This is a genomic window from Methylobacterium sp. UNC378MF (genome assembly GCF_900103195.1).
GTDB lineage: Bacteria > Pseudomonadota > Alphaproteobacteria > Rhizobiales > Beijerinckiaceae > Methylobacterium.
The window spans coordinates 1-57671 of record NZ_FMWU01000026.1 but is presented as its reverse complement, the minus strand read 5'-3'; the positions used below and the strand labels follow the sequence as shown (position 1 = coordinate 57671).

43 protein-coding genes and 2 tRNA genes (1 of these 45 running past the window's edge) are annotated in these 57671 nt (G+C 68.6%); 29 read left to right on the top strand and 16 right to left on the bottom strand.

The window, feature by feature from the left end; all coding sequences use genetic code 11:
* Window positions 1–1211, bottom strand: partial view of a 3-phosphoshikimate 1-carboxyvinyltransferase gene (aroA, locus tag BLT59_RS23765; protein ID WP_091786525.1) — the 5' portion only. 139 nt of this gene lie to the left of the window's left edge; only the first 1211 of its 1350 coding nucleotides appear in the window; it begins with the start codon at window positions 1209–1211; its stop codon lies beyond the left edge, outside the window.
* 277 nt (window positions 1212–1488) lie between these two features.
* Between aroA and BLT59_RS23760 the strand changes: the two genes are divergently transcribed.
* The 3 genes from BLT59_RS23760 to BLT59_RS23750 all read left to right on the top strand — a co-directional run bounded on the left by BLT59_RS23760 (window position 1489) and on the right by BLT59_RS23750 (window position 2247).
* Window positions 1489–1875, top strand: coding sequence for a TIGR02300 family protein (locus BLT59_RS23760; RefSeq protein WP_091786521.1), 387 nt, complete (start codon window positions 1489–1491; stop codon window positions 1873–1875).
* 165 nt (window positions 1876–2040) lie between these two features.
* A tRNA-Ala gene (locus tag BLT59_RS23755) sits at window positions 2041–2116 on the top strand.
* A 55-nt stretch (window positions 2117–2171) separates the two neighbouring features.
* A tRNA-Ala gene (locus BLT59_RS23750) sits at window positions 2172–2247 on the top strand.
* A 126-nt stretch (window positions 2248–2373) separates the two neighbouring features.
* Here BLT59_RS23750 and BLT59_RS23745 read toward each other — a convergent pair.
* A complete protein-coding gene (locus BLT59_RS23745) occupies window positions 2374–2862 on the bottom strand; it encodes an Lrp/AsnC family transcriptional regulator (RefSeq protein ID WP_091786517.1) in 489 nt (162 codons plus the stop codon).
* Window positions 2863–3061: 199 nt separating this feature from the next.
* Here BLT59_RS23745 and mdeB point away from each other — a divergent pair, with 199 nt between their 5' ends.
* From mdeB to BLT59_RS23720, 5 genes are all read left to right on the top strand, one after another.
* The gene (gene mdeB, locus BLT59_RS23740) at window positions 3062–5749 is read left to right on the top strand and encodes an alpha-ketoglutarate dehydrogenase (protein WP_091786607.1); all 2688 of its coding nucleotides are present in this window, start codon (window positions 3062–3064) and stop codon (window positions 5747–5749) included.
* A 325-nt stretch (window positions 5750–6074) separates the two neighbouring features.
* The gene (locus BLT59_RS23735) at window positions 6075–7451 is read left to right on the top strand and encodes a 2-oxo acid dehydrogenase subunit E2 (RefSeq protein ID WP_091786514.1); all 1377 of its coding nucleotides are present in this window, start codon (window positions 6075–6077) and stop codon (window positions 7449–7451) included.
* Window positions 7452–7462: 11 nt separating this feature from the next.
* Complete coding sequence (lpdA, locus tag BLT59_RS23730) at window positions 7463–9196, top strand: dihydrolipoyl dehydrogenase (protein ID WP_091786511.1); 1734 nt, start codon at window positions 7463–7465, stop codon at window positions 9194–9196.
* Between the two features lie 545 nt (window positions 9197–9741).
* Window positions 9742–10296 carry a hypothetical protein gene (locus BLT59_RS23725; RefSeq protein ID WP_244514126.1) on the top strand — a complete coding sequence of 185 codons (555 nt, stop codon included), beginning with the start codon at window positions 9742–9744 and terminating at the stop codon, window positions 10294–10296.
* A 33-nt stretch (window positions 10297–10329) separates the two neighbouring features.
* A complete protein-coding gene (locus BLT59_RS23720; protein WP_091786508.1) occupies window positions 10330–10740 on the top strand; it encodes a DUF2147 domain-containing protein in 411 nt (136 codons plus the stop codon).
* 47 nt (window positions 10741–10787) lie between these two features.
* On the opposite strand, the gene alaS is transcribed toward BLT59_RS23720, so the two are convergent.
* On the bottom strand, window positions 10788–13466 hold the full coding sequence (gene alaS, locus BLT59_RS23715; protein ID WP_091786505.1) for an alanine--tRNA ligase: 2679 nt from the start codon (window positions 13464–13466) through the stop codon (window positions 10788–10790).
* 229 nt (window positions 13467–13695) lie between these two features.
* Here alaS and BLT59_RS23710 point away from each other — a divergent pair, with 229 nt between their 5' ends.
* The 5 genes from BLT59_RS23710 to BLT59_RS23690 all read left to right on the top strand — a co-directional run bounded on the left by BLT59_RS23710 (window position 13696) and on the right by BLT59_RS23690 (window position 18417).
* Window positions 13696–14862 (top strand): transglycosylase SLT domain-containing protein, encoded by a 1167-nt coding sequence (locus BLT59_RS23710; RefSeq protein WP_091786502.1) that lies wholly within the window; start codon window positions 13696–13698, stop codon window positions 14860–14862.
* A 118-nt stretch (window positions 14863–14980) separates the two neighbouring features.
* Entirely contained in the window at window positions 14981–15577 is a 597-nt protein-coding gene (locus BLT59_RS23705; protein ID WP_091786499.1) for a response regulator, read from the top strand.
* A 219-nt stretch (window positions 15578–15796) separates the two neighbouring features.
* Window positions 15797–16726, top strand: a complete 930-nt coding sequence (locus BLT59_RS23700) for a transglutaminase family protein (protein ID WP_091786496.1) — start codon at window positions 15797–15799, stop codon at window positions 16724–16726.
* Between the two features lie 77 nt (window positions 16727–16803).
* Window positions 16804–17622 carry a transglutaminase domain-containing protein gene (locus BLT59_RS23695; protein WP_091786600.1) on the top strand — a complete coding sequence of 273 codons (819 nt, stop codon included), beginning with the start codon at window positions 16804–16806 and terminating at the stop codon, window positions 17620–17622.
* Between the two features lie 147 nt (window positions 17623–17769).
* Window positions 17770–18417 carry a L,D-transpeptidase gene (locus BLT59_RS23690; protein WP_091786492.1) on the top strand — a complete coding sequence of 216 codons (648 nt, stop codon included), beginning with the start codon at window positions 17770–17772 and terminating at the stop codon, window positions 18415–18417.
* A gap of 83 nt (window positions 18418–18500) precedes the next feature.
* Here BLT59_RS23690 and BLT59_RS23685 read toward each other — a convergent pair whose 3' ends face one another.
* On the bottom strand, window positions 18501–18836 hold the full coding sequence (locus tag BLT59_RS23685; protein ID WP_175544112.1) for a hypothetical protein: 336 nt from the start codon (window positions 18834–18836) through the stop codon (window positions 18501–18503).
* A 130-nt stretch (window positions 18837–18966) separates the two neighbouring features.
* Window positions 18967–19455, bottom strand: a complete 489-nt coding sequence (locus BLT59_RS23680) for a phasin (RefSeq protein WP_091786489.1) — start codon at window positions 19453–19455, stop codon at window positions 18967–18969.
* A 260-nt stretch (window positions 19456–19715) separates the two neighbouring features.
* On the opposite strand from BLT59_RS23680, the gene BLT59_RS23675 reads away from it, so the two are divergent.
* The 5 genes from BLT59_RS23675 to BLT59_RS23655 all read left to right on the top strand — a co-directional run bounded on the left by BLT59_RS23675 (window position 19716) and on the right by BLT59_RS23655 (window position 28781).
* Window positions 19716–22214 carry a PAS domain-containing protein gene (locus BLT59_RS23675; protein ID WP_244514123.1) on the top strand — a complete coding sequence of 833 codons (2499 nt, stop codon included), beginning with the start codon at window positions 19716–19718 and terminating at the stop codon, window positions 22212–22214.
* 502 nt (window positions 22215–22716) lie between these two features.
* Entirely contained in the window at window positions 22717–24663 is a 1947-nt protein-coding gene (gene acs / locus BLT59_RS23670; protein WP_091786483.1) for an acetate--CoA ligase, read from the top strand.
* Window positions 24664–24800: 137 nt separating this feature from the next.
* On the top strand, window positions 24801–25172 hold the full coding sequence (locus BLT59_RS23665) for a DUF485 domain-containing protein (RefSeq protein ID WP_091786480.1): 372 nt from the start codon (window positions 24801–24803) through the stop codon (window positions 25170–25172).
* The gene (locus BLT59_RS23660; protein ID WP_091786477.1) at window positions 25169–26851 is read left to right on the top strand and encodes a cation acetate symporter; all 1683 of its coding nucleotides are present in this window, start codon (window positions 25169–25171) and stop codon (window positions 26849–26851) included. Before BLT59_RS23665 ends, BLT59_RS23660 begins: the two co-directional genes overlap by 4 nt.
* A 295-nt stretch (window positions 26852–27146) precedes the next feature.
* Window positions 27147–28781 (top strand): MFS transporter, encoded by a 1635-nt coding sequence (locus BLT59_RS23655; protein ID WP_091786474.1) that lies wholly within the window; start codon window positions 27147–27149, stop codon window positions 28779–28781.
* A gap of 667 nt (window positions 28782–29448) precedes the next feature.
* Here BLT59_RS23655 and BLT59_RS23650 read toward each other — a convergent pair.
* The 4 genes from BLT59_RS23650 to BLT59_RS23635 all read right to left on the bottom strand — a co-directional run bounded on the left by BLT59_RS23650 (window position 29449) and on the right by BLT59_RS23635 (window position 34675).
* Window positions 29449–29688 carry a hypothetical protein gene (locus BLT59_RS23650; RefSeq protein ID WP_091786471.1) on the bottom strand — a complete coding sequence of 80 codons (240 nt, stop codon included), beginning with the start codon at window positions 29686–29688 and terminating at the stop codon, window positions 29449–29451.
* A 388-nt stretch (window positions 29689–30076) separates the two neighbouring features.
* The gene (purH, locus tag BLT59_RS23645; protein WP_091786467.1) at window positions 30077–31675 is read right to left on the bottom strand and encodes a bifunctional phosphoribosylaminoimidazolecarboxamide formyltransferase/IMP cyclohydrolase; all 1599 of its coding nucleotides are present in this window, start codon (window positions 31673–31675) and stop codon (window positions 30077–30079) included.
* 72 nt (window positions 31676–31747) lie between these two features.
* Entirely contained in the window at window positions 31748–33496 is a 1749-nt protein-coding gene (locus BLT59_RS23640) for a heparinase II/III family protein (protein WP_091786464.1), read from the bottom strand.
* A 252-nt stretch (window positions 33497–33748) separates the two neighbouring features.
* The gene (locus BLT59_RS23635; protein ID WP_091786461.1) at window positions 33749–34675 is read right to left on the bottom strand and encodes a metal ABC transporter substrate-binding protein; all 927 of its coding nucleotides are present in this window, start codon (window positions 34673–34675) and stop codon (window positions 33749–33751) included.
* A gap of 177 nt (window positions 34676–34852) precedes the next feature.
* Between BLT59_RS23635 and BLT59_RS23630 the strand changes: the two genes are divergently transcribed.
* The 7 genes from BLT59_RS23630 to BLT59_RS23600 all read left to right on the top strand — a co-directional run bounded on the left by BLT59_RS23630 (window position 34853) and on the right by BLT59_RS23600 (window position 44771).
* Window positions 34853–35380, top strand: a complete 528-nt coding sequence (locus tag BLT59_RS23630; protein ID WP_091786458.1) for a Spy/CpxP family protein refolding chaperone — start codon at window positions 34853–34855, stop codon at window positions 35378–35380.
* Between the two features lie 89 nt (window positions 35381–35469).
* Window positions 35470–37230 (top strand): ABC transporter ATP-binding protein, encoded by a 1761-nt coding sequence (locus BLT59_RS23625; protein WP_091786454.1) that lies wholly within the window; start codon window positions 35470–35472, stop codon window positions 37228–37230.
* Window positions 37231–37321: 91 nt separating this feature from the next.
* A complete protein-coding gene (locus BLT59_RS23620) occupies window positions 37322–38410 on the top strand; it encodes a branched-chain amino acid aminotransferase (RefSeq protein WP_091786451.1) in 1089 nt (362 codons plus the stop codon).
* A gap of 110 nt (window positions 38411–38520) precedes the next feature.
* Complete coding sequence (locus BLT59_RS23615) at window positions 38521–40326, top strand: DEAD/DEAH box helicase family protein (protein WP_091786448.1); 1806 nt, start codon at window positions 38521–38523, stop codon at window positions 40324–40326.
* A 134-nt stretch (window positions 40327–40460) separates the two neighbouring features.
* Entirely contained in the window at window positions 40461–41747 is a 1287-nt protein-coding gene (gene oxlT, locus BLT59_RS23610; protein ID WP_091786445.1) for an oxalate/formate MFS antiporter, read from the top strand.
* Between the two features lie 251 nt (window positions 41748–41998).
* A complete protein-coding gene (oxc, locus tag BLT59_RS23605) occupies window positions 41999–43744 on the top strand; it encodes an oxalyl-CoA decarboxylase (protein ID WP_091786442.1) in 1746 nt (581 codons plus the stop codon).
* Between the two features lie 331 nt (window positions 43745–44075).
* Window positions 44076–44771, top strand: coding sequence for an alpha/beta hydrolase (locus BLT59_RS23600; protein ID WP_091786438.1), 696 nt, complete (start codon window positions 44076–44078; stop codon window positions 44769–44771).
* A 3-nt stretch (window positions 44772–44774) separates the two neighbouring features.
* Here the strand turns inward: BLT59_RS23600 and BLT59_RS23595 are convergent, their stop codons facing one another.
* The 3 genes from BLT59_RS23595 to BLT59_RS23585 form a co-directional block, all read right to left on the bottom strand.
* Entirely contained in the window at window positions 44775–45953 is a 1179-nt protein-coding gene (locus BLT59_RS23595; RefSeq protein WP_091786435.1) for an HPP family protein, read from the bottom strand.
* 83 nt (window positions 45954–46036) lie between these two features.
* The gene (gene frc, locus BLT59_RS23590; RefSeq protein WP_091786431.1) at window positions 46037–47287 is read right to left on the bottom strand and encodes a formyl-CoA transferase; all 1251 of its coding nucleotides are present in this window, start codon (window positions 47285–47287) and stop codon (window positions 46037–46039) included.
* Between the two features lie 55 nt (window positions 47288–47342).
* Window positions 47343–47816 (bottom strand): PAS domain-containing protein, encoded by a 474-nt coding sequence (locus BLT59_RS23585; protein WP_091786427.1) that lies wholly within the window; start codon window positions 47814–47816, stop codon window positions 47343–47345.
* Window positions 47817–48212: 396 nt separating this feature from the next.
* On the opposite strand from BLT59_RS23585, the gene BLT59_RS23580 reads away from it, so the two are divergent.
* Both BLT59_RS23580 and BLT59_RS23575 read left to right on the top strand, forming a co-directional pair.
* Complete coding sequence (locus BLT59_RS23580) at window positions 48213–48866, top strand: ABC transporter ATP-binding protein (protein ID WP_091786424.1); 654 nt, start codon at window positions 48213–48215, stop codon at window positions 48864–48866.
* A gap of 139 nt (window positions 48867–49005) precedes the next feature.
* Window positions 49006–50247 (top strand): KpsE/RkpR family capsule polysaccharide export protein, encoded by a 1242-nt coding sequence (locus BLT59_RS23575; protein ID WP_091786421.1) that lies wholly within the window; start codon window positions 49006–49008, stop codon window positions 50245–50247.
* A 45-nt stretch (window positions 50248–50292) separates the two neighbouring features.
* Here BLT59_RS23575 and BLT59_RS23570 read toward each other — a convergent pair whose 3' ends face one another.
* On the bottom strand, window positions 50293–50889 hold the full coding sequence (locus tag BLT59_RS23570) for a hypothetical protein (RefSeq protein ID WP_091786418.1): 597 nt from the start codon (window positions 50887–50889) through the stop codon (window positions 50293–50295).
* A gap of 236 nt (window positions 50890–51125) precedes the next feature.
* Here BLT59_RS23570 and flhA point away from each other — a divergent pair, with 236 nt between their 5' ends.
* On the top strand, window positions 51126–53273 hold the full coding sequence (gene flhA, locus BLT59_RS23565) for a flagellar biosynthesis protein FlhA (protein ID WP_091786415.1): 2148 nt from the start codon (window positions 51126–51128) through the stop codon (window positions 53271–53273).
* 211 nt (window positions 53274–53484) lie between these two features.
* On the opposite strand, the gene BLT59_RS23560 is transcribed toward flhA, so the two are convergent.
* The 3 genes from BLT59_RS23560 to fliI form a co-directional block, all read right to left on the bottom strand.
* Window positions 53485–54552, bottom strand: a complete 1068-nt coding sequence (locus BLT59_RS23560) for a lysylphosphatidylglycerol synthase domain-containing protein (RefSeq protein WP_091786412.1) — start codon at window positions 54550–54552, stop codon at window positions 53485–53487.
* Between the two features lie 143 nt (window positions 54553–54695).
* On the bottom strand, window positions 54696–55103 hold the full coding sequence (gene fliJ / locus BLT59_RS23555; protein ID WP_091786594.1) for a flagellar export protein FliJ: 408 nt from the start codon (window positions 55101–55103) through the stop codon (window positions 54696–54698).
* Window positions 55104–55252: 149 nt separating this feature from the next.
* Window positions 55253–56605, bottom strand: a complete 1353-nt coding sequence (gene fliI, locus BLT59_RS23550; RefSeq protein WP_091786409.1) for a flagellar protein export ATPase FliI — start codon at window positions 56603–56605, stop codon at window positions 55253–55255.
* A 419-nt stretch (window positions 56606–57024) separates the two neighbouring features.
* Between fliI and BLT59_RS23545 the strand changes: the two genes are divergently transcribed.
* Window positions 57025–57671 (top strand): response regulator transcription factor CtrA (locus BLT59_RS23545; protein WP_091786592.1); only part of this gene is annotated, 647 nt, incomplete at its 3' end.

The following is a 57671-nucleotide window of genomic DNA, read 5'->3' as shown; positions in this document are numbered from 1 at the left end:
TGGTCGAGATGGGTCGCGACCGTCCCGCCGCCCGGCGCCGCCGCACCGTCGCCCTCGACCACGAGGTCGTCGACCTCGACCGTGTGGCGGACGCCGTTGGCGGCGAGCCCGGCGGCGACGGCGGCGAGGCGGTCCGATTCCTTGACCCGCAGCTCGTGGAGGCCATTCATCCGAGTCCGGCCCTCGGCGAAGCTCGCCGCCACCGCCAGCACCGGGTATTCGTCGATCATCGCCGGCGCCCGCTCGGCCGGGACGTCGACGCCGGTCAGGCGGCTCGCGCGCACGCGCAGGTCGGCCACGGTCTCGCCGCCCTCCTCCCGCTCGGCCACGCGCTCGATCTGCGCGCCCATCTCCAGGAGCGTCGTGATCAGCCCGATGCGCAGCGGGTTCATCATCACACCCTCGATCACCACGTCCGAGCCGGGCACGATCAGCGCCGCCACCAGCGGGAAGGCCGCCGAGGACGGGTCGGCCGGAACCACAACGTCGGTGCCGCGCAGGGTTGGTTGACCGGCGAGCGCGACCTTGCGCCCGTGCCCGCCCACTCCATGCGGCTCGACGCTGACCGCGGCGCCGAACAGGCGCAGCATCCGCTCGGTGTGGTCGCGGGTCGCGGCCGCTTCGATCACGGTCGTGACGCCGGGGGCGTTGAGGCCGGCAAGCAGCACCGCCGACTTGATCTGCGCCGACGCCGCCGGAGTCTCGTAGGTGATCGGGATCGCCTCCCTGGGGCCACGCAGGGTCAGGGGCACCCGGCCGCCCTCTGACTCGGCGAGGACCTGCGTGCCCATGCGGGTCAGCGGGTCGAGGATGCGGCGCATCGGCCGCGACCGCAGGGAGGCGTCGCCGTCGAAGGTTGCGGTGACCGGCTGCCCGCCGACCACGCCCATCATGAGCCGCGAGCCCGTGCCGGCATTGCCGAAATCAAGCACGTCGGCCGGATCGCCGAGGCCGCCGATGCCGACGCCCTGGACCCGCCAGCTTCCGGGCGCGAGGCGCTCGACGCCCGCGCCGAGCGCCTTCGCGGCGGCGGCGGTGCGCAGGACATCGTCGCCCTCCAGCAGGCCTTCGACCCGCGTCTCGCCCTGGCTGAGCAGGCCGAGGATCATCGATCGATGCGAGATCGACTTGTCGCCGGGCGGGCGCAGGCGTCCGCGTAGCGGTGCGCCCGGCGCGGCGGTGAGGGGCTGGGGACTCGAATCGTGCGACACGGGACGTCCGTTCGGGCTCTGAGACGTGGGCCAGGATCCGGCGCGTCGCGCGGCCCTGCCGCGGCGCTGCAATCGGACGGTGAAGTCGCCGCGCGGTTAACACGGGCACCGCCCGCCGTCATCCATCCGTTGCCGACGCCGATCCCCGGCCGACCCCCGGGAGCGGGCCGCCGGCACGACGCCCGGAACGCCCTGCGCGAGCTCGATTGACAGGGGCCGCCACCGCGACTAACGGGGCCCCTCCCCCGAGACAGCATTGACGACGAGGTGTCCGCCCGTGGCCCGACCGGAACTTGGCTTGAAGCGCCAGTGCATGAGCTGTGGCGCGAAGTTCTACGACCTCGCCCGAGATCCCGCCGTCTGCCCGAAATGCGGCGCGACCTATCAGGCGGTGGCCACCTCCAGCCGTGCGGCGCCCCCGGCGCTGTCGCGCAGCCCGGCCACTAACGACGATGAGGACGAGACGGACGAGAAGGGGCCGGAGATGGTCTCCCTCGACGAAGTCGAAGCCGCCGAGGACGACGCGGATCCGACGCCCGAGGACGACGCGGTCGAGGACGGAGATTCCTCCGACGACGACACCTTCCTGGAGGAAGAGGATTCCGGCGACGACGACGTCTCCGACCTGATCGACGGCGATATCGAGAACGACGAGGAGGGCTGAGGCGGCCTCCGCCTCCCCGACTGGAACGCCCTGCAAAAAACCCCCGGCGGCAGCGTAGAAAGGGGGTTGAGTCCGCGGTGCGAGCCGCCTATAGAACCGGCCTCGCCGGCCGCGATCCGGTTCGGCGAGACCCAGCGGTACCCAAACCGCGGTGGATGGTAAAGTGGGGCCTTAGCTCAGCTGGGAGAGCGCTTCCATGGCATGGAAGAGGTCATCGGTTCGATCCCGTTAGGCTCCACCATCCCACCCTCGCGCGACACGGCCCTTTCGGGACGTGAACCGCTGTCAAAATGAATGGGGCCTTAGCTCAGCTGGGAGAGCGCTTCCATGGCATGGAAGAGGTCATCGGTTCGATCCCGTTAGGCTCCACCATTCTTATCGTCTTATCGCGCGCGACGCGGCGCTTACCGGTCTCCGCAACCGAGACCAGGATCTTCCAGATTTCGACATCGTCCGCCGAAGCGCCTGCCCCTTGACGCGGCGTGCGGCCGCGCTCCGTCAGCGGGCCAGGTGTCCGAGCGGCAGCGCGGTCGTGTACTTTACCTGCCCCAGCGCGAAGCTCGAGCGAATGTTGGCCACGCCGGGGATCCGCGTGAGGTGGTCGAGGACCAGCTTCTGGTACTGGCCCAGATCCTCGACCACGACCCGCAGCATGTAGTCGGCCTCGCCACTCATCAGGTAGCACTCCATCACCTCCGGGCGGCTGCGCACCGCCTCGTCGAAGGCCTGGAGCGCGGCCTGGGTCTGCTTCTCCAGCGACACGTGAACGAACACGTTGACCGCGAGCCCGAGGCTCAGCGGGTCGACCACCGCCACGCAGCCGCGGATCACCCCCGCCTCCTTCAGGTCGTTGACGCGCCGCCAGCACGGCGACGTCGACAGGCCCACCCGCTCGGCGAGATCGGCGATGCTGATCTCGCTGTCCTGCTGCAGGCATTCCAGGATCCGCAGGCTTGCGGCGTCGAGGGGGGCCGGACGTGCGGGCATGGGTTCGGTCTCCGGTCTCCCGCCGCGTTGCGCGGCCTCACGGCACAGGGCCGGGGCCGACGCCCAATGCGGCATGATTTGCCGCCTGTCGGCGATATCGCGGTATATCAATCCGCTGACGGCGGCGTCACAGCAAATATTCGGCATGTCCCCCCGCCGCGATCCCCGTATGATCGAGCCGACCAGGGAGGCCGCGCCAATGAACGCCATACCGCCGAACGCCACGATTGCGCGGTCCGCCGAGGTGGATCACGACCCGGCCGAGACCCAGGACTGGCTCGCCGCGCTGGAGTCGGTCTTCCGCACCGAGGGCGCGGCCCGGGCCCGGTTCATCCTCGACCGCCTGGAGCGGCGCTCGAAAGAGATCGGCATCCTCGACGAGGCGCTGCCCTACTCGCCCTACCGGAACACGATCGCCCTGGAGAAGCAGCCGCGCTACCCGGGCGACCTCGACATCGAGGAGCGCCTGACCTCGATCATGCGATGGAACGCGCTCGCCATGGTGGTGCGGGCGAACATGGCTTACGGGGAACTCGGCGGCCACGTGGCGAGCTACGCCTCGGCGGCGGAGCTGTTCGAGGTCGGATTCAACCACTTTTTCAAGGGCGGGGCGGATGGCGACCTCGTCTATTTCCAGCCACACTCGGCACCCGGTGTCTACGCCCGCGCCTTCCTCGAAGGCCGGCTTTCCGAAGAGCAGCTGAAGCATTACCGCCAGGAAATCGCGGGCGACGGCCTCTGCTCCTACCCGCATCCCTGGCTGATGCCGGATTTCTGGCAGGTTCCCACCGGCTCCATGGGCATCGGGCCGATCCACGCCGTCTACCAGGCACGTTTCATGCGCTACCTCGCCGACCGGGGCCTCGCCGACACGTCAGGGCGGCATGTCTGGGGCGTGTTCGGCGACGGCGAGATGGACGAGCCCGAGTCGATCGGCGGCCTCGCTCTGGCGGCCCGCGAGAACCTCGACAACCTGACCTTCGTCATCAACTGCAACCTGCAGCGGCTCGACGGCCCGGTGCGCGGCAATGGCCAGATCATCCAGGAGCTGGAGAGCCTATTCCGGGGCGCGGGCTGGAACGTCATCAAGGTGCTGTGGGGCTCGGAATGGGACGGGATTTTCGCCCGCGACACCAACCACGCCCTGCTGCGGCGCTTCGCCGACACCGTCGACGGCAAGTACCAGACGCTTGGCGCCAAGGACGGTGCCTATAACCTCGCCCACTTCTTCGGTGAGGATCCGGAGGTGCGCGAACTCGTCGCCCACATGTCGGATGCCGATGTTGACCGGCTCAAACGCGGCGGCCACGATTTCCGCAAGCTCTACGCCGCCTTCGCCGCGGCCAAGGCCACGAAGGGCCGTCCGACGGTAATCCTGGCCAAGACCAAGAAAGGCTACGGGATGGGCGGCGCGGGCGAGTCGCGCATGACCGCCCACCAGGCCAAGAAGCTCGACGTCGATGCACTCCGCGCCTTCCGTGACCGCTTCGCCTTGCCGCTCTCGGACGCGCAGGTCGAAGGTCTGGCCTTCTACAAGCCGGCCGAGGACGGCGCCGAGATGCGCTACCTGCGCGAGCGCCGCGAGACGCTCGGCGGCGTCCTGCCGGCCCGCCGCCGCACGGCGCCGACCGTCGCCGTCCCGGCGCTCTCGACCTACGCGGGCTTCGCCCTCGAAGCGGGCGGCAAGGAGATGTCGACCACCACGGCGGTGGTGCGCCTGTTCGGCAATCTCCTGAAGCACAAGGATCTCGGGCCGCGCATCGTCCCGATCGTCGCCGACGAGGCGCGGACCTTCGGCATGGCCAACCTGTTCCGGCAGGTCGGGATCTACGCGCCGCAGGGGCAGCTCTACGAGCCGGAGGATGCCGGCTCGATGCTCTACTACCGCGAGGCCCGGGACGGGCAGCTTCTGGAGGAAGGCATCACCGAGGCCGGGGCGATCTCGTCCTGGACGGCGGCGGCCACGTCCTACAGCGTCCACGGCCTGTCGATGCTGCCCTTCTACATCTACTACTCGATGTTCGGCTTCCAGCGGGTCGGCGACCTGATCTGGGCGGCGGCCGACCAGCGGGCCCGCGGCTTCCTGATCGGCGCCACGGCGGGCCGAACCACTCTCGGCGGCGAGGGCCTGCAGCACCAGGACGGGTCGAGCCATCTCGCGGCGGCCGCGATCCCGAATTGCCGGGCCTACGATCCGGCCTTCGCGTACGAGATGGCGGTGATCGTCGACCGGGGCGCCCGGGCGATGATGGAGGAGGGCGAGGACGCCTTCTACTATCTCACCGCGATGAACGAGAACTACGCCCAGCCCTCCATGCCGCAGGGGGCGGAGGCCGGGATCCTGAAGGGCATGTACCGGCTGTCGGGGCCGGAGGCCGGGCAAGGCGCAGGCGCTGCCGCCGTGCGGCTCCTCGGCTCCGGGGCGATCCTGCCGGAGGTGATCGCGGCGGCGGAACTGCTCGCGCAGGATTTCGGCGTCGTGGCCGAGGTGTTCAGCGTGACGAGCTTCAGCGAGCTGGCCCGCGACGCCCGCGAGGCCGAGCGGCGGGCGATGCTCAACCCGAAGGCCGAGGCGCCCATCAGCCACGTGGCGGCGCTGCTGCCGGGCACGGCGCCCATCGTCGCGGCGAGCGACTACGTCCGGGCCTACCCGCAGCTGATCGCCTCCTATGTCGGCACGCGCTTCGTCGCCCTCGGCACCGACGGGTTCGGGCGCAGCGACACCCGCAACGCGCTCCGCCGGTTCTTCGAGGTCGACCGGCAGCACGTGGTCATCGCCGCCCTGCACGCCCTGGCCGAGACCGGGACGATGCCGCGCGCTACGGTTGCGGATGCGATCCGCCGCTACGGCATCGCGGCCGACGCGCCGGCGCCGTGGACGATCTAGTCCTTGGTGATGCACCGACGGAGGCATCGCTCGAACACGGCACGCCGTCATCCGCGACCGCGCAGCGGAGTTCGGAATTCAGAATCGCCGCGCTTGCCGGGCCGGGACGGCCCGCTGCCCTCTCATCACGGACCACCCGTGGTTCTGGATACAGGGGCCCCGCCTGCCGCGAGCCCCGGACTGACGGGATTGGTCGTCAGACCGTCACGTCCGGAATGCCGAGGCGAAGACGGTTCAAGGCAGACATTCAAGAGGCCCGGCAGCGCACCGCCGGTACGCCAAACCGCTTCGCCACCCATTTGCCCAGCTACGGGAAATCGCCCTCATGAGCGCCGCGCTGCAGATCGCCCTTCCGGATATCGGCGATTACCGGGACGTGCCGGTCATCGAGCTTCTGGTGAAGCCCGGCGACCGCCTCGCGGTGGATGACCTGATCCTCAGCATCGAATCCGACAAGGCCACCATGGAGGTTCCCTCCCCGGTCGCCGGCATCGTGCGCGAATTGCTGGTTGCCGTGGGCTCCAAGGTTTCCGAGGGCACGCCGATCCTAACGGTCGAGCCGGCTGAGGGCGGTGGGGCCACACCTGCGGCGGAAGCGCCTGCCGCGGCCGACACGCCGTCGGCTTCCAAGCAGAGCGCTGGTCCCCGCTCTCCAGCGGGAGAGGGACAGAATAACGGGAGAGAACCATCCGGAGAGGTCGCCCCCCTCATCCCGGCTCTCTCCCGCGCGGGTGAGGAAGCCGGTCGCGTCTTACCGGAAACGACGCAAGCCGATTCGATCCAAGCAACCCGGGGCGAGGTGCATGCCAGCCCGTCCGTCCGCCAGCTCGCCCGCGAGCTCGGCGTGGGTCTCGACCGCGTGGCCGCCAGCGGGCCGAAGGGGCGAATCCTGCGCGAGGACGTGCACGCTTTCGTCAAGGCGGCGCTTGGCACTCCCGCCTCGCAGCCCGTCGCCGCGTCCGGCATCGGCGCCGGCCTCCCGCCGTGGCCGGAAGTGGATTTCGCCAAGTACGGGCCGGTGCGGCGCGAACCGCTCTCGCGGATCCAGACGATCTCGGGAGCCAATCTCAGCCGCAACTGGCTCACGATCCCTCACGTCACCAACTTCGACCGGGCCGACGTCACCGAGATCGAGGCGTTCCGCGTCGGGCTCAATAGGGAGACTCGGACGCCGCCGGCCCGTGTCACCATGGTGGCCTTCCTGATCAAGGCGGCGGCCTCGGCGCTGCGTGCCTACCCGCGGTTCAACACGTCCCTGGAAGGCGGCGACCTCGTCCTGAAGGACTATGTCCATGTCGGCTTCGCGGTGGATACGCCGAAGGGTCTGATGGTGCCGGTGGTGCGCGACTGCGACCGCAAGGGACTGATCGAGATCGCCACCGAGATGGCAGAGATGGCCGAGAAGGCCCGGGCGGGAACTCTCGCGGGCTCCGACATGCAGGGCGGCTGCTTCTCCGTATCGTCGCTCGGCGGGATCGGCGGCGACGGCTTCACGCCGATCATCAACGCTCCCGAAGTCGCAATCCTGGGCGCGGCGCGCTCGCGGACAGAGGCGGTGTGGGACGGCAAGGCGTTCCAGCCGCGCCTGATCCTGCCGCTCAGCCTGTCCTGGGACCATCGCGTGGTGGACGGCGTCGCTGCTGCCCGCTTCCTCGGCCACGTGGCCTCGGTCCTCTCGGACCTGCGCCGCGCCCTCCTGTGACCGCACCCGCCATGCCCGAGACCTTCGACATCCGCGTTCCCGATCTCGGCGATTATGCCGACGTTCCCGTGATCGAGATTCCGGTGACCGCCGGCCAGTCGATCGCCAAGGACCAGACTCTGCTGGTTGTCGAATCCGACAAGGCGACGCTGGACATCCCCTCCCCCGTCGCCGGCCGCCTCGTGGAGATGCTGGTCGGCCTCGGCGACACGGTCTCGGCCGGCACGCTCGTCGCCCGGCTCGCGGCCGAGGAGCCGGCGGCGCAGTCCAGGGCTGAATCCCGAGCCGGCACTGCAGAGCCGGCACCGGCGGCGATCGTACCGTCGAAGGATGGGCATGGCGACGGAGCCTGCGACGTCTTGGTGATCGGAGGTGGCCCCGGCGGCTACGCGGCGGCCTTCCGCGCCGCCGATCTCGGGAAGCGGGTAATCCTCGTCGAGCGCGACGCGACGCTCGGCGGCGTCTGCCTCAACGTCGGGTGTATCCCCTCGAAGGCGCTGCTCCATGTGGCCGCCGTGACCGAGGAAGCTGCCCGCCTCGCCGCGCACGGGATCAGCTTCGGCGCCCCGTCGGTCGACCTTGAGAAGCTTCGGGCCTTCAAGGCCGGCACCGTCCGCCGCCTCACCGACGGGCTCGCCCAGATGGCGCGCCAGCGGAAGGTGGAGGTGGTCCGCGGCACCGCGCGCTTTACAGGGGCGAACGCCGTCACCGTCGCGCTCCACGCTGGAGGGGAGCGGAGCCTTGCCTTCGCGCGCGCCATCGTGGCCGCCGGCTCGTCCCCGGTGGCCCTCTCGATGCTGCCGGAGGATCCGCGGATCGTGAACTCGACGGGGGCGCTGGACTTGCCCTTCGCGCCGAAGCGCCTGCTGGTGATCGGCGGCGGCATCATCGGCCTGGAGATGGCAACCGTCTACAGCGCGCTCGGCGCCCGGGTGGACGTGGTCGAGCGCCTGCCCAACCTGCTGGAGGGGGTCGACCGCGACCTCGTGGCGATCTGGACGAAGCGGAACGCCCATCGGTTCGACCGGGTCCGGACCGGCGCCGAGGTCGTGTCCGCGACGGCCGGACCCGACGGGATCACGGTCGCACTGGCGGGCGACGCCGAAACGCAGACCTACGACCTCGTGCTGCAGGCGGCGGGCCGGCGCCCGAACGGCGCGGGTCTGGGGCTCGATGCCGCCGGGGTGGCGGTGGAGAACGGCTTCGTTCCCGTCGACGCGCAGATGCGCACCAGCGTGCCCCACATCTTCGCCATCGGCGACATCGTCGGCCAGCCGATGCTCGCCCACAAGGCCGTTCACCAGGGCCATGTCGCCGCCGAGGTGGCGGCCGGCCACAGGGCCGGCTTCGATGCCGCCGTGATCCCCTCCGTGGCCTACACGGATCCGGAGATCGCCTGGGTCGGCCTCACCGAGAGCGCCGCCAAGGCGGCCGGACGGACCGTGGAGGTCGCGCGCTTCCCCTGGGCGGCATCGGGCCGGGCCATCGCCAACGGCGCGGATTACGGCCTGACCAAGCTGCTGTTCGATGCCGCGACCAAGCGGGTCGTCGGCGGCGCCATCGTCGGTCCGAGCGCCGGCGACATGCTCGGCGAAATCGCGCTGGCCATCGAACTCGGGGCGGACGCTGCCGATATCGGCCGCACGATCCACCCGCACCCGACGCTGGGCGAGACGATCGGGCTGACCGCCGAAGTCGCCCTCGGCCTCTGCACCGATCTCCCCGCGGCCGCGCGTCGGGCGTAAGCCAGGGCCATCAGCGCGGGTAGGCGGGAGCAGCTGCGCCTTGGCTGGACTCTCCCGCCTTTCCGGGACTGCGCAGCAGGGCCCGGAACCCAGAACCGCCACGCGGGCATGCCGCGGAATCGCCGGCGGTTCCGGAGTCCGGGCTGGCCTGCGCCTTCCCGGAAGGACGGCGTGATTGCCGTACGCCACGTCCGCACCCGCAATCCGCCAACGCGCCTTCGCGGACTGGCTCATAGGCGGCGCATCTCGACCGCTCGGGATTTCCTGGCTAGATCTCGGACACGGCCGCGTTGCCGGTCGAGGACCGTCTCGGCTGGCGCGTATCGCCGGGCATCGACGCGGCGGCCACCGAACTGAAGCCGGCGCCGCGTCGGGGGAGGATATGTGTCGAGATGCCGTGGCGCTGTGGACCGCTGTTCCGACGGTCGACTTCGACTGAGCCTCGACTTGATCGGAGTTCACGCATGGCATCGGAAAGCTTGCCGATCCGCCTGGCGCTGGCCGCTATACTGTCGGTGCTGGCGGTGAGCGCGCCGCGCGACGCCATGGCGCAAGCGTCCGCAGCCGGCGATTCCACGAGGGAAACGCGCGACGACGCGCTGATCGCATCCCTGCGGAGCCGGATCCTCGCCGCACACAGCGCGACCTTTGCCCTCGAGAGCTGGTGCGCCGACCACAAGCTGGCCGCAGATCCACATCTCGTCGCCGAGCGCTTGGCCGTTCCAGACAAGCCGCTCACGGCCGCGCAGCGGGTCCGGCTGGCCATCGGCCCGGACGAGCCGGTGCGATATCGGCGGGTCCGCCTCGCCTGCGGGGGCCGCGTCCTGTCGGAGGCGGATAACTGGTACGTGCCGGCGCGGCTGACACCCGAAATGAATGCGACCCTGGACGGCACCCGCACACCGTTCGGCCGGGTCGTTCGCTCGCTGGCGCCGGTGCGCAGCACGGTGGCAGTCCGTGGCCCGAGTCGCGACGTGGCCCCCGGGCCGACTGACCCGCTGTTCGAGGTCGACGCCGTGCTGTCGACCGGCGCGGGCCAGCCCTTCTGCGAGGTGGTGGAGACCTATCTGGGCAGTGCGCTGCCTCAGGCGTCACGCTGAGCAGACACGAAGAACAACAGTGGGAGGAACAGCATGCGTGTCACGGTAAGTCGGACGGTTCTGGCGGCGCTCGCGGCAGGCCTGCTCTGCGGCACGGCGCAGGCCGCCGACCCGTCCGGGATCTGGCTCACGGAGACCGGCACGTCGCGGGTCCGGATCGCGCCCTGCGGCAGCGGCTTCTGCGGGACGATCGTGAGCGCCCCCGGCAAGGGGCTCGACGCGAAGAACCCGGATCCGGCCCTGCGCACGCGCAGCGTGGTCGGCGTCCAGATCCTCAGCGCGCCGCAGGGCGACGGGGCCGGCTTCAGCGGCACGCTCTACAACCCGAACGACGGGAAGACCTATTCCGGCTCGCTCAAGCTCACCAGCGCCAACACCCTCGAAGTGGCGGGCTGTGTGATGAGCGTCTTTTGCAAGCGGCAGACTTGGACGCGGGTGAAGTGATCACCCGCGGACACGACCACCGCTAGGGCGGCTCGACCGAACCCGCCTCACGCGGCCTCGGTCAGGGCCTGCTCGACGGCGTCGAGGGCCGCTTCCGCACCCGCGCCGTTGGGACCGCCGGCCTGCGCCATGTCGCGCCGGCCCCCGCCGCCCTTGCCGCCGAGTGCGCCGGCACCGGCCCGGACCAGCCCGACCGCGTCGTAACGCTCGGTCAGGTCGTCGGTGACGCCGACCACCAGCCCTGCCTTCCCGTCGGGTCCCACGCCGACCACCGCGACGATGCCGGAACCGAGACGCTTCTTCTCCTCGTCGACGATCGGCTTGAGGTCGCGCATGTCGAGACCCTCGATGACCGAGCGGCGAAAGGCCACGCCGCCGACCTCGGATTGCCGCGCACCCGCACCAGGGCCGCCCTCGCCGCCCATGGCGAGCTTGCGGCGGGTCTCGGCCAGCTCGCGCTCCAGGCGGCGCCGATCTTCCATCAGGGCCGTCAGGCGGTCGGGCGCCTCCGAGACCGGGGCCTTCAGAATGCCGGCCAGCGCCGCAAGCGTCCGCGCCTCTTCGCTGCGGTGGCGACGCGCTGCGTCGGCCGTCAGCGCCTCGATCCGGCGGACGCCCGCGCCCACCGCGCTCTCCGCGACCACAGTGATCGCGCCGATATCGCCCGTGCGCGCCGCATGGGTGCCGCCGCAGAGCTCAACGGAGAAATTCTTCGGCCGTCCCGAACCGGCCTCACCGTCGAGCGGCAGCCCCATGGACACCACGCGCACCTCGTCACCGTACTTCTCGCCGAACAGAGCCCGGGCGCCCGATGCGATGGCATCGTCCACCGCCATCAGCTTGGTCGCGACGGGCGCGTTCTGGAGCAGCACCGCGTTGGCTATGTCCTCGACCCGCGCGAGTTCGTCCGCCTCGATCGGCTTCGGATGACTGATATCGAATCGCAGGCGGTCCGGGCTCACCAGCGATCCCTTCTGGGCGACGTGGTCGCCCAGCACCTGCCGCAGGGCCTCGTGCAGGAGGTGGGTGGCCGAGTGGTTGGCCCGGATCGCCCTGCGGCGGGCGTGGTCGACCTTCAGCTCCACCGGGTGGTCGAGGCTCAACCGCCCCTCCTCCACCGTCACGTGGTGGACGAACACGTCACCGAGCTTCTTCTGGGTGTCGGTGACCCGCGCCCGAACGCCCGGCGCCAGGATCAGCCCGGTATCGCCGACCTGACCACCCGACTCGGCGTAGAACGGCGTCTGGTTGACGAGGGCGAGGCCGGTCTGGCCGGCATCGAGGCTCTGCACCTCTGCGCCGTCGCGCAACAGGGCCGTGACGATGCCTTCGGCCGTCTCGGTCTCGTAGCCGAGGAACTCGGTGGCGCCGATGCGCTCGCGCAGCCCGAACCACACGGTCTCGGTGGCCGCCTCACCCGAGCCCTTCCAGGCCTCGCGGGCCGCCTGCTTCTGGCGCTGCATCGCGGCCGAGAAGGCATCGGTGTCGACGCCGATGCCCCGCGCCTTGAGGGCGTCCTGGGTCAGGTCGAGGGGAAAACCATAGGTGTCATAGAGCGTGAAAGCGGTCTCGCCGGAGAGCTTGTCGCCCTCCTTGAGGTCACGGCTCTCGGCGTCGAGGATCGAGAGGCCCCGCTCTAGGGTGCGGCGGAAGCGGGTCTCCTCCAGCTTGAGAGTCTCGGCGATCAGGCTCTCGGCCCGCATCAGCTCGGGATAGGCCTGGCCCATCTCGCGCACCAGCGTCGGCACGAGGCGGAACATGGTGGGCTCGCGAGCGCCCAGGATTTCAGCGTGACGCATGGCCCGGCGCATGATCCGGCGGAGCACGTAGCCGCGCCCCTCGTTGCCCGGCAGCACGCCGTCGGCCACCAGGAAGGAGGCAGCGCGCAGGTGATCTGCGATCACCCGGTAGGACGCCATCGTCGCCGCCTCGGGCGCCCGTGAGATTGCGTGTGCAACGGCATCAATCAGGGCGCGGAACAGGTCGGTATCGTAGTTCGAATGAACGCCCTGGAGGATTGCCGCCATGCGCTCGAGGCCCATGCCGGTGTCGATCGACGGCCGCGGCAGCGGGTTACGCGAACCCGGCTCCAGTTGCTCGTACTGCATGAACACGAGGTTCCAGAACTCGAGGAACCGATCACCGTCCTCGTCCGGCGAGCCGGGCGGTCCGCCCCGGAGCGCCGGGCCCTGGTCGATGAAGATCTCCGAGCACGGACCGCAGGGGCCGGTATCGCCCATCTGCCAGAAATTGTCGGAAGTCCCGATCCGTATGATCTTCTCGTCGGAGAAGCCGGCGATCTTCTTCCAGAGGCCGGCGGCCTCGTCGTCATCCGCGTAGACGGTCACCAGCAATCGGTCGGGCTTGAGGCCGAACTCCTTGGTGATCAGCGTCCAGGCCAGCTCGATGGCGCGGTCCTTGAAGTAATCGCCGAACGAGAAGTTGCCGAGCATCTCGAAGAACGTATGGTGGCGCGCCGTGTACCCGACATTGTCGAGGTCGTTGTGCTTGCCGCCCGCCCGCACGCATTTCTGCGCGGTCGTGGCCCGATCGTAGGCACGCTTCTCCATCCCGGTGAAGACGTTCTTGAACTGCACCATGCCGGCGTTCGTGAACATCAGCGTCGGATCGTTCTTCGGCACGAGGCTCGACGAGGGCACGATTTCGTGCCCCGCCTTGGCGAAGTAGTCGAGGAAGGTCGACCGGATCTCGTTGACGCCGCTCATCAGGGCTGACTCTGGCAGGATAGATGGGAAAGGGCGGCCGCGCGTCATCCGCCCGGCACCCGCATGGCGCCCTCTTAAGGAGGGATGCCGCGTGAGTCACGGGCGGGCTGCCGCGAAATCTCCCCGGGACGTCGCAACTCGGCCACAAGCACGGCCGTGTTGTCGCCACATCTGTCAAGCGATGGTGAGTCCGTAGCGCCACTACGGCGTGTGGAGAGTCGGGATAACGATGCAGGGGCGCACGGTCGGATCGCCGAGGACCATCACCGGTAAGCAGGGCCATTTCGGCGCCGGCCGCGCCGACGTGATCGCCGCGCAGCCCATGCTGGGCCGCGCTCACGGCAGCCGCCCGGCGCTGTTCCGCTCGTTGCTCACCGTATCGATGATCGCCGGCGGTATCAGTGCGGCGCTGATCGGATCGGGCATCGACCTCGCCAAGGTCGGCTTGTCTCCGGCAGTATCCACCGCCGAGGCGGCGACCGAGCTGCCGATGCCGCGCCCGCGCATCCACACCGTTGCCCTCGCTACCCCGCTGGAGCAGACGCCGCTGCGCGCAGCCGCCAGCTTCGCCCCGGTGCACGACCTCGACACCGAACTCGGCTCCAACACGGTCGACCGCGTGTCGTACGACTTCCTGCTGTCCGAGAGCGCCGTCGGCGATCCGAACGACATCCTCGAATTCGGCCCGATGAAGATCCGGCGCCACCTCGTGCAGACGATCGTCCGGGCGGCCCAGGCCGTCCAGACCGATCCGGTGCTCCTGATGGCGGTGGCCGACAAGGAATCCAGCTTCGTCACGGCGGTCCAGGCCAAGACCTCCTCGGCGACCGGCCTCTATCAGTTCATCGAGCGGACTTGGCTCGGCGTGGTGCGTGACTTCGGCGCCAAGTACGGGCTGGAGAAGGAAGCCGCGCTGATCACGTCTGACGCCAACGATCGGCCGGTGATCACCGATTCGGCCGAACGCGCTCGGGTGTTGGAACTGCGCCGCGACCCGTATCTCTCGGCCCTGATGGCCGGCGAGATGCTGAAGCGCGATGCGGGTCGCATCGCTCTGCGCATCGGCCGCGATCTGACTCTCGGCGAGATCTACCTCGCCCACTTCCTCGGACGGGACGATGCCGAGGAATTCCTCGCCAACGTCGTGAACAAGCCAGCCGCCGCTGCGGCAGCCCTGCTCCCCGGTCCGGCTCGGGCCAACCGCTCGATCTTCTTCGCCGCAGGACGCTTTGTCGGGCGCGGCCGTCACCGCAAGCCCATGAGCCTGTCGGTGGCACAGGTCCACGAGAAGTTCGAGGCGATGATGAGTACCCGCGGAACGCGCTATCAGAACGTCCGCGAAGTGTCCGGAATCATGGCTTACGCGGACGCCGAGGCCGGCCTCGCCACGCAATAACGGCTCGGTGATGCCGAGCGTATTCCGAGAGCCCGGCGCAACCAGCGACGGGTTGCCGACTTTCCTCCTCGGGAGCCGCGTCTTCCGGCGGCGCGAAAGTCGACTTCGGGGGAAGTCCTTGAAAAAGCACCAGACGAGCGCACCCCTGCCGCTCACCGATACGCTGTCGCCCGGTATTCCGCTCGATCAGATCGGTCAGACACTGGCGTCATTCTACGATAATCTCGTGTCCGAGGGACTGCCGGAACATCTCGCCTCGCTGGTCCGGCGCGTCCGGCAGAGCGAGGGCGAGGCCGCGGCTCAGAGCGAGCCGAGCGCCGCGGCGGCCGGAACCGAGCCTCCGCGCCTCGCCCTCGTCGTGGAGGACGATCCCGAGATCCGGGCCCTGGCCGAGACCCTGCTGGAAGAGACGGAACTCGACGTTGTCGGATGCGACAGCGCCGAGGCGGCTCTGTCGGTTCTGCAGGCGCGCGGCGGCGACGTTGCGTTTGTCTTCGCCGATGTCCGGCTGGCCGGCCAGATGGATGGCCTTCAGCTCGCCCGCGCGGTGGCGACCCTGTGGCCTCGGGCACGGCTGGTGGTGACCTCTGGCCATGGGCTGCCGCGCCCCGATCTGCCAGCTGAAGCGGTGTTCATCGCCAAGCCGTGGCGCCCCTTCGACGTGCTTGTCGAGGCCGAGCGCGCTGCGGCGGATCCGGCACCGCCGGTGGTCTGAGCCGGTCTGCCACCTTTCCCTCCCACTGTCATCGTTCCAGACCTGCGCAGGATCGCCCGGAATCCGGAACCGCAGCGCACGTCCAGCAAGGCTCAAGGTGGCGAGCCGGACAGAAGCGAGCGGCGTGTCCGGCCCACGCGTCTGCAGGAGCTGCGCGCCGGTGGGCCCGACCCTTGCATCCCTGATGATCGCGTCGGCGCGAGCCCGGAGCCTGCACACTTGCCGATCCTCTCCGTCCGCCACCGAACGGTCTACCGGTACCGGCGTCCGGTCGCCTTCGGCGAGCACCGGATCATGTTCCGGCCGCGCGACAGCTACGATCAGCGTCTGATCGCGGCGACCCTCGACATCGCGCCGGAACCGGCCTCGCTGCGCTGGCTGTTCGATGTGTTCGGCAACTGCGTGGCGGTGACGACTTTCGACACCCGCGCCGAGACCCTGACCTTCGCCTGCGGCATCACCCTCGACCATACCCCGGAACACGCACCGGTCTTCCCGCTCGCGCCGCACGCGACCCATTATCCGTTCGGTTATGGCGCCGAGGACATGCCGGACCTTGCCCGCTCCATCGAGCGTCAATGGCCCGACCCGCACCACGAGGTCGATGCCTGGGCGCGGAGTTTCCTGCCGCCGCAGGGACGCATCCCGACGCAGGAGCTACTGGCCGCTATGACCCGCAGCGTACGGGCGAACTTCACCTACCTCGCGCGCTCCGAGAAAGGCGTACAAGATCCCCTGACGACACTGCGGACGAAGCTCGGATCCTGTCGGGACTTCGCGGTGCTCATGATGGAGGGCGTGCGGGCGCTCGGCATGGCTGCCCGCTTCGTCTCCGGATACCTCTATAATCCCCGGAATGACCGCGCCCGTCATGTGGGCGGCGGCTCCACCCATGCGTGGTTGCAGGTCTATCTCCCGGGCGCGGGTTGGGTCGAATTCGACCCGACCAACGGCATCGTCGGCAATCGCGACCTGATCCGCGTGGCGGTGACGCGCGACCCCGCCCAGGCCGTGCCGCTGCACGGTTCCTTCTTCGGCCTCGGCAGCGACGATCTCGGCATGCGCGTCGATGTCGATGTGGTGGAGCTGACCGCCGACGGGGTGACTGCCCACAGCGCGCAGGGGCCGCCGACGCCCCCGGTGCGTTGAGTCCCGACGCCTCTTCGGACCCTCAACGAGCGTGCGTGGCGACTCCGCGCGGAAGGCGACAGAACAGGGTGGCCGCGATGAAGATCAGGACGGGTTTCGATATTGCCTTCACGCTGTCGCAGCCGACGCCGATGATCCTGATGTTGAACATCCATCCATCGCGTATCGAAGACCTGCTGAGCCCACATCAGATCAGTTTCGATCCTCCGCTTTCGGCACGCGAATACCGGGATGTCTTTGGCAACATCTGCCATCGGATCATCGCGCCACCCGGGCAGCTGACGGTCTCGGCGGATTTCACCGTTCGGGATTCGGGCCTGCCGGACCCGGTCGCGCCGGAGGCCCGCCAGATCCCGGTTCAGGACCTGCCGGACGACGTGCTCATCTTCCTCCTGGGCTCACGCTATTGCGACACCGACAAGCTCTCCCAGACGGCCTGGTCTCTGTTCGGCGGCACGCCGGAAGGATGGGCGCGGGTCCAAGCGATCGTCGATTACACGCATGAGCGGATCCGCTTTGACTACCAGCGCGCCGACGCCACCCGGAGCGCGCACGACGCCTTCATGCAGCGCGAGGGTGTGTGCCGCGACTTCGCGCATCTGGCGATCACCCTGTGCCGGTGCATGAACATCCCGGCGCGCTACGCCACCGGCTACCTCGGCGATATCGGCGTTCCGAAGGACCCGGCGCCGATGGACTTCTCCGCGTGGTTCGAAGTCTTCCTCGAAGGGCCCGACGGGCCGCGCTGGTACACGTTCGACGCCCGGCACAACCGGCCCCGCATCGGCCGGATCGTCATGGCCCGCGGCCGCGATGCCACCGATTGCGCGATCTCCACCAATTTCGGCTACGCCCACCTGGCCCGGTTCGATGTTCACACAGACGAGATTGCGTGAGCCGCTCGCGCCTTCGTGACCTTACGCACCGCACGGCCAAGCAGGCCGGCGTATTCCTCCGGACAGCAAATTCTGGGCGGGAGCGTGGAACTGCCTGCCTATGCTCACGCTTGTAATGGCAAAGGTTATTGCACAGGCAGGCCACTCATGAAGACCTCGGTCACCGCACTCGGCGCGCTTCTCGGCGTGGCTGTTCTTGCCGCGACGCCGGCCCTTGCCGCTTCGTCGTACGATCCCTTCGGTACGGACAATGCCGACGAGTACTACTCGGATCAGGGACAGTACGGTTACCAGGGCACTTACGCCCCGGGCTACGGCCAGGGTGTGCAGGCGGCGCCTCAGGCACAGGTGCAGCCGATTCCCCGTGAGGTCGTTGCGTTCAACGCCCCCTACGCGCCCGGCACCATCGTGGTCTCCACCGCCGAACGGCGCCTGTACTTCGTCCTCGGCAACGGTCAGGCGCTGCGCTACGGCGTCGGTGTCGGCCGCCCTGGTTTCAGCTGGAGCGGCACCAACAAGATCACCGCCAAGCGCGAATGGCCGTCGTGGACTCCCCCGAAGGCCATGATCGCCCGTCGTCCCGACCTGCCGCGCTACATGGCGGGTGGCATCGAGAATCCCCTCGGGGCCCGGGCCATGTATATCGGCAACACCGAGTACCGCATTCACGGCTCCAACGAGCCGGATACGATCGGTCAGGCGGTGTCGTCGGGCTGCATCCGCATGACAAACGACGACGTCACCGATCTGTACGAGCGGGTGAAGGTCGGCGCGAAGGTTGTCGTCCTGAACTGAGCTGAGGGCGCGGGGTCACCCGCGCCGGAGCCTGCATGGCTCGAGAGGGCCGCATCACCCCGGCGGGTGGGCGGCCCGTTGCTTCACGGGACGACGTGCCCGACAGCCGTCTGCGGCGGGCTGAACGAGGCGATCGGAAGGTCGCAGAAGCAGCGCACGCCGAGGGGCCGGGGCCCCGGCAGCGGACAGGAGAACGGCTTCGGGCCGGTGATGCCCTGCTGGATGGCATCGCAATTGTAGCCGACAGGTGCCCGCTGCGCCCGGAGTGGCACCGGCCGGTATCCGCCGTCGTATCCCGGATCGTCGTAGTATTGGGCCCGTGCCGCACCGCCCGGCATGATGACAGCGAGCGCCAGCGCGGCGACCGCCCCCCGGAAAGGTCCACGCAGGCCGGACCGGCCGAAAACAGTGAGGCGCATCCCTGAAACCTTCGCTCGGCGCGGAGCCAACGCGTCCGCCCGGCGGCTCTCGGCGGCAATACCGGCGAAAACGAGACGGCCCGCCCCGGAGACCGGAAGCGGGCCGCAGCGTGGTTGCTCAGTGCGGATCTTAGTGCGTCGCGCGCTCGGCGGCGTCCTGAGCGTTCTGAGCAGTCTGCTTGGCGGCGTCCTGACCCTGCTCCATGGCCTTGCGAGCCTCATCGGCGCCCTGCTGCATCGCCGACTTCGCGCGCTCGGCACCCTGCTGCATCGCGCTCTGCGCGAGGCCGCTGAACTCCTTGGCCTGAGCCTGGATGGCAGCGAACTGGCTGCGGACGAACTCGGCCTGATGCTGCATCGCCTCTTGTACGTCCTTGGCGCGCACCAGCTTCTGGGCGAGGTCGAACGCCGCGTTGACGTTCTGCTCGGCATATTCGAAGCCGCGCGAGGAGACGTCCAGCGCGTTCGAGCGGGCCAGCTCGGCCGAACCCTGCACGGTGTCGGCGGTGCGACGCGCCGCGCCGATGAAGCTGTCGAAGGCCTTGCGGGCCTGCTCGACACTCTTCTCGGCGAAGTCGCGCATCTCGGCCGGAACTTCATAGTTCGGGGGGTTGCTCATGCTTCGTCTCCTCTCTTGATTAGCCTGTGGATGGCGCTTTGTGCGGTGCACAATAACTGATTCGCCGCCATATGCCACCCGCGCCGATGGCGTTAAGGTTGACATAACGTAAACGTGTGACGGTTGCGCCGAGAGTCCAGCGCCGCGACGCGAGGGAGTTTACAATAGGGCTTCGGTCGCCAGTGTTTCTCGGGCAGAGCGGGCTCGCGGAGCGTACAGGTTTGCGTGTGGGTTCGAGGTCGCCGGCTTTGGAGACGACAGTGACACCGACGGCCAGTGCAGCCCAACCCGGGCTTGCGGCTGCCTTCGCGAATTGGGAGCGGCAGCCGGCGCTGTCCGCCGCGCTGGGCGCGCCCGACTCTCTGCATCTTGTGGTCGATCCGTCAGCGGGTCGGATCCTGTACGCGTCCGAGGCGGCAGCCCCTGTCGCCGAGGCGCTGGCCGGCCCCTCCCTCGGCCGCCTGATCCACCAGATCGTGACGGCTGCGGCGCGCGACGCCACCCCCCGCCTCGCACGCCTGCGTCTGGGTGTCCGTCGGATCGCGCCGCCCGTGCTGTGCTGGCTGGCTCGCGGCGAACAGGCCGACGGCCGGCCTGCGATCTTGGTTATCGGGACGGGGCCGGTGGCGACCGCCCGCTCCCGCCCTGTTCGCCACGCGGAGCGTCCTCCGGCGGAGTGCGTGCCATCGCAATCGGCGCCCGCCGCGCCTCTCCGGCGCGACGATCGCTTTCTGTGGCGGATCGATGCCACGGGGGTCCTGACCGACCTCACCGGGCCGGAGGCTCTCGTGGGGCTCGTGGGCCAGCGCTGGCAGGATCTGGCCGCGAGCGGGCGCCTGTCCGGCGCAGACGCCGTGCTGGCCGCCCTGCACGAAGGGCGCACCTTCCGCGGCGAACCGGCATTGCTCGATGGCGGCACCGGGCCATTCCGAGTTGATCTGTCCGGTGCCCCGCTGGGACGGGGCGACGCGGCATTTGCCGGTTTCGGCCTGATCCGGAGTATGCCGGCCAACACCAGCGTTTCGCTCGTGCCGGCAGAGCCGGCGCCGGAGGCGGCCACGGGGGCACGCGCAGATGCCGCGCACGCTACCGGCTCGCCGATGTCGGTCGAGGCCGATATGCAGGCCGCCGTCGATCCGGAACCCGTTGCGGCTCCGCTGTCGAACGACGAGCATGCCGCATTCCGCGAGATCGCCCGGGCGCTGGGCGCTCGCTACGCCGGCGACGAGGCCGAATCCGGATCTGGAACGCCGAAGATCGAGGGTGGCGCGGTGATGCCGTTCCCCACCCCGCAGACCAATCCGGCAGAGATACCGGCGGAACCCGACGATGCGGCGGTGGAGATCGCCGCGGCAAGCGCCGATCCGGAATCCCAGGCTGTGCCGCTTCCGGATTCTGAACTCCTCGCCGGCCTGCCGCTGCCCGTGCTCCTCCATCGTGACGGCACGATCGTCGCCGCGAACCGGGCCTTGCTCGACTTGAGCGGCCTCCCCGACCTGCCGAGCCTCGCGCGAACTGGACTTTCCCGCTTGCTTCCGGGTGTCACACCCACGGAGGCACGCGCTGCGCCGACACGCCGAACGACCGTCACGACAGCCGATGGCGCCGCGCGGCCGGTGGAAATCCTCGCGAGCGCCTCCGCTTGGGCCGGCATGCCCGCCACCTGTCTGGTCATCCGGCCTGTTGACGAGGCCGACGTCGTGGATGCGCTCACCGCCGAACGTCTCGCCCGAGCGGCCCAGATCGAGCGGACGGCCAGCGCCGAGGCGGCCCTGGACGCGATCGAGACCGGGGTCGTCACCGTCGACGGGGCTGGTCGCATCGTCGCGCTCAACCGTGCCGCGGCCGGCCTGTTCGGCTGCGATCCGCGCGAGATTGTCGGCAGCAGTTTCGTCAGCCTGTTCGATCGACAGAGCGTCCTGGCTGTCGCCGACGGCCTTCGCGGCGCGCCTCCTCGGCAGCGCACCGTCCTCCTTGCCGGCGAACCCGTGTCGCTCACCGTGGCGGCGGCTCAAGCTCAAGGTCGACACGTGGCCGTGCTCGCGCGCGTCGACCGCGAGGCCGTTGCGCCGAGCGCAGTCGACAGCCCGGCACATGAACCGGGTCGGCGCGGTGCGCTCGGACGACTCGACAGCGCCGTCCGTGAACCCCTTTCCGGGATGATCGATCTCGCCGCAGCGATGCTGAAGGAGCCTTTCGGCCCGCTCGGCGACGCGCGCTACCGGGGTTGCCTCGCCGAGATCAAAGCCTCGGGCGAGATGATGCTGGAGCGTGTTGGCAAGCTTCTGGACCTCGCAGCCGTCGAGGCCGGGGCTCTGCGCCTGGAACCGCAGGCCCTCGACCTCAACGACGTCGTCGCGGATTGCGTCGCCCGGCTCCAGGGTGAGGCGGCGCGGGGCCGCATCGTCATGCGGACGAGTTTTTCCGCCGACATCGGCGACCTGGAGGCCGACGAGCGCTCCGTCAGTCGTGCGGCGAGCCTCGTGATCGAGAACGCGATCCGGCGCTCGGCGGCCGGTAGCCAGATCATCGTGTCGACCGGTTCGGCCGAGCGGGCGGCGATCGCCCTGAGGGTGCGCGATACCGGTGCAGGGCATGTCCCGCGGGTGGAAGCTCCGAAGGGGGATGTCGAGGAGGGACTTGCGCTGCCGCGGGCACTGGTGGAGGCCAACGGCGGACGCCTCCAGTTCTCGGCACGTCCGGAAGACGGCACGCTTGTGGAGATCATCATGCCCACGCGACGTGCGGCGAATGGTTAGGGCTCCCGACCGTTCACGGCCGCGTGCCGCCTCTGGCCTGACGCATCGGACAAAGCGTCGGCGATCGATGCACCCGGTGAGCCGCTCCGTCGTTCCGGGGCGCCGCAGGCGCGCCCGAGAGGACAAGGCGAACTGGCCGCGATGTGCCGACACGGAACAGGCTTCGGACAGATTTCGGAGCGGCCGATAACCGTGCCCGGTGCGCAACGCTCAGCCGGCCCGGCCGGGGTGCGCGCCCCGGGGTCGGCGATAGTCGCAGGAGGCGGAAACAGAGGGCTGCGGGTGACAGGTCGCGCGGCCAGCCGCGCTTGACAGCGCAGCATCGAAGCCTCAATCAGCTCTTACATTGCGCCCAATCTATTCATGGGAATTGAGCTGCACAGGCCCGCGCAAAACTGCGATGATATCGTCATCGTAGATTGTCGGCTACGTTACTTTGGAAGTCCTGGCTGCGCGGCGGAGACCGCGATACGATCGGGCACCAAAACAGGGATGGAACGCCATGGAAGGCAAGCTGATTGAGGTTCAGTCCGCGTGGCGCGAGGGCGCGCATGTCGACGATGCCAAGTACCGGGAGATGTACGCGGCTTCGGTCGCCGATCCCACAGCGTTCTGGGCCGAGCACGGCAAGCGCATCGACTGGATGAAGCCGTTCTCCAAGGTGAAGAACACGAGCTTCGAGCCCGGGAAGGTCTCGATCAAGTGGTTCGAGGACGGCACGACCAACGTTGCTCATAACTGCATCGACCGCCATCTGGAGACCCGCGGCGATCAGACCGCGATCATCTGGGAGGGCGACAACCCCGCCGAGTCCAAGCTTATCAGCTACCGGGAGCTGCACGCGCAGGTCTGCCGGATGGCCAACGTCCTGCGCAACCGGGGCGTCGGCAAAGGCGATCGGGTCACGCTCTACATGCCCATGATTCCGGAGGCCGCCTACGCGATGCTCGCCTGCGCGCGGCTCGGGGCGATCCACGCCATCGTGTTCGGCGGTTTCTCGCCCGACTCGCTCGCCTCCCGCATTCAGGGCTGCGGCTCGAAGGTCGTGATCACCGCCGACGAGGGCCTGCGCGGTGGCCGCAAGGTGCCGCTGAAGGCCAATGTCGACGAGGCGATCAAGAGGCTCGACGCCGATCTCGTCGACCACGTGATCGTCGTGCGCCGCACGGGCGGCAGCGTCGCCATGGAGGCGGGCCGCGACGTCTACTACGACGAGGCCGCCGAGCAGGTGACCGACGAGTGCCCTGCCGTGGCGGTGGAGGCCGAGCACCCGCTCTTCATCCTCTACACCTCGGGATCGACCGGTCAGCCGAAAGGCGTGGTACACACCACGGGCGGCTACCTCGTCTACGCGTCGATGACGCACGAGTACGTCTTCGATTACCGCGAGGGCGACGTGTACTGGTGCACGGCCGATGTCGGCTGGGTCACCGGCCACAGCTACATCGTGTACGGGCCGCTCGCGAACGGCGCCACGACGCTGATGTTCGAGGGCATCCCGACCTACCCGTCGACCTCCCGCTTCTGGGAGGTGGTCGACAAGCACAAGGTCAACATCTTCTACACGGCGCCGACTGCCATCCGCTCCCTGATGGGCGGCGGCGAAGGCCCGGTGAAGAAGACTTCGCGGGCTTCGCTGCGCGTACTGGGCTCGGTCGGCGAGCCGATCAATCCGGAAGCCTGGGAGTGGTACTACAACGTGGTCGGCGATCAGCGCTGCTCGATCGTCGACACGTGGTGGCAGACCGAAACCGGCGGCATCCTGATCACCCCGCTGCCGGGCGCGACCGCGCTCAAGCCCGGCTCGGCGACCCGGCCGTTCTTCGGCGTGAAGCCCGAGATGGTCGACGCCGAGGGCAAGGTCCTGCAAGGCCCCTGCGAAGGCAACCTGTGCATCGCGGATTCCTGGCCGGGCCAGATGCGCACGGTCTACGGCGATCACGAGCGCTTCGAGCAGACCTACTTCTCGACCTATCCGGGCAAGTACTTCACCGGCGACGGCGCCCGGCGTGATGCCGACGGCTATTACTGGATCACCGGCCGGGTCGACGACGTCATCAACGTCTCGGGCCACCGCATGGGCACCGCCGAGGTCGAGTCGTCGCTGGTCGCGCACCCGAAGGTCGCCGAGGCGGCGGTGGTGGGCTACCCGCACAACGTGAAGGGCCAGGGCATCTACGCCTACGTCACCCTCAACGACGGCGAGGAGGGCGACGACGCCCTGCGCAAGGAGCTCGTGACCTGGGTTCGCAAGGATATCGGGCCGATCGCCTCCCCCGACCTGATCCAGTTCGCCCCGGGCCTGCCCAAGACCCGTTCGGGCAAGATCATGCGCCGGATCCTGCGTAAGATCGCCGAGGACGATTTCGGATCGCTCGGTGACACCTCGACGCTGGCCGAGCCGGCCGTGGTCGACGACCTGATCGAAAACCGGCAGAACCGACCGTGATCGCACCTGCGCCGCCGCGGCGGCGCAGGTCCGGACCGGGGCGGGCACCAAGGGGGGCGCCCGCCTCCAACAAGAACCACGAATTTCAACGCGACGAACCGGGGGGCCGAGAGCATGCCCTCGCGGGAGGAACAGCCATGAGCGGCACGACAGTCGGCCTTCGAGGGCGCACGGCGCCCCCGGGAACACGCCCACCCGGAACGGACGTCGATCCGCAGGTCGAGCGGATTGTCCGGACCCCCGAATTCCAGCATCTCGTCGGCGAGCGCACCCGGTTCGCCTGGATCCTGACGATCCTGATGCTCGTCGTCTATTTCGGCTTCATCGGCCTCATCGCCTTCGACAAGTCGCTGCTTGCCGTGAAGGTTGGCGGCACCGCCTCCCTGGGGCTGTTCGCGGGCGTGTTCGTGATCCTGTTCGCCTTCGCGCTCACCGGCATCTATGTGGCCCGCGCCAACACGCGCTTCGACGCGCTGAGCGACGCCCTCAAGCGGAGCGTCGCCCGATGAACCGCCTCCTCCTCGGTCTGACGCTCGCCACGATTGCGGCGGGCGCGGCCTACGCCGCCGGCCCGGATCTCGGCGCCGTGCAGCAATCGGCCACGAACTGGCCGGCCATCCTGATGTTCCTGTTCTTCGTGCTGCTGACGCTGGGCATCACCTACAAGGCGGCCAAGGGCACCAAGTCGGCCGCCGACTTCTACGCGGCGGGCGGCGGCATCTCGGCCGGAACGAACGCGCTGGCGATCGCCGGCGACTACATGTCGGCGGCCTCGTTCCTCGGTATCTCGGGACTCGTCTACACCTCCGGCTTCGACGGCTTGATCTACTCGACGGGCTTCCTGGTCGGCTGGCCGATCGTGCTGTTCCTGATCGCCGAGCGCCTGCGCAACCTCGGCAAGTTCACCTTCGCCGACGTGGCGAGCTTCCGCCTCGACCAGACCGCGATCCGCATCATCTCGGCGGTGGGCACCCTGGTGGTGGTGGCCTTCTACCTGATCGCCCAGATGGTCGGCGCGGGGAAGCTGATCCAGCTCCTGTTCGGACTGCCCTACCTCTACGCGGTGATCATCGTCGGCGTCCTGATGATCGTCTACGTCGCCTTCGGCGGCATGAAGGCGACCACCTGGGTGCAGGTGATCAAGGCCTGCCTGCTCTTGGGCGGCGCGACCTTCATGGCCGGCGCGGTGCTGCTGAAGTACGGCTTCAACCCGGAGGCTTTGTTCGCCAACGCCGTGCAGGTCCATCCGAAGGGCGACGCCATCATGGCTCCGGGCGGCCTCGTCTCGAACCCGGTGGAAGCGATCTCGCTCGGCGTCGGCCTGATGTTCGGCACCGCCGGCCTGCCGCACATCCTGATGCGGTTCTTCACGGTCTCGGATGCGCAGGCTGCGCGCAAGTCGGTGTTCTACGCCACCGGCCTGATCGGCTACTTCTACATCCTGACCTTCATCATCGGCTTCGGCGGCATCGCCCTGCTGATGTCGGATCCGAGCTACTTCAAGCTCGGCGCGGCCGGCACCTTCGACAAGCTGAAGGACATGATCGGCGGCACCAACATGGTGGCGGTGAACCTCGCCAATGCGGTGGGCGGCCCGTACTTCCTCGGGTTCATCTCCGCCGTGGCCTTCGCCACGATCCTGGCAGTGGTGGCCGGCCTGACGCTCGCGGGCGCCTCGGCCATCAGCCACGACCTCTACGCCCAGGTCATCGCCCGTGGGCGCACCACCGAGAAGCATGAGGTCAACCTGTCGAAGCTCTCGGCGGTGGTGATCGGCATCGTGGCGATCTATCTCGGCTACGTGTTCGAGAACCAGAACGTCGCCTTCATGGTGGGCCTCGCCTTTGCGGTGGCGGCGAGCTGCAACTTCCCGGTCCTCGCCATGTCGATCCTGTGGCGCGGTACCACAACCTGGGGTGCGCTGGCCGGCGGCCTCGTCGGACTTCTGGCGGCGGTCATCATGGTGGTGCTGTCGAAGGCCGTCTGGGTGTCGACGCTGGGCAACCCGGCGCCGCTTTTCCCCTACGACAATCCGGCGCTGTTCTCGATGCCGCTGGCCTTCGCGACGATCTGGGTCGTGTCCACGATGGACAAGTCCCGCAGGGCCCAGCGCGAGCGGGCGGCCTTCGAGGCGCAATATGTGCGCTCGGAAACCGGGATCGGGGCAGCGGGCGCGCACGCGCACTGATCCCAACACCGAAACACCGGACCGGCGGAGGGCGCGGCGAGAGCCGCGCCCTCTGTCGTTCCGGTGACAAGTCAGTATGCGCCCGTGTTGATGAGGCTCTTCACAATCGCTTTACCGGTTGACCGCCCGCGCCCTTGCGATAACGCATAGGTGATCTGCGCATCGCGCAGAGCCGCCCGGGGAACGGGCTGGTGAAGGGGCGATCCCGCTGTCGGGCCGCCCATAAGCGTCTGGGAGGACCTGTTTCATGGCTGTGGCAACCGCGATCCCGCGGGCCGGAGACGCCGCGAGGCCGATGACGTCGGCCGAGAAGCGGGTGATCTTCGCGTCCTCGCTCGGCACAGTGTTCGAGTGGTACGACTTTTATCTCTACGGTTCACTGGCGGCGATCATCGGCGCGCAGTTCTTCTCGGCTTACCCGCCGGCCACGCGCGACATCTTCGCGTTGCTCGCCTTCGCGGCCGGCTTCATCGTCCGTCCATTCGGCGCCTTGGTGTTCGGCCGCATCGGTGACCTCGTCGGGCGCAAATACACCTTCCTGGTCACGATTCTGATCATGGGCCTGTCGACCTTCATCGTCGGCATCCTGCCCAACGCGGCCACCATCGGCATCGCGGCGCCGATCATCCTGATCGTCCTGCGCCTCGCCCAGGGCCTTGCCCTCGGCGGCGAGTACGGCGGCGCAGCGACCTACGTGGCCGAGCACGCCCCCAACGGCCGGCGCGGCTTCTACACGAGCTGGATCCAGACCACCGCGACGCTGGGCCTGTTCCTGTCGCTCCTCGTGATCCTCGCGACCCGGACCTTCACCGGCGAGGCTGCCTTCGCCGAGTGGGGTTGGCGCATCCCGTTCCTGGTTTCGGTGCTGCTCCTCGGCATCTCGGTCTGGATCCGCCTCCAGCTCTCCGAATCCCCGGCCTTCAAGAAGATGAAGGACGAGGGCAAGACGTCCAAGGCGCCGCTCACGGAGGCCTTCGGCGAGTGGCGGAACGCGAAGTTCGCAGTCATCGCGCTGTTCGGCCTCGTCGCCGGTCAGGGCGTGGTCTGGTACACGGGCCAGTTCTACGCGCTGTTCTTCCTGCAATCGATCCTCAAGGTCGATGGCTATACCGCCAACCTGCTGATCGCTTGGTCGCTGCTCCTGGGCACCGGCTTCTTCGTGGTCTTTGGCTGGCTGTCCGACAAGATCGGCCGCAAGGTCATCATCCTTGCGGGCTGCGCGATCGCGGCGGCGACATTCTTCCCGATCTTCAAGGGGATCACCTCGACCGCCAATCCGAAGCTCGAGGCGGCAATCGAGAACGTGAAGGTGACGGTGACGGCCGATCCGGCCGCCTGCGGGACGCTGTTCAACCCGGTCGGAACCCGGGTGTTCGCCGCCCCCTGCGACCTCGCCCGCGACTTCCTGTCGAAGTCGTCGGTGCGCTACACGACCGTCCCCGGCGCGGCCGGTCAGCCTACGACGATCCGGGTGAACGACACCGAGATCCCGTACCCGCAGGGCGGCAACGTCGAGGCCAACAAGGCCACGACCACCGCGCTCCAAGCCGCGGGCTACCCGAAGGCCGGCGACCCCGAGATCGTCAAGATGTCGAACCCGTTCGACATCTTCCGACCGCAGGTCGCGCAGGTGATCGGCCTCTTGTTCATCCTCGTGCTCTTCGTCACGATGGTTTACGGCCCGATCGCCGCCATGTTGGTGGAGCTGTTCCCAACCCGGATCCGCTACACTTCGATGTCGCTGCCCTACCATATCGGCAACGGGTGGTTCGGCGGCCTGCTACCGGCCACCGCTTTCGCCATGGTGGCGCAGACCGGCGACATCTATTTCGGCCTCTGGTACCCGATCGTCATCGCCGTCGCGACGGTGATCATCGGCGTGCTGTTCGTACCGGAGACCAAGGATCGCGACATCTTCGCGGATACCTGACCGGCCCAAGCCGCTCGGACTGAACCCGTACCATCGGCGCCCAGGCAGCCCACGCTGCCTGGGCGTTTCTGTCTGGATTGCCGACGCGCGCCCTTGCGCGCCACCGGGCACCCGGAATGTGCCCCTGAACGAGACGCGATCACGCGCGTCGCACAGCGACAACCCGGCCGCTTGTGTCGAGCCTGCAACGCCGCAGCGAAATAGCGGTCCGTGCGGTTCGTCACGGATTGCATTTCGCAGGACCCTATACAGAGGTGGAAAGTATCGACATCAAGCCGAAACGCCGCCCTATCAGAACGCGCCGTTACTCTGGTTGTCTTGTTCCGGTCGAATGGTGTTGTAAGCGGTGATTTATTACAACTTCGAGTATATTACAGTCCCGATGCAGAACTACAAATGGACGCACCGATCCAATGAACCTGTACAAACTTTAACCTGACGACAATCGGGTGGGCGGAACCCTAAGCGGTAGAACTCCGTATTAAGCCTCCCTCCTCCCGGCCCCACTGGGAACTCGAACGTGAACGACGTCTTGGCACATCTGCGCCGCCGGCCCGGCACGAAGCCACCACTTCTACTTGTAATTATCTGGTCGCTCGTAGCGCTGGGGATGTGGCCCGTGATTAACACGGTTGCCGGCCGGTTGGTTTGGTGGTGGTGAAGCCGATCAGCGTCCCCGGTCACTCTCTGGATAGCCGTGGAGGTAGGCGCCGAGCAGATATCCGGCCTGATGCGCGGTCAAGTATCCCAGCATAATCAGCATATGCAGCAGATCGAGGCCATATACGGACATGAAGATCGTCATCGCGGCAAACATGACGACAGATGAGGTCACTGTGATGACGATCACCGAAAAGGACCGGCCGATCAGCCATCCCAAGAAAAACAACAGCGCTGCGACCACCATCTCGTCACCCGACCCGGATTTGTTCCAGGAAGTCCTTCACACGAGCTTCCGGCGCATATCCGCGTCATGATGGCGCGCGGCCGAGAGAATTTCAACCCGCGCGGTAGATGCCGCTCATATTTGCGAAGACGGGAATATCATATCTGCAATAATGCTCAAAACACAGCATTCGGCGACGACAGAAATTTATTGCCGAGCTTCGGACCGGACCATGCTTGCGCATGGCAATGCTGGACTGGGCAGCGCATCAGGCAGAAAGATCGATCGGGGCACTCCGATCTTTGCGGATCGTTAACGGAGCGGGTCGACACGAAGCCGCGCTCCGGCAATCGCGCCGCACGGATGTGCGACGCGGTCATGGCGAGCCAGGGATCCTGGCTCGGCCGGATCAATGCCGGAAGTGACGGTGCCCGGTCAGGACCATGGCGAGACCGGCCTCATCGGCTGCCGCGATGACGTCCGCATCGCGCATGGAGCCGCCGGGCTGAATGACCGCTGTTGCCCCGGCCTCGGCCGCCGCCATCAGCCCGTCCGCGAATGGGAAGAACGCGTCCGACGCCACCACGGAGCCGACAGCCAGGCTTTCGGAGAGCCCGAGGCGCTTCGCGCCCTCGGCGGCCTTCCAGGCGGCGATGCGGGAAGAGTCCACGCGCGACATCTGGCCCGCACCGATCCCGACCGTCGCGCCGGCCTTGGCGTACACGATGGCATTCGACTTTACGTGCTTGGCCACACGATAGGCGAACCGGAGATCGGCCAGCTCTGCCTCGCTCGGCGCGCGCTTGGTCACCACCGTGAGCGGCATATCGTCGACGACCGCCGCATCCCGGCTCTGGACCAGCAGACCTCCGGCGAGCGTCCGCACGGTTTCGCCGGGCGCCCGCGGATCCGGCAGGCCGCCGGCCAGCAAGAGACGCAGGTTCTTCTTGCCGGCGACGATGGCCGCCGCCTCCGGCGTGGCATCGGGGGCGATGATCACCTCTGTGAAGATCTCGACGATCCTGCGGGCCGCCTCGGCATCGAGGGTGCGGTTCAGGGCAACGATGCCGCCGAAGGCCGAGGTCGGATCGCAGCTCAGTGCCCGCTCATAGGCTTCGAGCAGGGTGCCCCCCTCCGAGACGCCACAGGGATTGGCATGCTTGATGATCGCCACCGCCGCGGTGCGCGCCGGGTCGAACTCGGCCACGCATTCGTAAGCGGCATCCGTGTCGTTGAAATTGTTGTAGGACAGCTCCTTGCCCTGGAGCTGACGGGCGGTGGCCACGCCCGACCGGACCTTGCCGGGCGCGCGGTAGAAGGCGGCCGCCTGATGGGGATTCTCGCCGTAGCGGAGCCCCTGCCCCAGGGCGCCGCCGAAGGCGCGGAACCGCGCGGGCTCATCCGCGCCGAAGCGACCGGCCATCCAGTTGGCGATGGCGGCATCGTAGGCCGCGGTGCGGGCGAACGCCTTCTGCGCGAGGCTCCGGCGCAGATCGGCGCCGAGCGCCCCGTCATGCGCCTCCAGCGCGGCCAGCACGCCGGCATAGTCCGACACGTCCGTGACGACGGCGACATCCGCATGATTCTTGGCTGCCGCGCGGATCATGGCCGGGCCGCCGACATCGATGTTCTCGATGCAGTCGGCATCCGACCGGTCGGCCGCGATCGTGGCCTCGAACGGATAGAGGTTGACCACCAGGAGGTCGATGGCGCCGATCCCGTGGGCGGCGAGCGCGGCTTGATGCTCCGGGTTGTCACGGACGGCGAGCAAGCCGCCATGGACAGCCGGATGCAGCGTCTTGACCCGGCCATCCATCATCTCCGGGAAGCCCGTGAGATCGGCGACTTCGGTAACCGGCAGGCCGGCCTCCTGCAGGGCGCGATGGGTGCCTCCGGTCGAGACCAGCGCGACGCCGCGGGCGTGGAGCGCCCGGGCGAAGTCGACGAGGCCGGTCTTGTCCGAGACCGAGAGGAGCGCGCGGGAGACCCGCACCTGATCGTGCGCCATAGCTTCGTGCCGAAAGTTCAAGACGGTCCGGCGCGGTAGCACGAAAACGGCCAGCCGGGCCAGCCGGCCCCCTCAGGGGACCACGCCGCGGAGCGGCGCGGAGGCGTGCCGCTCGAAGCTCCAGCGGACCTCGACGTCCTCGGAGACGCGCAGATGCAGCACGATCTGATCGGTGCGGCGCGGCCCGGTCAGCCCCGAGAAGTAGACGCTCTCCTCGATGGCGATCTCAGCGTTCTCGGCGCTGAACACCCAGATCTCGCCGAGCGCCGAGGCGAGTTCCAGTCCCTCCGGAATGCTGCGCACCGCGATGCCGGGATGAAGGTGGAAGCGGATCGCCACATCCTGCGGGCGCAACCGCCGTCCCCGGCTCAGCCCCTTGCCCTGGCGCAGGAAGGCGTCGCGGCCCTCCAGGCGCGCCGCCACGTGGAACAGCTGCCAGCGGCGCTCGTGTACGATGCCGAAATCGGGGCCGTAGCCATCGTGCCGGGCCGCGAGGACGACGCTGTCGGCCTCTTCGGCCCGCTCGGCGGCCACGGCCGACGGGCCGCTCAGCACGACCGACCCGCGCCGGCGGATCAGCCAGTCGGCCAGGAGCCGCTCGCCCCACCAACCGGTCCGGGTGAGGAACCGGCAGGACGAGGCGTGGGCGACCGAAGCCGTGGAGTGGGCCGGCGTGGAGCGGGCGAGGAGGCGCAGATCCGCGCCACTCGCCGGCAGGCCGCAATTGACGACGATGCGCTGGGGTCCGCTCGACATCTCGAAGGCGAGGCAGCCCGCCCCGGCATTGACCGAATACGGCAGCGGCGGGCTCGCGCCGACATCGGCCACGATCACGACCCGCCCCCCTTCCAGGCGCTCGTAGCCCGAATTCGGCGCGTGCATCAGCGGCCGGGCGAGCGCGCCGTCGTAGACCAGCAGGGTCGCGAGATGGTCCGCATCCGTAGCGCCCATGCCGTTGAAGTGGCTCAGCGAGGCGTCCGGGTGGCGCAGGAGCCGCAGCAGCGGCAGCATCCGATCGACGGCCCTGAGGAGCGCGAGCGGCGGCTCGACGCTGCGGCTGAGATAGCTCTGGCGCAGGGGCAGCAGGTCGAGGAGCAGTTCCATGGCGAAGCGCGGATCGCGGGAGCGATGGCCGCCATCGGTCAGGATCTGCCGGTCGAGTTCCCGCGTCAGGATACGGGTGGCCCGTCGCAGGATCGGCTGGATACCGTCGCAGCACAGGCCGGCGTAACAGAGCGCCACGGCGGCGTTCAGGCGCCATTGCGGTGGCACGCCCCGCCTCAGGTCGCGCTCGAGTTGCTGCGCGTTACGGCCGATCGCCTTGAGGAAGTTCTGGTAGAAACCGTGATCGGCGCCCTCCAGCACGAGGGGCGACTGGCACAGGAACGAGATCAGCCGCCGGGCCGCCACCGGCGTCTGCCGGGCGAGCGCCGCGTCGCCCCGGCCGGCGATGAAGTCGGCCACGAAGGCGCGGGCGTTGGCCCGGGCCAGCGCGGTGTCGGCCGCGCGCAGATGGCGCAGCCAGCCGAAGCCGTAGAGTTCGTCGGCCCATTCCGGCGAGGGCGCGGCGTAGTCGAAAGGCGAGCCGCCGCTCGCCGTGAGGGACCGACCGGCGAAGACGAACAACCCGGCATAGATGTCGTCCGCGAAGGTCGCGTCGGAGGTCCGAAGATCCTGGGGCGCGATCACCAATCCGGCGACCCGCATTCGGGCGAGGATGTCGGGCGAGGCGGTGACGCTGGCACCGGCGGCGCGGACGGCACGTACGGCCTCGCGCGCGACGAGCCGATAGAAGCGCCAACGGTCAGGCCCCCAAGCCACGCGATCTCCGAGCTACGCGATCTCACAAGGCCCCAAGGCCTTGAGCCCTCGCGTACGAGGATCGGCTGGCACCCGTTCCGTAAGGCTAGAGGGCGCCTCTTAACCGGCGGTTTACGCTATGTCATGTCCGACGCTGTGAAGGCGAGCCACGGCGGAACACCGGACCGTCACGGCCGTGCGGCAAGAGCCAGAGCGGTCCTCGACCGGTCGGAGGACGGGACAGCTGCCGTCTCCACGCGATCGCGCGTGGCTCTAGCCGGGCATCAGCGCGGCGTCGAACGCCTGCAGGTTCGACCGCATCAGATCGAGATAGGTTGCAGCCGGGCCGTCCGGCGCCGACAGCGCGTCGGAATAGACCCTGCCGCCGATGCGGGCGCCGCCCTCGCGGGCGATCTGCTCCATCTGGCGCGGATCGCTGATGTTCTCGAGGAAGACCGCCGGGACGCGCTCCTTGCGGATCTGGCGGATGATCGTCGCCACATCCCGTGGGCTCGCCTCACTGTCGGTGGAGACGCCCTGCGGTGCGATGAAGCGCAGGCCGTAGGCCGCCGCGAAGTAGCCGAAGGCGTCGTGGGTCGTGATGATCCGCCGCCGCTCCGGCGGGATGCGGGCGATCGCCGCCCGGACGTCGCGCTCCAGCATGTCGAGCTTGGCGAGGTAGCCGGACGCGGCCTCCCGATAGGCTTCGGCATGGGCCGGATCGACCTTGGCCAGCCCGTCCCGGATGTTCGCCACGTAGATCCGCACGTTGGCGACATCCTGCCAGGCATGGGGATCCACGGCGTGATCGCCGTGTCCGGGGTCGCGCTCCCCTGGCCCGTCCCCATGGGCGTGTTCGTCCTGCGCGGAGATCGGCTTCACCCCCGCGGAGGCGATCACCACCGGTGCGCGAGTGCCGGACGCGCGGATCAATCGGTCGAGCCAGCCCTCCAGCCCGAGGCCGTTGACGAACACGATGTCGGCTTCGACCAGCTTGCGCGCATCGGCCGGGGATGGGCTGAAACCGTGGGCGTCGGAATCGGGTCCCACCAGAGACGCCACCGCGACGTGAGATCCGCCGACCTGCCGAACGAGGTCGCCCAGGATCGAGAAGGTCGCCACCGCCCGGACTGCCGCGGTCTCCGCGGCCGAAGCGGGACCAGCAAACCCGGCCCACACGGACAGGATCGCGAGCGCCATGATCCGAAATGTTCTCGCCACGCCTCGCACCGCTTCACCTGCCCGCATGTTGGTCGCGCCAGCCACTAATGTAACATTGTTACATACACAAGCGGGATACATGCCGGGCGCGCCATGCGCCGCGTATGACGCCGTCGCGGGCAGCGGCGGCGTCCCGAGCACAAGACGGAGATTCCCATGTCGCGACGTATGACGGCGGCCATCCTGGTGAGCGGAGCCCTCGGGCTGGGACTCGCCGGCGCGGCCCTTGCGCGTGACCACGGCGCCGAGGGCTTCCGCGGCCACGGACGCTGGAGCGCGCTGACCCCCGAGGACCGGGCGGCCTTCACGGATGCCCGCATCGCCGCCCTGCATGCCGGCCTGAAGCTCACGCCCGACCAGGAGAAGCTGTGGCCGCCGGTGGAAGCGGCGATCCGCGACATGGCCAGGCTGCGCGAGCGGCGCCGCGAGGCGCTGCGCGACCGCCCCAGATTCAGCGACGACGCCCCGGCGGCGCTGCGGGCGATGGCCGATGCGGCGACCGCGCGCGGCGAGGCCCTGCGCAAGCTCGCCGACGCGTCGCAGCCGCTCTACGCCAGCCTCGACCAGGACCAGAAGCGGCGCGCCATGATCCTCGCCCGACCCATGGGCGGGCATCGTCACGGCGGCTGGCATCACGGTCCGGACGGCGACCGCGGACCGCATGCGCGTGACGACGACCGCTGACCAAAAGCCTTGATCCGCAGCTGCGATGGCGGCACACCGCAGCCGCGGATCCTGCCCGAGGGCGCCCCTGATCCGACCCGGTAGGTTTCATGGCGCGCCTTCCCGGCGACACGGCTCCCCTCCTCGTCCGGCTCTGGCGCACCTGGCTCTACCCGCACCGGGCGACGCTGGCCGTGGTGCTGGTGCTGATCGCGCTGGTAGGCGCCTCGACAGGGCTCTACCCGGCTCTGATCAAGGCTGCCTTCGACGCCTTCGACCGCAAGGACGCGGTGGCCATCGCGTACGGGCCGCTGGTGGTGATCGCGGTCACGGCCACACGCGGCTTCGCCCTCTACGGCCAGACGGTGCTGACTAACCGTGTGGTTACCCGGGTCGAGGCCGACATGCAGGCGGCGCTCTTCGGCCACCTGATCGACTCGGATCTGGCCCAGCTCGGCCGCGAGAGTCCGGCGGCCCTCACCCAGCGCTTCACCACCGACTTCGCCTTCATCAAGGAAGCGCTGACCCGCATCTCGACCGTGCTCCTGCGCGACATCGCCATGCTGGTCGGGCTGGTGGCGGCGCTGATCTGGATGGATCCGGTGCTGACCCTGGTGGCCGGCATCACGGTGCCGTTCGTGGCGGGGCCGATCGGGCGGATCGGCAAGAAGCTCCGGCGGGTCTCGACCTCGACGCAGGAGCAGATGGGCGCCACCGCCAGCCTCATCTCCGAGAGCCTGCAGGGCGCCCGCGTTGCCAAGACCTACGCGATGGAGACCTACCTCAAGGGCCGCGCCGCCGAAGCCCTCGACGAGGTGCGCCGCCTCAAGATGAAGGCCGCCAATGCCCGCGGCCGCCTCGACCCGTTGCTGGAGATCGGCGGCGGCATCGCGGTGGCCGGCGTGCTGGTGCTGGTCGGGCAGCGGGTCCTCGCGGGAGAGAAGACGGTCGGCGACTTCACGGGCTACGTGGCGGCGCTGCTCCTCGCCGCCCAGCCGGCCCGGGCGCTTGGCAATCTCAACGCCATCCTTCAGGAGGCGGCGGCCGCACTGCGGCGCTACTTCGACGTGATGGACGAGGCGGCGGAGATCCGCGAGGCACCGGATGCGCGGCCGTTGACGGTCACCGCCGGCGCGATCCGTTTCACAGGCGTCCATTTTCGCTACCGGCCGGACGCTCCGGCGCTCGAGGGGATCGACCTCACGGCTCCGCCGGGCTCCGTCACGGCACTTGTCGGGCGCTCGGGCTCCGGCAAGTCCTCCCTGCTGAATCTCGTGCCGCGGCTCTACGACGTGACCGAGGGCGCCGTGACCATCGACGGGCGGGACGTGCGTGGCGTGACCCTCGCGTCGCTGCGCGCGGCCGTGGCGGTGGTTTCGCAGGATGTGGTTCTCTTCGACGACACGATTGCCGCCAACATCGGATTCGGCCGGCCGGGAGCGACGCGCGCCGAGATCGAGGCGGCCGCCTCCGCCGCCGCAGCCCACGGCTTCGTGACAGCGCTGCCGGAGGGCTACGCGTTCCGAGTCGGGCCCGGCGGCGGCCGGCTTTCCGGCGGCGAGCGCCAGCGGGTGGCCCTCGCCCGCGCCTTCCTCAAGGACGCGCCGATCCTGCTCCTCGACGAGGCGACCTCGGCGCTCGACTCCGAATCAGAGCGTCTGGTCCAGGAGGCGCTGACCCGGCTGATGCGCGGCCGCACCACCCTGGTGATCGCCCACCGCCTCTCGACCGTACGCGACGCCGATCAGATCGCCGTGATGGATGCGGGCCGCGTGATCGAGGTCGGACGGCACGACGACCTGCTCGCGGCCGGCGGCGCCTATGCGCGCCTGCACCGGCTGCAGCTGTCGGAGCCCGCGACCGTCGAGTGACTCGCATGTGCGGCGACGCCGTCATGCGCCGGCTCCGTAGATTCGCGCGCCGGAGCGCGCCATAAGGGCCTCAGTCGATGAGGACCACACCGTGAGCGACCTGACGTTCGAGATCCAAAGTCATCCCGCGCCGCGGACCGCCGAGGAGCGGGCCGCGCTGATGGCGAATCCTGGCTTCGGCAAGGTGTTCACCGATCACATGGTGGTGGCGCGCTACTCGGCCGGCCGGGGCTGGCACGACGCGCGGATCCAGGCGCGCGAGGCGATTCCGCTCGATCCCGCTTCCGCGGTGCTGCACTACGCGCAGGAGATCTTCGAGGGGCTGAAGGCCTACCGGACCGCCGATGGCGGCGCCGCGCTGTTCCGGCCAGACGCCAACGCCCGCCGCTTCCGCCGCTCGGCCGAGCGTATGGCGATGGCGCCCTTCCCAGAGGACGCCTTCGTGGAGGCGATGCGGCGGCTCGTCGAGATCGACCGCGCCTGGATCCCTGACACGCCGGACGGCAGCCTCTATCTCCGCCCGTTCATGATCGCCAGCGAGGCCTTCCTCGGGGTCAAGCCCGCCTCGGAATACCTGTTCGTGACGATCGCCTCGGCGGTGGGCTCGTACTTCAAGGATCCGACCGGGACCGTCACTGTGTGGGTCTCGGAGCACTTCACCCGCGCGGCCCCGGGCGGCACGGGCGCGGCCAAGTGCGGCGGCAACTACGCCGCCAGCCTCGCGGCGCAGTCGGAAGCGGCTGCCCAGGGCTGCGAGCAGGTGGTGTTCCTCGACGCGGTAGAGCGCCGCTACATCGAGGAACTCGGCGGCATGAACGTGTTCTTCGTCTTCGAGGACGGCACGTTGGTGACGCCGCCCCTCTCGGACAGCATCCTGCCCGGCATCACGCGCGACTCGGTGATTACCCTGGCGCTTGAGGCTGGTCTCTCCGTGAAGGAGGAACCCTACACGATCGACGCGTGGCGCGCCGACGTGCGGGAAGGCCGCCTGACCGAGGCCTTCGCCTGCGGCACCGCCGCGGTGATCACGCCGATCGGGACCGTGAAGGGCCGGGAAGAGAGCTTCACCATCGGAAACGGCAAGGCCGGGCCGGTGGCCCAGCGGCTGCGAAGCCTGCTGGTGGACATCCAGCGGGGCAACTCCAACGACGCCCATGGCTGGTTCCAGAAGGTCTTTTAGGATTTCTCATCCACCTGCACGGGCGGCGCACGCTGTCGGTTCAGCCCGCTCGGGCGTGAAACCTGCCGCGGGCCTTCCCTCCCCCCTCTGCAGGGGAGGGTGAGTCGCGCATGACGGACGCGGTCGCCCACCACTCGGATCCGCCTGTCGGCCCCTGGAGCCCGGGCGTCCGGTCCGATCTGCCCTCCGCCTTTCTGCCCCTGGTCACCGTCTACCGGCCGGAACATGTCGAAACGCCGCTCCGCGACGCCCTGGACCTGAGCGACCTCTGCGGGCTGCCCGCCCGCCAGCTGACCCGGTTCCGGGCCGGTCGACTCGTCGTCCACGAGGTTCTGATCCGGGTCATGTCGGACTTGTCCGTGCCGGTGGGCGCGGTCTACGCCGATCTGGGCGTGAACTTCCGAGCCATCGTCGCCACGATCCTGCGCGAGGGGATCGAGCCACGTCTCGGCGAGGTCGAGGCCGCCCTCGCCGGGATCCGCGCCGAGGCGGATGCGGTGCTCGCCCGAGAAGTCTCCGCCATTCTGGAGGATACACCGGCCCCGCCCCCGCCCGAGCCGCGCTGGCTCGACCGGATCCTCGGGCGCCGACCTCCGGTGGCCGAAGCCCCGCGCGAGGATCTCGCGACCCGGGCCCTGTACCACCTCGAATCCTGGCAACGGCGGGCCGCCGCGTCCGGCGACGGTTTGGAGATTGCCGCCTGCGAGGCCCTCCGCACCGTGATATCCGGCCTCATCGCGCGGCAGAACGCCGTCATCCGGGATCCTGTCCTGTTGCGGACGATCGCGGGAACGCTGGTCTCGAACGGCTATGGCAGCCGACGCATCGGCGAGCAGATCGAGCCCTGGATCGCTGCGGTGGTGGAGGCGCAGAACTACCGCCGGCTGGCGCCGCAGGATCATCCTGTGGTGATGAACGTGAAAGGCGCCTCGGCCTCCGGCAAGAGCACGATCCGCCCCTACCAGCTCGGCCTCGCCAAGCGCCTCGGTATGGCGTGGTCCGACTTCGCGGTGATCACACCCGATGTCTGGCGCAAGTATCTCCTCGACTACGACAGCCTCGGACCGGCCTCCCGCTACGCCGGCACGCTGACGGGTTACGAGGTCGAGATCATCGACATGAAGCTCGACCGCTACGTCACCCGCAAGGCGGCGGAGCGGCGGATCTCGAACCTGCTGATCGACCGCTTCCGGTTCGACAGCTTCCAGGCCGAGGCCGGCTCCGACGGCGGCGGCCAGTTGCTCACCCGGTTCGGCGACCGGGTCTACATGCAGTTCATGGTCACGCCTCCGGCCGACACCGTGGAGCGGGCGTGGAAGCGGGGCGAGCTGTTCGGCCGATACAAGGCGGTGGAGGACCTGCTGGCCCACAATGTCGAGGCCTATACCGGCATGCCGCGCCTGTTCTTCAACTGGGCGCTGGCCCGGGACAAGCAGGTGGTCTGCGAGTTCCTCGACAACAGCGTGAAGCTCGGCGAGCGCCCGCGCACCATCGCGTTCTGGGCGGACGGGATCCTCAACATCCTCGACGTGAAGGGATTGATCGACATCGACCGCTTCCGGAAGGTCGACATCTTCGCCCGTAGCCCAGAGGCGGTCTTCAAGGGCGCCGACCTCTCGGCATCCGCCAACACCACCTTCCTGCGCGAATGCCTGCGCCGAATGACGATCGTCCGCTTCGTTCAGGCCGAGACCGGCCGGGCCATCCTGCGCCTCGAGCGCGGACGGATCACGGCGCTGGATCCGAGCACCCTGGCGGCGGTAAAGGAGGGACCGGAATGGGTGGCCGCCTGCGCGCTCATCGGCTTTCCGGCTGATCCGGCCTCGATCCCCGCGCTCGATGAAACGCTGAACCCGGCTGACGCGCCGACGCTCGGTGCCTGGGGCCCGATTCCCCAGGCCGAGCAAGCGGAATAATATCGCCGACCTGACAGTTCATCTCGTCCGTCTCACCCTGGTATATTGCATACCTGGAACGGATGTGCATGATCATCGGTGGACGAGAGACGCCGCCACAGTAAGGCCGCGCCGCCTACGAGAGAGGCTCAGGGATGGAACGCCAGGATTCGCCGGCGGCGAAATGGTGGCAGCTCGCCTTCGGCGTGATCTGCATGGCCATGATCGCCAACCTTCAATACGGGTGGACATTGTTCGTCGACCCGATCGACCAGCGCTACCATTGGGGTCGCGCGGCGATCCAGCTCGCCTTCACGCTGTTCGTCGCCACCGAAACCTGGCTGGTGCCGGTCGAGGCATGGTTCGTCGACCGCTACGGCCCGAAGATCGTGGTGGCCTTCGGCGGCGTGATGATCGCCCTGGCCTGGACGATCGATGCCTACGCCGACAGCCTGTTCCTGCTGTATCTGGGTGCCGTGATCGCCGGTATTGGCGCCGGTTCCGTCTACGGCACCTGCGTGGGCAACGCGCTGAAGTGGTTTCCGCATCGCCGCGGTCTCGCCGCGGGCGCCACGGCGGCCGGGTTCGGCGCGGGCGCGGCCATCACGGTGGTGCCGATCGCCCGGATGATCGCCTCCAGCGGCTACCAGGACGCCTTCCTGTATTTCGGCATCGGCCAGGGCGCCGTTGTGCTGGCTCTCGCCTTCCTGCTGCGCAAGCCGTCGACGAGCACGCCGATTCAGCGCAAGAGCACCCGCCTGCCCCAGACCAAGGTCGACCGCAGCCCCCGCGAGGCGGTGCGCACCCCCGTCTTCTGGGTCATGTACGTCATGTTCGTGATGGTCGCGTCCGGCGGCCTGATGGCGGCGGCGCAGATCGCACCGATCGCCCACGACTTCCAGGTGGCCGGCGTGCCGGTGAGCCTCTTCGGCCTCCAGATGGCCGCGCTGACGCTGGCGATCTCTCTGGACCGCATCTTCGACGGGTTCGGGCGGCCGTTCTTCGGCTTCGTCTCCGACCATATCGGCCGCGAGAACACGATGTTCATCGCCTTCTCGACGGCGGCTCTGGCGGTGATCGTGCTGCTGACCTACGGGCACAATCCGATGGTCTTCGTGCTCGCAACCGCGGTCTATTTCGGGGTGTTCGGCGAGATCTACTCGCTGTTCCCGGCGACCTGCGGTGACACGTTCGGCTCGAAATACGCCGCCAGCAATGCCGGCCTGCTCTACACCGCCAAGGGAACCGCGGCCTTCCTCGTGCCCTTCGCCAGCCTGATCTCCACCGCCTACGGCTGGTCGGCCGTGTTCACGCTGATCATCGTCCTCAACGTCACGGCGGCGGCCCTGGCCATGTTCCTGCTTCGCCCGATGCGGGCCCGCTATCTCGCCGCCGCTGAGCACCCGGCGGCTCTGGCCACACAACCGATCCGGGCGGTCTGACTGCCCGAACCGACGACCACGCGAAGGACACGCAACCCCACGGATCTCCCATTCCTCCCCCTCATCCTGCGGCGACGACGCGAAGCGGAGGCCTCGAAGGAGGGATCCGGACATCGCAGAGGCCTCCGGAGAACGCCTTCGAGGCCCGCCGAGGCGGGCACCTCAGGATGAGGGCGGAGGATGGGAGATCCCTCGAGCCTGACGGCGCCGAGCGCCACCTCAACCGACACCAACCCTTCGGAGACCCTGCCATGACCGCCCTGGCCAAGATCGTGCACACCACACCCGAGGTCGAGGCAGAGCCGGACCTGACCGACGGCTTCCACCTCGTCATCGACGCGCTCAAGCTCAACGGCATCGAGACGATCTACGGCGTCCCGGGCATCCCGATCACCGATCTCGGCCGCATGGCGCAGGCCGAGGGGATGCGGGTGATCTCGTTCCGTCACGAGCAGCATGCCGGCAACGCCGCGGCGATCGCGGGCTTCCTGACCCAGAAGCCGGGCATCTGCCTCACCGTGTCGGCCCCGGGCTTCCTCAACGGGCTCACGGCGCTCGCCAACGCCACCACCAACTGCTTCCCGATGATCCTGATCTCGGGCTCCTCCGAGCGCGAGATCGTCGACCTGCAGCAGGGCGACTACGAGGAGATGGACCAGCTCGCCATCGCCAAGCCCCTGTGCAAGGCGGCCTTCCGGGTGCTGCACGCGGCCGATATCGGCATCGGCGTCGCCCGCGCCATCCGCGCCGCCTGCTCGGGCCGGCCGGGCGGCGTCTATCTCGACCTGCCCGCCAAGCTGTTCGCCCAGGTGATGGATGCCGAGGCCGGCCGTCAGTCGCTCGTGAAGGTGATCGATCCGGCCCCGGCCCAGCGCCCGGCCCCCGAGGCGATCGCCCGGGCGCTGGACGTCCTGAAATCCGCCAAGCGGCCGCTGATCGTGCTCGGCAAGGGCGCCGCCTACGCTCAGGCCGACGAGGCGATCCGCGCGCTCGTCGAGACCAGCGGCATTCCGTACGTGCCGATGAGCATGGCCAAGGGCCTCCTGCCCGACACCCACCCGCTCTCGGCCGGCGCGGCGCGCTCGACGGCGCTGAAGGACTCGGACGTGGTGCTGCTGATCGGCGCCCGGCTGAACTGGCTGCTGTCGCACGGCAAGGGCAAGAGCTGGGGCGAGCCGGGCTCGACCAAGTTCATCCAGATCGACATCGAGCCGCGCGAGATGGACTCGAACGTCGAGATCGTGGCCCCGGTGGTCGGCGACATCGCCTCCTGCGTGCAGGCGTTGCTCGACGGCATGGGCAAGGGCTGGCAGCAGCCCCCGTCCGACTGGATCGAGACGCTCAAGACCAAGCGCGAGGCGAACATCGCCAAGATGGCGCCGAAGCTCATGAGCAACGCCTCGCCCATGACCTTCCACGCCGCGCTCGGCGCGCTGCGCACCATCGTCAAGGAGCGGCCGGACGCGATCCTGGTCAACGAGGGCGCCAACACCCTCGACCTCGCCCGCGGCATCATCGACATGTACCAGCCGCGCAAGCGCCTGGATGTCGGCACCTGGGGCATCATGGGCATCGGGATGGGCTTCGCGGTGGCGGCCGCGGTCGAGACCGGCAAGCCGGTGCTCTGTGTGGAAGGCGACAGCGCCTTCGGCTTCTCCGGCATGGAAGTGGAGACGATCTGCCGGTACGGGCTGCCGGTCTGCATCGTGGTGTTCAACAACAACGGTATCTACCGCGGCACCGACACCGATCCGACCGGCCGCGACCCGGCCACGACGGTGTTCGTGCCGGATTCCCGCTACGACCGGATGATGGAGGCCTTCGGCGGCGTCGGCTACCATGTGACCACGCCGGACGAGCTGACCCGGGCGGTCAACGAGGCGATGAATTCGGGTCGCCCCGCGCTCGTGAATGCCGTCATTGACCCGGCCGCCGGCAGCGAGAGCGGCAACATCGGCAGCCTCAACCCGCAGAGCGGCATCAAGAAGAAGAAGTGAGCGTGGCGGACTAAGGCCCCTGACCTGAATACTTTGACGGCCGGATCGCTCAGCGATCCGGCCGTTTCGATGCGGACGCAGTGTGATGCGCCCCCACGATCCGCGGACCTCCATGGTCGATATCGGGCCCAGCCAGCCCTCTGCGGACTCGGGGCGGGTCTCCTCTCCCGCACGAGACAAGGGGCCGGTCGCGCTCTGCATGTGCCGAGCAATCGACATTGACGGCGTCGCGGCGGGGCTGAAGCGTTGTGCCCGCTGACCACCTCCGAGGCCCGCGCGCCTTCTTCGGCTCACGACGCGACGTGACAGAGCAAGCCAGGATGGTCCCGCCATGATCGATCCCGACCTCGCCGGCCGCCTGCATTTCCGTCATCGGCTGCCCGGCCGCGAGCCGCTGCCGCCGGGTCGGCACGACCTCGGCCTCTTTGCCGAGCGCGACGCGGTGCTGGTGGTCCCCGAGGGACTCGATCCGCACCGCCCCTGCCCGCTCGTGGTGCTGTTTCACGGCGGCGGCGGCAGCGCCGCGCGCATCCTGCCGATGCTGGAGGGCCACGCCCGCGACGAGCGCTTCCTGCTCCTCGTCCCGCAATCGCTGTTTCCGACCTGGGATATCGTCATCGCCGGCCACGGGCCGGACCGGGAGCGGGTCGCGACGGCGCTGGCTCACGTGGCGGACCGGTTCTTGCTCGATCCGGGGCGGCTCTGCTTCGCCGGCCATTCCGACGGCGGGAGCTACACGCTCTCGCTGGGGCTCGCCAACGGCGACGTGGCCAGCCATCTGATCGTCTCGTCGGCCGGATTCCTGTCGGTCCATCTGCAGGTCGGCGTGCCCAAGATCTTCCTGTCGCACGGCACGCAGGATGAGCAGATCCCGATCGACCGGAGTGCCCGGCTCCACGTGCCGGCTCTGCGCGAGGCCGGTTATCCGGTTACCTATGTCGAGTATGACGGGCCGCACGCCCACCAGCCGGCCGTGGTGGCGCAGGCGGTCGCGTTCTTCCTGGCCGATCCGTCCGGCGATCTCTGAGGCTCAGACCAGGACGGCCCGGGCGGGAGCGCGGCTGCGGGCCGGGGTTTCGGGCGCGTCAGCCTCGGACAGGAGCGCCGGGATCAGGTCCGTCTGGGAGACGATCCCGACGAGACGCCCGTCGGCGTCGACAACCGGCAGATGGTGCAGCCCTGCCTCCGACATGCGCGGCACCAGCGCGGCGATGGGCGTATTGGGACCGACCGGGTCAACCGCGCTCATGATGTCGGCGGCGCAACCGTGAGGCGCGCGCCCCCGCTCGGCGGTGAGGCGCAGGCGGCGGCCGAGGCCGAGGCGCGGCCCGGCCTGGTCCCAGGCGGCCTTGTCGAGGAGATCGGTCTGCGTGACGATGCCGAGGACGCGCGCGCGCTCGTCGGTCACCGGAAGCGCCTTGATCCGGTGGCGGCGCAGCAGCCGCAGGGCCTCGGCGAGCGGCGCGTCCGGCGCTACGGCGATCACGTCGCGGGACATGATCGCCGCGCAGGTGATCGGTCCCGAGCGGCGGCCATAGACGCGCATCTGCACGCGCCGCAGAATCTGCTCCAGGTCACTCCGGTCGACGTCGAGGAGCTGGTCGAAATCCTCCAGCGCGGCGTCGAGGTCCGAGGCGCGGAAGCCTACCCGAGCACCGGAGGGCGGGTCGGCCGTCCGGGGCCCGGCCGGGCGGAGGTGCGGGTAGGCGCGCCCCGTCAGGTTGTTGAACAGCAGGGCGGTGGCGAGCAGCAGGAGCGAATTGGCCGCGACCGGCCAGAGCACGAAGCCGTAGCCGAGTTCCCGGATCGCGGGCCCGCCGAGGACCGCCGTCAACGCCACGGCCCCGCTCGGCGGGTGCAGGCAGCGCAGGGCCATCATCAGGGCGATCGCCACCCCGATGGCGCAGGACGCGGCCACGAACGGGTCGGCGACCCAGGACGCCGCCGTGATACCCACGATCGCCGCCACGATGTTGCCACCGAGGATCGACCAGGGCTGAGCCAGGGGGCTCGCCGGCACGGCGAAGAGCAGCACCGCCGAGGCCCCCATCGGGGCGATCAGCACCGGGAGTGCGTCGGAGCCCACAGAGGCGCGACAGACGAGACCGGTCGCCAGGATCCCCACCAGGGCACCGGCCGCGGAGCGCAGGCGCTCGCGCTTGCTGACAGGTGTTAGCTCCGGCAGGAAACGGCTGAGGAATACGCGCATCGGTTCTGGGGCTCGCACATGAAAAGGACGGCGCTGGCGGGGCGCCGTCCTGTCTCAGGAAAGCAGAGGTCGCACGCTCTCTATCAGACCGCGCGGGCCTCGTGCATCGCCCGGATCTGCTCCGGCGTGTAGCCCAGATCTGCGAGCACCTCATCAGTGTGCTCACCGAGCAGCGGCGAGGCCTTCACCTCCACCTTCATGTCGGAGAACTTGATCGGGCTTCCGACGGTCAGGTACTTGCCGAGCTTCGGGTGCGCCACCTCGACGACGGTACCGCTCTCGCGCAGAGACTTGTCCTCGGCGATCTCCTTCATCGACAGCACCGGCGCGCAGGGGATGTCGTAGGTGCGCAGGATGTCCACCGCCTCGAACTTGGTCTTGTCGGCCAGCCATTCCTCGATCGTCTTGAAGATGTCGAAGATCTTGTCTTGCCGGGCGCGGGGGGTGTTGTAGGCGGGATCGGTGATCCACTCTTCCCTACCGAGAACCTTGCAGATCGGCGCCCAGGCATGGCCCTGGATCGTGAAGTAGATGTAGGCGTTCGGGTCGGTCTCCCAGCCCTTGCACTTCAGCACCCAGCCCGGCTGGCCGCCGCCGCCCGCGTTGCCGCCGCGCGGCACCACGTCGGAGAACTCGCCGTGGGGGTATTGCGGGTACTCCTCGAGGTAGCCCAGGGCGTCGAGGCGCTGCTGGTCACGGAGCTTCACCCGGCAGAGGTTGATCACCGAGTCCTGCATCGACACGGCGACCTTCTGGCCCTTGCCGGTCTTGTTCTTCTGATGGAGCGCCGTGAGGATGCCGATCGCGAGGTGCATGCCGGTGTTGGAATCGCCGAGCGCGGCGGCGCTGACGGTGGGCGGCCCGTCCCAGAAACCGGTGGTCGAGGCGGCGCCGCCCGCGCACTGGGCGACGTTCTCGTAGACCTTCAGGTCCTCATAGTGATGACCGTCCGAGAAACCCTTCACCGAGGCGAGGATCATGCCGGGGTTCAGCTCCTGGATGCGCGCCCAGGAGAAGCCCATCCGGTCGAGGGCGCCGGGACCGAAATTCTCGACCATGACGTCCGAGTCCTGGATGAGCTTCTCGAGGACTTCCTTGCCGGCCTGGGTCTTGGTGTCGAGGGTGAGCGAGCGCTTGTTGGAGTTCAGCATCGTGAAATAAAGCGCGTCCGCGTCCTCGACGTGGCGCAGCTGGGTCCGGGTCACGTCGCCGGCGCCGGGGCGCTCAACCTTGATCACGTCGGCGCCGAACCACGCGAGCAGCTGCGTGCAGGCCGGGCCGGCCTGGACGTGCGTGAAGTCGATGATCTTGATGCCTTCCAGCGGCTTGCTCATGTGGCGTTCTCCCTGTGCGGTTGGGTGATCGGGACCTTCGGATCGTCCGACGGGCTCAAGGCGCCCGGCGGCTCGGATCCGAGGAGGTTTCGAGGTCGGTCACGCGTTGACGCAGGCGCTTCTCCTCGGCCCAGCGCTCAGTCTCGTCGCGGATCACCGCGACAATCCCGGTCACGTCGCCGGAGGCGTCCCGCACCATCCCCACCGTGAAGGCGATGGAGAGCTGATGGCCGTCCTTGTGGAGCGCCGGCACCCTCAGGGTCTCCGCCCCGTAGCGGGTAACGCCGGTGCGCATGGTCTTCGCGTAGCCGTCCCAATGACGGCGCCGGTGCCGCTCGGGCGTGATGAGATCGAGGGTCTGTCCCAGCGCCTCGGCGGCGGTGAAGCCGAAGATGCGCTGGGCGGCCGGGTTCCAGACCGTGATGGCGCCGTCCGGATCGGACACGACCACGGCGTCCCCGATGGCCTCGGCCAGCCCAGAGAGATCGAATTGACCGGGCGCGGCCTGGGTCGGCCCGGTGGCGGTCATCGACGGCACCCGGCCAGCGGCGCCGTCATGGTTCGCGCCGCAGCACTCAGAAGCCTTCTCATGTGCAGCGGCCCTTCCTGAACGTCGCTCGCAGGAGCGGCGGTAAAATTCCGGTCTGGCATCCCCGGAGCGCCGGTACCGGCCACAACGGTTGGTATTTGGTATGCCAAATGGGAAATGCCGTCAACAGACGGGGTGACAGGTGGAACTTTTCTTCAAGTCGGCGCGCGGCGATCCTCCCGCGCGCTAGGCTCGCGACACGTCCGTCCGAACCGTGCGCCTCAGCCCGAGACGCGGCTCATCTCCTTCTCAGATTTGCCGCTTTCCACGAGCAGGAGGTCGTTCCTCAGGCACCTCGGACCGGCGGTTCGGCGAACCGCCCTGGAGACCATTTCGGTGATCCGTTTCGAGAAAGTCAGCAAGGTTTACCGCACGGAAGGTCACCGGCGGACCATCCTGGAGCAGGTTTCGTTCACCCTGAAGCCGGGCGTTTCCTACGGCATTCTCGGCATCAACGGCGCCGGCAAGTCGACCACGATGCGACTCATCGCCGGGACCGAGGACGCGACGCGGGGCAAGATCCATCGCGGTCTCCGGGTCTCCTGGCCCCTCGGCTTCGCCGGCGGCTTCCATCCCAAGATGACCGGGCGTGACAACGTCACGTTCGTGGCGCGCATCTACGGAGAGGACCCGCGCCGGGTGCTCGACTTCGTCGAGGATTTTTCGGAGCTGGGAAGCTACCTCGACGTACCGATCTACACGTACTCGTCTGGCATGGGCGCACGGCTCGCCTTCGGCATGAGCATGGCGATCCCGTTCGATTGCTACCTGATCGACGAGATCACCTCCGTGGGCGACGCCCGGTTCTCCAAGCGCTGCGACGAGGTCTTCTCGCAGCGTCGCAAGAACGCGGACATCATCATGGTTTCGCACTCCATGGAGACGATCCGGCAGTGGTGCACGCAGGGACTGGTCCTGCTCAATGGCCGCGCGATCATCTACGAGGACGTGAACGACGCCATCGAGGTCTATCGACGCCTCAACGCCTAGGCGTGCGGCGCCGACCAGTCCCAGACGACATGCTTTTGCCGCCTCGGCATGCGAGAGGCGATCGGCGCGCGCCGCGCGGCGCGGTCGAGATCCCGGTGACGGATCGATCTTCGGAGCCGGTGAAGCCGGGAATCAGGCCATGAACATGGAGATCCGGAAGGCCGAGGGGCAGCCGGTCACGCCCGCCGACCGCCAGCAGGCGATCAGCGAGTCGCTGCGGCAGATCGCGCGCATGTCGCGCTTCGCTGACCGCAAGAAGGGCATCCGGTCCTATCAGGCCGACGTAAAGAACGATCCCTGGATCCCGATCCTGTTCGTGATCTGCTTCTTGCTGCCGACGCTGGCCGGGGCGGCCTATTACGGCCTGATCGCCTCGGACCGCTACGTCACCGAGGCGCGGTTCGCGATCCGCCCGGCTCTCGGAGCCTCCGACAAGGGCTCCTCGGAGACCGGCGGGACCAACTCCGGCATGGCGAATCAGATGGTGGCGCAGGACACGCTGATCACGCGCGAGTTCATCCTGAGCCGGCCGATGATCGAGATCCTCGAGGCGCAGCTGCCGCTGCGCGCGTGGTTCAGCAAGGATTCGGTCGATTATTTCTCGCGGTTCGACCCCGAGAAGCCGATCGAGAAGTTCCTGCGCTACTGGAAGCGCCGCGTGGGCGTCGAGGTCGAGGCCGGCTCCGGCATCATGTCGGTCGAGGTCGAGGCCTTCGACCCGGAAGAATCCCTCGCCATCGCCAAGGCCATCATGAAGGAGGCCGAGCGCAAGGTGAACGACCTCAGCATCAAGTCGCGCGAGGATGCCGTCGCCGAGAGCACGCGCGAACTCCAGCTCGCCCAGGAGCGCATGACCAAGATCCGCCTCGCGACGCGCGATCTGCGCAACCGCGAAGGCGTGCTCGACGCGCAGAAGACGAACGACATCAACGTCAAGATGATCGCTGAAATGCGGGCCTCGCGCATCAACCTCGCGCTCCAGCTCGCGATCGGGCAGCGCGACCTCGGCCCCGATGCGCGCCGGATCGTCGATATCAAACAGCAGCTCAAGGATATCGACGAGAACATCGCCCAGATCGAGCGGCAATCCGCCAGCCAGGATCCGGACCAGAAGCGCCGGCTCTCGGATGCGCTGACGCGGTTCGAGATCCTGGAGAACGATCGGAAGAATGCCGAGAAGTATTACCAGCAGGTTCTGACCGCCCACGAGCGGGCCCGGATCATCGCGGCCCGGCAGATCGAGTTCTTCAGCCCGATCGTCGAGCCCGTAAAGGCGGAATCCTCCACCGAGCCGCGGCGGCTCCTGATGATCGGCCTGATCACCGCGGGCGCAGGCCTCCTGTTCGGAGCCGCGATGTTCGCCCGGAAGATGATGAGCTGACACCCGTCACGCGCGGCTGCCCCATTATGATGGGGCAGTCCCGTGTCAGAGGCCGGAACCGCGGCCCGGGCCGCCCGCCGCCGGGCCGATCGTACCGCCGGTCCAGCCTTGCGCCCGCCAGCCCTCGGCGCGCTCGTCGATGTCGATCGATCCCGCATGGTCCAGGATGGCCAGTACGCCGTCGGCCCGGGACTCGTCGGCCCGCACCGTCACGAGGGTCCCGCCCCGTCGCACGCCCTCGGCATAGGTCTCGGCCTCGTCGGCACTGAGACCTGCCGCCGTCAGGCCGCCGATCAGGCCTCCGGCCGCGGCTCCGACACCGGCCCCGGTCACGGCCGCCACGAGCCAGCCCGCCGCCACCACCGGGCCGAGCCCCGGAATGGCCAGGAGACCGAGGCCGGCGAGCAACCCGGCGCCGCCGCCCAGCACCGTGCCTACGGTGGCCCCGGTACCGGCGCCATCCGTCGGGTCCGACGGTCGGGTGACCGCAGCGCCGGGCGGCGGCGGCGGAGCCGCGGCATCGGGGCGGTTCGAGATGATGCTGATCTCGGAATGGGGAATCCCGGCGGCCTCCAGCCGGTCCACCGCGCCTGCGGCGGCTTCATAATCCTCGAACAGGGCGGTCAGGACGCGCACAGCCATCGACGTCTCCCGGAATCGTGGGCCGGAGCCCGGTTCTATGGCGCCGTCGCGGACGGCCCGGCACCGGGCGCGGTCGGGGCCCGGATCGGCGCACCTGCCGTCCGGTCAAGCGGTCGCGGCGGCGCGGGTTCCCGACGTCGCCAAGCCCATCTTAACGCTACGCTAACCATCCACCCGGCAGATCTTGCCGGGTACGTCCCAGGCACGTCCCGGGCGAACGGCAGCGGGTGGGATCGATGGCAGAGACGGCGAGCGCGCCGGCACAGACGGGGGCGGCAGCGGTCCTCAGCCAGCTGACGCTGCCGACGCGCGGCGATCTCCACGCGCTGTCGAAGCGGTCGGATCTGCTGTTCGCCACCGGCGTTCTGGGGATTCTGGCGGTCCTCATCTTTCCGCTGCCGGCGATCCTGCTCGACCTGCTTCTGGCCGTCTCGATCATCATGTCGGTGCTGATCATGATGACCGGCCTGTCGATCGACAATCCGCTCGAATTCACCGTCTTCCCGACGCTGCTGCTCATCGCCACGATGCTGCGGCTCGCCCTCAACCTCGCCTCGACCCGTCTGATCCTCGGGCATGGCCACGAGGGGACGGCTGCGGCCGGCCACGTCATCGAGGCCTTCGGCCACTTCGTGATGGGCGGCAATTTCGTGATCGGGATCATCGTATTCGCGATCCTGATCATCGTGAATTTCGTCGTGATCACGAAGGGTTCGGGCCGCATCGCCGAGGTCGCGGCCCGCTTCACCCTCGACGCGATGCCGGGCAAGCAGATGGCCATCGACGCCGATCTCTCGGCCGGCCTGATCGACGAGAAAGCCGCGAAGGCCCGGCGCGCCGCGCTCGAGGAGGAATCCTCCTTCTTCGGCGCCATGGACGGCGCCTCGAAATTCGTCCGCGGCGACGCGGTGGCGGCCCTGTTGATCACCTTCATCAACGTGGTCGGCGGCATCATCATCGGGGTGGCCCAGCAGGGCTTGAGCTTCGGCGAGGCCGCCAAGAGCTACACCCTGCTGACCATCGGCGACGGTCTCGCGAGCCAGGTTCCGGCGCTGATCGTCTCGACGGCGGCGGGCCTGCTGGTCTCCAAGGCCGGCGTCCGCGGCGCCGCCGACAAGGCGCTCGGCAAGCAGCTCGCGCATTATCCCAAGGCGCTGGGCATGTCGGCGGCGGTGATGCTGCTGATCGCGCTCCTGCCCGGCATGCCGATGCTGCCCTTCGTGCTGCTGGGCGGCGGCGCCGGCTACGCGGCGTGGCGCATCAACAGGACCGCCAAGCTGGCGCCGCCCCTCGACGCCCAGGGCGTCCCGATGGATGCGGCCGCGGTGGCTGCGGCGAGCGTCGCCAAGGAGGAGACGGTCACCGACCTTCTCAAGCTCGACGACTTGAAGCTCGAAATGGGCTACGCGCTCCTGGCCCTGGTCAATGGTGAGGGCCAGGATCGGCTCACCGATCAGATCAAGGCTCTGCGCCGCCAGCTCGCCGCCGAACTGGGCTTCGTGATGCCGTCGGTGCGCATCCTCGACAACGTCCAGCTCGACGCCAACGCCTATGTGGTGCGGGTGAAGGAGATCGAGGCCGGAACCGGACGGATCTTTCCGGGCCAATTCATGGCGATGGACCCGATGGGCGGTCAGGTCCAGCTGCCCGGCCAGCACATGCTGGAGCCGACCTTCGGCCTGCCGGCAACGTGGATCGACGCCGCCCTGCGCGACCAAGCCCAGCTCAAGGGCTACACGGTGGTGGATGCCGCCACAGTCGTGTCGACGCACCTCACCGAGATCATCAAGGCCCACGTCTCCGAACTGCTCAACCATGTCGAGGTCTCGAAGCTGCTGCGCGAGCTGCCCAAGGAGCACGGCGACCTGCTCAAGGAGATCGTGCCCTCGCAGATCTCCACCACCGGTATCCAGCGGGTCCTGCAGTTCCTGCTCGCCGAGCGGGTCTCGATCCGCGATCTCGGGGCGATCGTGGAGGCGATCGCCGAAGTGGCGGGCGGGGTGAAGAACCCCCGCGACGTGGTCGAGCACGTCCGCGCCCGCCTGGGGCGGCAGATCTGCGCGCAGTATCAGGACCAGAACGGCATGCTGCCGATCATCACCCTGTCGCCGGCCTGGGAGCAGGCTTTCATGGAATCGATCGTGGGCGAGCGGGACGAGCGCTACCTCGCGATGCAGCCCTCGAAGCTCAGTGAATTCGTCACGGCGGTGCGTGACCGCTTTGAGACGGCGGCGCGCCAGGGCGAGATGCCCGTGCTCGTGACCTCCGCTCAGACGCGGCCCTTCGTGCGCTCGATCATCGAGCGCTTCCGCCGCGAAACGCCGGTGATGAGTCAGGCCGAGATCCACCCGCGCGCGCGGCTCCGGACGGTGAATTCGATCTGAGGGCTGACAGGAATCGCGACGCCCGCGCCGGTCCCGGCTCATCCTGTGAATCAGGCGCGCCGGGCTGCGCCGCTCAGGCCACCGGACCGAACGGCAGGCGTCCGGCCGTCGGCCCGGGCGCATCGCAATGACCGCCGGGCAGCGTGCCATCGGAAGCCCGGGCGCGGACCGGATTGCTTCGCGCCGCCCGCCGAGACGGGGTCGCGACGCGTCAGATCGCCTTCTGTTTGAGCTCGCGTTCCATCTCGTGGGCGTCGAGGCCGGGAACGATGACCGGCGGCTCCGGCACCGGGCCGGGCTTGGCGCCGTGGGCCGCCGAGCCGATCGCCGCGGCCAGCCTAGAGCGCTCGAAGGCGATCACCACGATCACCGAGATCAGCGCCGGGAGCCAGAAATAGAAGATCCGGAAGATGATCACCGCCGCGATGATCGCGTCCTTCTGCGCCTCGTCGGTGATGTGCATCGCGGTGATGAACACGATCTCGAAGACGCCGAGGCCACCCGGCGCGTGCGAGGCCAGCGCCACCGAGAACGAGGCCAGGAAGATCGCCAGGACCGGAATGAAGCCGGGATTCATCGCCTCCGGCAGGGCGAAGTAGATGATGCCCGCAGCACCCAGAAGCTCCAGCGGCGCCGCCAGCAGCTGGCGCCCCATGATGCCGGGTCGGGGGTATTCGAGCTTGAACGACCGGATGTGCAGCGGGCGCAGGTGCAGGATCGAGCCGATCACGTACAGGCCGACGAAGCCCAGCATGCAGATGCCGACGGTCAGCGCCGTCTTTGGATCCGTGAGGAAGCCCGGCAGCCTGCCCTCGAGCCGCGTCAGCAGAGTCGGATCGACCACCAGCGTGAAGCCGCCGAGCAGGATGGTGCCGAGGAAGAACGTGAAGGAACAGAGAGCCACCAGCACGGCGACCTGAGCCGCCGTCAGGCCCTTGGCCGTGTAGGCCCGATAGCGGACCAGGGCACCGGAGAAGACCGAGGCGCCGATATTGTGCGAGAGGGCGTAGGTCGTGAAGGAGCAGAGCGAGACGAACAGCCAAGAGATGTGGCGGACGCCCAGATGCAGCAGGGCGATCCGGTCGTACCAGGCGAGCGCCGCATAGGCGACCAGGGTCGAGAGCGCCGCCAGCAGGATCCGATGCGGCGGGATTGCCAGGATCGCGGCCCAGATCGCCGAAAGCGAGGTCGTCTTCAGTTCCTGGTAGAGGAAGTAGCCCGATACCACGACGGCCGCGAGGCCGATCATGGGCCAGATGAACTCGCTGATCTTCTTCATGAACACCGACGCCCTGGGGAGAGCCCCTGATGCGCCGGCACGCGACGCGCTGCAAGCGGCATCGCACCGCCGCGATTTCCCTTGTCAGGTGATCGTGACGGTTTCGTGCCGCGCGTACCTGACGGCAGGTCCGGCGGTTTGCTTCAGCCCCGGGCGCGGTTCAGGCCGATCCCGTCCATGGCGGCCTGATCCCGAGCCGATTCGGCCGCCCGCTCGGCGGAGCGCTCGCGATCGTTCAGGATCTCGACCTTCTTGAGTTCCTCGAACGCCTCGCCGAGCTCGGCTTTCGCCTCGGCGAGCTGACCTTCGAGGGCCTGGGCGGACTGGATCATGTTGTCCCGGCGGGTCGCCGCCGCCCGGGCATAGGTCGGATAGGCGAAGTGACCGACGTCGGTGATGCCGGCCCGCGCCTCCTCGACGGCGACCTCGCGATCGAGTTCCACCGCCATGCGCTGGAAATCGGCCATCATCATCTCGATCTGGGTCACGCGCCGGCGCTTCTCATCGACCTGGAAGCGGCGCAGGCGGATCAGCGTGTCACGCGATTTCATCAGGACGCTCACTCCACGCAACGCTCGAGGCCGCGTCCGGGATCATGCCCGGACCGAGCCTATGCGCGAGCCTGCCGACGGCAGACCCGCCCGGATCCCCCTATGCACCATGGGGATCGCCGAAGCGTTACCGCCGCGACGCATGGTGCTCACGCCCCGCCGATGATCTCGGAGAGCCGTGCGTAACCATCGCCGATGGACGTTGCTTCTTCCTTACTCTGCCCCAGAAAAGCCTCAAGATGGGGCATGAGCGCCACCGCCTCGTCCACCTCCTGGGAGGAGCCGGCCCGGTAGGCGCCGAGGCGGATCAGCTCCTCCATGTCGGCGTAGGTCGACAACACCCGCCGCGCGCGCCGCACGACCGGCAGATAGGCCGGGTCGCAGGAGCGCGGCATGGTCCGGGAGACCGAACGAAGCACGTTGATCGCCGGGTAGCGCCCGCGCTCCGCGATGGCGCGCTCCATGACGATGTGGCCGTCGAGGATGCCCCGCACCGCGTCGGCCACGGGCTCGTTGTGGTCGTCGCCCTCGACCAGAACGGTGAACAGGGCCGAGATCGTCCCCTGCCCCACGCCGGGACCGGCCCGTTCGAGCAGGCGCGGCAGCTCCGAGAACACCGTCGGCGTGTAGCCCTTGGCGGTCGGCGGTTCGCCGGCGGCGAGGCCGATGTCGCGCTGGGCCATGGCGAAGCGCGTGATCGAGTCGATCATGCACAGGACCTTGGCGCCCTGATCGCGGAAATACTCGGCGACCGACAGGGTCACGTAGGCCGCGTTCCGGCGCATCAGGGCCGGCTCGTCGGAGGTCGCCACCACCACGACCGAGCGCGCCAGGCCGGCAGCGCCGAGATCGTCCTGGAGGAATTCCTGCACCTCGCGGCCGCGCTCGCCCACGAGACCGATGACCGCCACGTCGGCGGCGGTGTAGCGGGCCAGCATCGATAGCAGGACCGACTTGCCGACCCCGGATCCGGCGAAGATGCCCATGCGCTGGCCGGCGCACATCGTCAGGAAGGTATTGATGCACCGGATGCCGAGATCCAGCGGGCCGCCGACCCGCGTGCGCGCATGGGCGGGTGGCGGGTCCGCGCGCAGGGAATAGACGTCGCCGCCCTGCGGCAGCGCGCCGAGTCCATCGACCGGTCGCCCCAGCGCGTCGATCACCCGGCCGAGCCAGGCGTTGGAGGGGCGGATCGCGCCGGCCGATTCGTCGCGCACATAGGCGGGACAGCCGCGCCGCACGCCCTCGAGCGAGCCGAACGGCATGGCCAGCGCCCGGTCGCCCTGGAAGCCGATGACCTCGCAGGGGACCAGGCCGTGGCCGTTGGCGCCCTCGACATCGACCCGCCCCCCGAGCCGCATCGCCGCCACGGGCCCCGCGACCTCGACCAGGAGGCCGCGGATCGCCACGACCCGGCCGAAGGTCTCCAGCACCTCGATCCGCTCCAGGGCGGCCCGCGCCGCGGCGAGGGAAGCAACGGATCTTGCCGGATCCTGTGTCATCGGCCTGGCTCTCAACGCTTCGTTTACCGGCCTCCTTAACACTGCCGGTCACGGGCTCGTAGCGGCTCGATCCGGGTAGCGGCCACGGCCGCGCCTGACGAAGTCGTACCGGTGTGTCCCACGGACAACATCGGGGATCGGATCGTTACGGAGGAAGTACTTACGCCGAAGGGGGCGAGCGGCCTGGACGGAGGCGGATCGGAATCGGGGCCGAGGGCGGGGCCGGAGGAACGCGGTTTCTCCTGTCAAGCTCGCGGAACTTCGAACGAGACGCTTGCGGGCAGGAATCAGGTTTTGTTAACGATTAATCCATAGCGTTCCACGTCAAGAGCGACGGAGCGCCCGTCCACAGGCCGGTGGCGGGCGAAGGCTGGGACGTGTCTGCGCGCTGATGCGGCCGGCGGGGCTGGGGACCGACGATGCGGGTACTTTTGATCGAGGACGATAGCGCGACCGCGCAGAGCATCGAGCTGATGCTCAAGTCCGAGAACTTCAACACCTACACCACCGATCTCGGGGAAGAGGGTGTCGATCTCGGCAAGCTCTACGACTACGACATCATCCTCCTCGATCTGAACCTGCCCGACATGTCGGGCTACGAGGTGCTCCGCTCGCTCCGCGTGGCCAAGGTGAAGACGCCGATCCTGATCCTGTCCGGCATGGCCGGCATCGAGGACAAGGTGAAGGGCCTCGGCTTCGGGGCCGACGACTACCTGACCAAGCCGTTCCACAAGGACGAGCTGGTGGCGCGCATCCACGCCATCGTGCGCCGCTCGAAGGGCCACGCTCAGTCGGTGATCACCACCGGCGACCTGATCGTGAACCTCGACCAGAAGACCGTCGAGGTCGGCGGCGCCCGGGTCCACCTCACCGGTAAGGAGTACCAGATGCTGGAACTCCTCTCGCTGCGGAAGGGCACCACCCTCACCAAGGAGATGTTCCTCAACCATCTCTACGGCGGCATGGACGAGCCGGAGCTGAAGATCATCGACGTGTTCATCTGCAAGCTGCGCAAGAAGCTCGCCAACGCCAGCCAGGGCAAGAACTACATCGAGACCGTCTGGGG

Coding starts and splice junctions, on each gene's coding strand:
- purH (WP_091786467.1), bottom strand. CDS start 31,675: ATGGCGCACGATCAGGTGCGGGTCTCCCGCGCGCTCCTCTCGGTCTCG.
- BLT59_RS23665 (WP_091786480.1), top strand. CDS start 24,801: ATGAGCGGCACGACAGTCGGCCTTCGAGGGCGCACGGCGCCCCCGGGA.
- fliI (WP_091786409.1), bottom strand. CDS start 56,605: ATGACACAGGATCCGGCAAGATCCGTTGCTTCCCTCGCCGCGGCGCGG.
- BLT59_RS23595 (WP_091786435.1), bottom strand. CDS start 45,953: ATGCGCGTATTCCTCAGCCGTTTCCTGCCGGAGCTAACACCTGTCAGC.
- acs (WP_091786483.1), top strand. CDS start 22,717: ATGGAAGGCAAGCTGATTGAGGTTCAGTCCGCGTGGCGCGAGGGCGCG.
- fliJ (WP_091786594.1), bottom strand. CDS start 55,103: ATGAAATCGCGTGACACGCTGATCCGCCTGCGCCGCTTCCAGGTCGAT.
- BLT59_RS23720 (WP_091786508.1), top strand. CDS start 10,330: ATGCGTGTCACGGTAAGTCGGACGGTTCTGGCGGCGCTCGCGGCAGGC.
- BLT59_RS23725 (WP_244514126.1), top strand. CDS start 9,742: ATGGCGCAAGCGTCCGCAGCCGGCGATTCCACGAGGGAAACGCGCGAC.
- BLT59_RS23585 (WP_091786427.1), bottom strand. CDS start 47,816: ATGACCGCCACCGGGCCGACCCAGGCCGCGCCCGGTCAATTCGATCTC.
- BLT59_RS23635 (WP_091786461.1), bottom strand. CDS start 34,675: ATGGCGCTCGCGATCCTGTCCGTGTGGGCCGGGTTTGCTGGTCCCGCT.
- alaS (WP_091786505.1), bottom strand. CDS start 13,466: ATGAGCGGCGTCAACGAGATCCGGTCGACCTTCCTCGACTACTTCGCC.
- lpdA (WP_091786511.1), top strand. CDS start 7,463: ATGCCCGAGACCTTCGACATCCGCGTTCCCGATCTCGGCGATTATGCC.
- BLT59_RS23735 (WP_091786514.1), top strand. CDS start 6,075: ATGAGCGCCGCGCTGCAGATCGCCCTTCCGGATATCGGCGATTACCGG.
- BLT59_RS23570 (WP_091786418.1), bottom strand. CDS start 50,889: ATGGCTGTGCGCGTCCTGACCGCCCTGTTCGAGGATTATGAAGCCGCC.
- BLT59_RS23655 (WP_091786474.1), top strand. CDS start 27,147: ATGACGTCGGCCGAGAAGCGGGTGATCTTCGCGTCCTCGCTCGGCACA.
- mdeB (WP_091786607.1), top strand. CDS start 3,062: ATGAACGCCATACCGCCGAACGCCACGATTGCGCGGTCCGCCGAGGTG.
- BLT59_RS23710 (WP_091786502.1), top strand. CDS start 13,696: ATGCAGGGGCGCACGGTCGGATCGCCGAGGACCATCACCGGTAAGCAG.
- BLT59_RS23690 (WP_091786492.1), top strand. CDS start 17,770: ATGAAGACCTCGGTCACCGCACTCGGCGCGCTTCTCGGCGTGGCTGTT.
- BLT59_RS23615 (WP_091786448.1), top strand. CDS start 38,521: ATGACGGACGCGGTCGCCCACCACTCGGATCCGCCTGTCGGCCCCTGG.
- BLT59_RS23600 (WP_091786438.1), top strand. CDS start 44,076: ATGATCGATCCCGACCTCGCCGGCCGCCTGCATTTCCGTCATCGGCTG.
- BLT59_RS23680 (WP_091786489.1), bottom strand. CDS start 19,455: ATGAGCAACCCCCCGAACTATGAAGTTCCGGCCGAGATGCGCGACTTC.
- frc (WP_091786431.1), bottom strand. CDS start 47,287: ATGAGCAAGCCGCTGGAAGGCATCAAGATCATCGACTTCACGCACGTC.
- BLT59_RS23685 (WP_175544112.1), bottom strand. CDS start 18,836: ATGCGCCTCACTGTTTTCGGCCGGTCCGGCCTGCGTGGACCTTTCCGG.
- oxc (WP_091786442.1), top strand. CDS start 41,999: ATGACCGCCCTGGCCAAGATCGTGCACACCACACCCGAGGTCGAGGCA.
- BLT59_RS23695 (WP_091786600.1), top strand. CDS start 16,804: ATGAAGATCAGGACGGGTTTCGATATTGCCTTCACGCTGTCGCAGCCG.
- BLT59_RS23560 (WP_091786412.1), bottom strand. CDS start 54,552: ATGAAGAAGATCAGCGAGTTCATCTGGCCCATGATCGGCCTCGCGGCC.
- BLT59_RS23625 (WP_091786454.1), top strand. CDS start 35,470: ATGGCGCGCCTTCCCGGCGACACGGCTCCCCTCCTCGTCCGGCTCTGG.
- BLT59_RS23630 (WP_091786458.1), top strand. CDS start 34,853: ATGTCGCGACGTATGACGGCGGCCATCCTGGTGAGCGGAGCCCTCGGG.
- flhA (WP_091786415.1), top strand. CDS start 51,126: ATGGCAGAGACGGCGAGCGCGCCGGCACAGACGGGGGCGGCAGCGGTC.
- BLT59_RS23650 (WP_091786471.1), bottom strand. CDS start 29,688: ATGGTGGTCGCAGCGCTGTTGTTTTTCTTGGGATGGCTGATCGGCCGG.
- BLT59_RS23745 (WP_091786517.1), bottom strand. CDS start 2,862: ATGCCCGCACGTCCGGCCCCCCTCGACGCCGCAAGCCTGCGGATCCTG.
- BLT59_RS23660 (WP_091786477.1), top strand. CDS start 25,169: ATGAACCGCCTCCTCCTCGGTCTGACGCTCGCCACGATTGCGGCGGGC.
- oxlT (WP_091786445.1), top strand. CDS start 40,461: ATGGAACGCCAGGATTCGCCGGCGGCGAAATGGTGGCAGCTCGCCTTC.
- BLT59_RS23575 (WP_091786421.1), top strand. CDS start 49,006: ATGAACATGGAGATCCGGAAGGCCGAGGGGCAGCCGGTCACGCCCGCC.